61 protein-coding genes and 4 tRNA genes (2 of these 65 cut by a window edge) are annotated in these 53,326 nt (G+C 67.0%); 20 read left to right on the plus strand and 45 right to left on the minus strand.

Translation table 11 applies throughout. The features are described from left to right. The 3 genes in view from SH203_RS01915 to pip are tightly spaced (at most 43 nt apart) and all read left to right on the plus strand, a layout consistent with a single transcriptional unit that may run on beyond the window. Positions 1-143: the 3' end of a hypothetical protein gene (locus tag SH203_RS01915; protein ID WP_200808760.1), read on the plus strand. Its footprint begins 466 nt before the window's first position; 143 of the gene's 609 nt are visible here — the last part of the coding sequence; the start codon falls outside the window, past its left edge; the stop codon is at positions 141-143. Between the two features lie 43 nt (positions 144-186). Further along, positions 187-543 (plus strand): DUF423 domain-containing protein, encoded by a 357-nt coding sequence (locus SH203_RS01920; RefSeq protein WP_087119177.1) that lies wholly within the window; start codon positions 187-189, stop codon positions 541-543. A 33-nt stretch (positions 544-576) separates the two neighbouring features. After that, positions 577-1,557, plus strand: coding sequence for a prolyl aminopeptidase (gene pip, locus SH203_RS01925; protein ID WP_087119178.1), 981 nt, complete (start codon positions 577-579; stop codon positions 1,555-1,557). 49 nt (positions 1,558-1,606) lie between these two features. On the opposite strand, the gene SH203_RS01930 is transcribed toward pip, so the two are convergent. Next, the gene (locus tag SH203_RS01930; protein ID WP_087119179.1) at positions 1,607-2,005 is read right to left on the minus strand and encodes a DoxX family protein; all 399 of its coding nucleotides are present in this window, start codon (positions 2,003-2,005) and stop codon (positions 1,607-1,609) included. A 64-nt stretch (positions 2,006-2,069) separates the two neighbouring features. Continuing rightward, positions 2,070-2,768, minus strand: a complete 699-nt coding sequence (locus SH203_RS01935) for a pirin family protein (RefSeq protein ID WP_087119180.1) — start codon at positions 2,766-2,768, stop codon at positions 2,070-2,072. A gap of 119 nt (positions 2,769-2,887) precedes the next feature. On the opposite strand from SH203_RS01935, the gene SH203_RS01940 reads away from it, so the two are divergent. Further along, positions 2,888-3,814 carry a LysR family transcriptional regulator gene (locus SH203_RS01940; RefSeq protein WP_087119181.1) on the plus strand — a complete coding sequence of 309 codons (927 nt, stop codon included), beginning with the start codon at positions 2,888-2,890 and terminating at the stop codon, positions 3,812-3,814. Positions 3,815-3,818: 4 nt separating this feature from the next. Here the strand turns inward: SH203_RS01940 and SH203_RS01945 are convergent, their stop codons facing one another. From SH203_RS01945 to SH203_RS01960, 4 genes are read right to left on the minus strand one after another with little or no spacing between them, the layout of a single operon-like run. After that, positions 3,819-4,118 carry a hemolysin gene (locus SH203_RS01945; RefSeq protein ID WP_087119182.1) on the minus strand — a complete coding sequence of 100 codons (300 nt, stop codon included), beginning with the start codon at positions 4,116-4,118 and terminating at the stop codon, positions 3,819-3,821. 22 nt (positions 4,119-4,140) lie between these two features. Beyond that, the gene (locus tag SH203_RS01950) at positions 4,141-4,449 is read right to left on the minus strand and encodes a DUF1996 domain-containing protein (RefSeq protein WP_234989344.1); all 309 of its coding nucleotides are present in this window, start codon (positions 4,447-4,449) and stop codon (positions 4,141-4,143) included. 5 nt (positions 4,450-4,454) lie between these two features. Beyond that, on the minus strand, positions 4,455-4,913 hold the full coding sequence (locus SH203_RS01955; RefSeq protein ID WP_087119183.1) for a DNA polymerase III subunit chi: 459 nt from the start codon (positions 4,911-4,913) through the stop codon (positions 4,455-4,457). 21 nt (positions 4,914-4,934) lie between these two features. Continuing rightward, entirely contained in the window at positions 4,935-6,410 is a 1,476-nt protein-coding gene (locus tag SH203_RS01960; RefSeq protein WP_087119184.1) for a leucyl aminopeptidase, read from the minus strand. 143 nt (positions 6,411-6,553) lie between these two features. Between SH203_RS01960 and SH203_RS01965 the strand changes: the two genes are divergently transcribed. The 7 genes from SH203_RS01965 (at position 6,554) to SH203_RS01995 (ending at position 15,737) form a co-directional block, all read left to right on the plus strand. Then, positions 6,554-7,690, plus strand: coding sequence for an LptF/LptG family permease (locus tag SH203_RS01965; RefSeq protein WP_087119185.1), 1,137 nt, complete (start codon positions 6,554-6,556; stop codon positions 7,688-7,690). Next, positions 7,687-8,838, plus strand: coding sequence for an LPS export ABC transporter permease LptG (gene lptG, locus SH203_RS01970; protein ID WP_087119186.1), 1,152 nt, complete (start codon positions 7,687-7,689; stop codon positions 8,836-8,838). The genes SH203_RS01965 and lptG overlap by 4 nt, the downstream gene beginning before the upstream one ends. A gap of 33 nt (positions 8,839-8,871) precedes the next feature. Beyond that, on the plus strand, positions 8,872-11,325 hold the full coding sequence (locus tag SH203_RS01975) for an LPS-assembly protein LptD (protein ID WP_087119187.1): 2,454 nt from the start codon (positions 8,872-8,874) through the stop codon (positions 11,323-11,325). A 72-nt stretch (positions 11,326-11,397) separates the two neighbouring features. Continuing rightward, positions 11,398-12,783, plus strand: a complete 1,386-nt coding sequence (locus SH203_RS01980; RefSeq protein WP_234989345.1) for a peptidylprolyl isomerase — start codon at positions 11,398-11,400, stop codon at positions 12,781-12,783. Further along, on the plus strand, positions 12,780-13,784 hold the full coding sequence (pdxA, locus tag SH203_RS01985; protein WP_087119188.1) for a 4-hydroxythreonine-4-phosphate dehydrogenase PdxA: 1,005 nt from the start codon (positions 12,780-12,782) through the stop codon (positions 13,782-13,784). Before SH203_RS01980 ends, pdxA begins: the two co-directional genes overlap by 4 nt. Positions 13,785-13,793: 9 nt before the next feature. Continuing rightward, the gene (gene rsmA, locus SH203_RS01990) at positions 13,794-14,603 is read left to right on the plus strand and encodes a 16S rRNA (adenine(1518)-N(6)/adenine(1519)-N(6))-dimethyltransferase RsmA (protein WP_087119189.1); all 810 of its coding nucleotides are present in this window, start codon (positions 13,794-13,796) and stop codon (positions 14,601-14,603) included. 9 nt (positions 14,604-14,612) lie between these two features. Further along, positions 14,613-15,737 (plus strand): pyridoxal phosphate-dependent aminotransferase, encoded by a 1,125-nt coding sequence (locus SH203_RS01995; RefSeq protein ID WP_087119190.1) that lies wholly within the window; start codon positions 14,613-14,615, stop codon positions 15,735-15,737. On the opposite strand, the gene SH203_RS02000 is transcribed toward SH203_RS01995, so the two are convergent. The 21 genes from SH203_RS02000 to SH203_RS02090 form a co-directional block, all read right to left on the minus strand. Beyond that, positions 15,699-17,477 carry an ATP-binding protein gene (locus tag SH203_RS02000; RefSeq protein ID WP_087119191.1) on the minus strand — a complete coding sequence of 593 codons (1,779 nt, stop codon included), beginning with the start codon at positions 17,475-17,477 and terminating at the stop codon, positions 15,699-15,701. The genes SH203_RS01995 and SH203_RS02000 overlap by 39 nt on opposite strands. Before the next feature lie 181 nt (positions 17,478-17,658). Then, positions 17,659-18,300, minus strand: coding sequence for a guanylate kinase (gene gmk / locus SH203_RS02005; RefSeq protein ID WP_087119192.1), 642 nt, complete (start codon positions 18,298-18,300; stop codon positions 17,659-17,661). Continuing rightward, the gene (locus tag SH203_RS02010) at positions 18,290-19,174 is read right to left on the minus strand and encodes a YicC/YloC family endoribonuclease (protein WP_087119193.1); all 885 of its coding nucleotides are present in this window, start codon (positions 19,172-19,174) and stop codon (positions 18,290-18,292) included. The genes gmk and SH203_RS02010 overlap by 11 nt, the downstream gene beginning before the upstream one ends. After that, the gene (gene mltG, locus SH203_RS02015) at positions 19,171-20,322 is read right to left on the minus strand and encodes an endolytic transglycosylase MltG (RefSeq protein ID WP_087119194.1); all 1,152 of its coding nucleotides are present in this window, start codon (positions 20,320-20,322) and stop codon (positions 19,171-19,173) included. Before mltG ends, SH203_RS02010 begins: the two co-directional genes overlap by 4 nt. Further along, complete coding sequence (gene fabF / locus SH203_RS02020) at positions 20,323-21,594, minus strand: beta-ketoacyl-ACP synthase II (protein ID WP_087119195.1); 1,272 nt, start codon at positions 21,592-21,594, stop codon at positions 20,323-20,325. It lies immediately after the preceding gene. 153 nt (positions 21,595-21,747) lie between these two features. Beyond that, a complete protein-coding gene (locus SH203_RS02025) occupies positions 21,748-21,987 on the minus strand; it encodes an acyl carrier protein (RefSeq protein ID WP_008264317.1) in 240 nt (79 codons plus the stop codon). Positions 21,988-22,166: 179 nt separating this feature from the next. Further along, entirely contained in the window at positions 22,167-22,907 is a 741-nt protein-coding gene (gene fabG / locus SH203_RS02030; RefSeq protein WP_087119196.1) for a 3-oxoacyl-[acyl-carrier-protein] reductase, read from the minus strand. 141 nt (positions 22,908-23,048) lie between these two features. Further along, the gene (gene fabD, locus SH203_RS02035; RefSeq protein WP_087119197.1) at positions 23,049-23,993 is read right to left on the minus strand and encodes an ACP S-malonyltransferase; all 945 of its coding nucleotides are present in this window, start codon (positions 23,991-23,993) and stop codon (positions 23,049-23,051) included. A 71-nt stretch (positions 23,994-24,064) separates the two neighbouring features. After that, on the minus strand, positions 24,065-25,381 hold the full coding sequence (locus tag SH203_RS02040; protein WP_087119539.1) for a cytochrome b/b6 domain-containing protein: 1,317 nt from the start codon (positions 25,379-25,381) through the stop codon (positions 24,065-24,067). 69 nt (positions 25,382-25,450) lie between these two features. After that, entirely contained in the window at positions 25,451-26,152 is a 702-nt protein-coding gene (locus SH203_RS02045) for a YceI family protein (protein ID WP_087119198.1), read from the minus strand. A gap of 93 nt (positions 26,153-26,245) precedes the next feature. Continuing rightward, entirely contained in the window at positions 26,246-26,674 is a 429-nt protein-coding gene (locus SH203_RS02050) for a molecular chaperone DnaJ (protein ID WP_087119199.1), read from the minus strand. Positions 26,675-26,698: 24 nt separating this feature from the next. Next, positions 26,699-27,535: a division plane positioning ATPase MipZ gene (locus SH203_RS02055; protein WP_087119200.1), complete on the minus strand. Its 837-nt coding sequence runs from the start codon at positions 27,533-27,535 to the stop codon at positions 26,699-26,701. Positions 27,536-27,663: 128 nt separating this feature from the next. After that, positions 27,664-28,359 (minus strand): SPOR domain-containing protein, encoded by a 696-nt coding sequence (locus tag SH203_RS02060; protein ID WP_087119201.1) that lies wholly within the window; start codon positions 28,357-28,359, stop codon positions 27,664-27,666. Positions 28,360-28,631: 272 nt separating this feature from the next. Then, positions 28,632-29,390 (minus strand): chorismate mutase, encoded by a 759-nt coding sequence (locus SH203_RS02065; protein WP_087119202.1) that lies wholly within the window; start codon positions 29,388-29,390, stop codon positions 28,632-28,634. Between the two features lie 281 nt (positions 29,391-29,671). Then, positions 29,672-30,247, minus strand: coding sequence for a prephenate dehydratase domain-containing protein (locus SH203_RS02070; protein WP_087119540.1), 576 nt, complete (start codon positions 30,245-30,247; stop codon positions 29,672-29,674). A 204-nt stretch (positions 30,248-30,451) separates the two neighbouring features. Beyond that, entirely contained in the window at positions 30,452-31,822 is a 1,371-nt protein-coding gene (locus SH203_RS02075; RefSeq protein WP_087119203.1) for a class II 3-deoxy-7-phosphoheptulonate synthase, read from the minus strand. 66 nt (positions 31,823-31,888) lie between these two features. Further along, positions 31,889-32,029: a hypothetical protein gene (locus SH203_RS15590; protein ID WP_200808761.1), complete on the minus strand. Its 141-nt coding sequence runs from the start codon at positions 32,027-32,029 to the stop codon at positions 31,889-31,891. 263 nt (positions 32,030-32,292) lie between these two features. Beyond that, positions 32,293-32,448, minus strand: a complete 156-nt coding sequence (locus SH203_RS15460) for a hypothetical protein (protein ID WP_159457520.1) — start codon at positions 32,446-32,448, stop codon at positions 32,293-32,295. An 83-nt stretch (positions 32,449-32,531) separates the two neighbouring features. Further along, positions 32,532-32,606: transfer RNA gene (locus SH203_RS02080), tRNA-Val, on the minus strand. Positions 32,607-32,662: 56 nt separating this feature from the next. Continuing rightward, complete coding sequence (locus tag SH203_RS02085; protein ID WP_087119204.1) at positions 32,663-33,952, minus strand: dicarboxylate/amino acid:cation symporter; 1,290 nt, start codon at positions 33,950-33,952, stop codon at positions 32,663-32,665. Positions 33,953-34,051: 99 nt separating this feature from the next. Then, complete coding sequence (locus SH203_RS02090; RefSeq protein WP_087119205.1) at positions 34,052-34,765, minus strand: HAD-IA family hydrolase; 714 nt, start codon at positions 34,763-34,765, stop codon at positions 34,052-34,054. Positions 34,766-34,945: 180 nt separating this feature from the next. Here SH203_RS02090 and glmU point away from each other — a divergent pair, with 180 nt between their 5' ends. Continuing rightward, the gene (gene glmU / locus SH203_RS02095; RefSeq protein ID WP_087119206.1) at positions 34,946-36,325 is read left to right on the plus strand and encodes a bifunctional UDP-N-acetylglucosamine diphosphorylase/glucosamine-1-phosphate N-acetyltransferase GlmU; all 1,380 of its coding nucleotides are present in this window, start codon (positions 34,946-34,948) and stop codon (positions 36,323-36,325) included. Continuing rightward, positions 36,322-37,005 carry a ribose-5-phosphate isomerase RpiA gene (rpiA, locus tag SH203_RS02100; RefSeq protein WP_087119207.1) on the plus strand — a complete coding sequence of 228 codons (684 nt, stop codon included), beginning with the start codon at positions 36,322-36,324 and terminating at the stop codon, positions 37,003-37,005. Before glmU ends, rpiA begins: the two co-directional genes overlap by 4 nt. Here rpiA and SH203_RS02105 read toward each other — a convergent pair. Further along, positions 37,002-37,655 (minus strand): sugar transferase, encoded by a 654-nt coding sequence (locus SH203_RS02105; protein WP_087119541.1) that lies wholly within the window; start codon positions 37,653-37,655, stop codon positions 37,002-37,004. The two genes, rpiA and SH203_RS02105, sit on opposite strands and share 4 nt — an antisense overlap. Before the next feature lie 170 nt (positions 37,656-37,825). Between SH203_RS02105 and SH203_RS15840 the strand changes: the two genes are divergently transcribed. Further along, entirely contained in the window at positions 37,826-37,951 is a 126-nt protein-coding gene (locus tag SH203_RS15840) for a hypothetical protein (RefSeq protein WP_255376547.1), read from the plus strand. Here SH203_RS15840 and SH203_RS02110 read toward each other — a convergent pair whose 3' ends face one another. Together SH203_RS02110 and SH203_RS02115 are read right to left on the minus strand one after the other, a co-directional pair. Next, positions 37,952-38,449, minus strand: a complete 498-nt coding sequence (locus tag SH203_RS02110; protein WP_087119208.1) for a hypothetical protein — start codon at positions 38,447-38,449, stop codon at positions 37,952-37,954. Next, on the minus strand, positions 38,446-39,402 hold the full coding sequence (locus tag SH203_RS02115; protein WP_087119209.1) for a M28 family peptidase: 957 nt from the start codon (positions 39,400-39,402) through the stop codon (positions 38,446-38,448). The genes SH203_RS02110 and SH203_RS02115 overlap by 4 nt, the downstream gene beginning before the upstream one ends. Before the next feature lie 101 nt (positions 39,403-39,503). On the opposite strand from SH203_RS02115, the gene ligA reads away from it, so the two are divergent. Together ligA and SH203_RS02125 are read left to right on the plus strand one after the other, a co-directional pair. Further along, positions 39,504-41,834 carry an NAD-dependent DNA ligase LigA gene (ligA, locus tag SH203_RS02120; RefSeq protein ID WP_087119210.1) on the plus strand — a complete coding sequence of 777 codons (2,331 nt, stop codon included), beginning with the start codon at positions 39,504-39,506 and terminating at the stop codon, positions 41,832-41,834. A gap of 166 nt (positions 41,835-42,000) precedes the next feature. Then, positions 42,001-42,423, plus strand: a complete 423-nt coding sequence (locus tag SH203_RS02125; protein ID WP_087119211.1) for a DUF2147 domain-containing protein — start codon at positions 42,001-42,003, stop codon at positions 42,421-42,423. Between the two features lie 73 nt (positions 42,424-42,496). Here the strand turns inward: SH203_RS02125 and SH203_RS02130 are convergent, their stop codons facing one another. The 14 genes from SH203_RS02130 to SH203_RS02195 all read right to left on the minus strand — a co-directional run bounded on the left by SH203_RS02130 (position 42,497) and on the right by SH203_RS02195 (position 51,289). Continuing rightward, positions 42,497-43,483: an aldo/keto reductase gene (locus SH203_RS02130; protein WP_087119212.1), complete on the minus strand. Its 987-nt coding sequence runs from the start codon at positions 43,481-43,483 to the stop codon at positions 42,497-42,499. A 109-nt stretch (positions 43,484-43,592) separates the two neighbouring features. Beyond that, positions 43,593-43,669: transfer RNA gene (locus SH203_RS02135), tRNA-His, on the minus strand. Between the two features lie 150 nt (positions 43,670-43,819). Continuing rightward, positions 43,820-44,539, minus strand: a complete 720-nt coding sequence (locus tag SH203_RS15900) for an energy transducer TonB (protein WP_087119213.1) — start codon at positions 44,537-44,539, stop codon at positions 43,820-43,822. A 14-nt stretch (positions 44,540-44,553) separates the two neighbouring features. Next, the gene (locus tag SH203_RS02145) at positions 44,554-44,988 is read right to left on the minus strand and encodes a biopolymer transporter ExbD (RefSeq protein WP_087119214.1); all 435 of its coding nucleotides are present in this window, start codon (positions 44,986-44,988) and stop codon (positions 44,554-44,556) included. Between the two features lie 5 nt (positions 44,989-44,993). Then, positions 44,994-45,875 (minus strand): tonB-system energizer ExbB, encoded by an 882-nt coding sequence (gene exbB, locus SH203_RS02150; protein ID WP_087119215.1) that lies wholly within the window; start codon positions 45,873-45,875, stop codon positions 44,994-44,996. 540 nt (positions 45,876-46,415) lie between these two features. Next, positions 46,416-46,491: transfer RNA gene (locus SH203_RS02155), tRNA-Phe, on the minus strand. Between the two features lie 27 nt (positions 46,492-46,518). Next, positions 46,519-46,719: a DNA gyrase inhibitor YacG gene (locus SH203_RS02160; protein ID WP_087119216.1), complete on the minus strand. Its 201-nt coding sequence runs from the start codon at positions 46,717-46,719 to the stop codon at positions 46,519-46,521. Between the two features lie 3 nt (positions 46,720-46,722). Continuing rightward, entirely contained in the window at positions 46,723-47,757 is a 1,035-nt protein-coding gene (locus tag SH203_RS02165; protein ID WP_087119217.1) for a ribonuclease E/G, read from the minus strand. Next, complete coding sequence (locus tag SH203_RS02170) at positions 47,754-48,335, minus strand: nucleoside triphosphate pyrophosphatase (protein WP_087119218.1); 582 nt, start codon at positions 48,333-48,335, stop codon at positions 47,754-47,756. Before SH203_RS02170 ends, SH203_RS02165 begins: the two co-directional genes overlap by 4 nt. Positions 48,336-48,353: 18 nt before the next feature. Then, positions 48,354-48,572: a translation initiation factor IF-1 gene (gene infA, locus SH203_RS02175; RefSeq protein WP_008261544.1), complete on the minus strand. Its 219-nt coding sequence runs from the start codon at positions 48,570-48,572 to the stop codon at positions 48,354-48,356. A 103-nt stretch (positions 48,573-48,675) separates the two neighbouring features. Next, complete coding sequence (locus SH203_RS02180; protein ID WP_087119219.1) at positions 48,676-49,143, minus strand: UPF0262 family protein; 468 nt, start codon at positions 49,141-49,143, stop codon at positions 48,676-48,678. Beyond that, complete coding sequence (locus tag SH203_RS02185) at positions 49,140-49,625, minus strand: DUF2948 family protein (RefSeq protein ID WP_087119220.1); 486 nt, start codon at positions 49,623-49,625, stop codon at positions 49,140-49,142. The genes SH203_RS02180 and SH203_RS02185 overlap by 4 nt, the downstream gene beginning before the upstream one ends. Beyond that, positions 49,625-50,917 carry a UDP-N-acetylglucosamine 1-carboxyvinyltransferase gene (gene murA, locus SH203_RS02190; protein WP_087119221.1) on the minus strand — a complete coding sequence of 431 codons (1,293 nt, stop codon included), beginning with the start codon at positions 50,915-50,917 and terminating at the stop codon, positions 49,625-49,627. The genes SH203_RS02185 and murA overlap by 1 nt, the downstream gene beginning before the upstream one ends. A gap of 102 nt (positions 50,918-51,019) precedes the next feature. After that, positions 51,020-51,289 (minus strand): hypothetical protein, encoded by a 270-nt coding sequence (locus SH203_RS02195; protein WP_234989346.1) that lies wholly within the window; start codon positions 51,287-51,289, stop codon positions 51,020-51,022. 81 nt (positions 51,290-51,370) lie between these two features. Here SH203_RS02195 and SH203_RS02200 point away from each other — a divergent pair. The 3 genes from SH203_RS02200 (at position 51,371) to SH203_RS02210 (ending at position 52,320) form a co-directional block, all read left to right on the plus strand. Continuing rightward, positions 51,371-51,445: transfer RNA gene (locus SH203_RS02200), tRNA-Thr, on the plus strand. A gap of 167 nt (positions 51,446-51,612) precedes the next feature. Beyond that, the gene (locus SH203_RS02205; RefSeq protein ID WP_087119222.1) at positions 51,613-51,825 is read left to right on the plus strand and encodes a hypothetical protein; all 213 of its coding nucleotides are present in this window, start codon (positions 51,613-51,615) and stop codon (positions 51,823-51,825) included. Positions 51,826-51,957: 132 nt separating this feature from the next. Next, entirely contained in the window at positions 51,958-52,320 is a 363-nt protein-coding gene (locus SH203_RS02210) for a hypothetical protein (protein WP_087119223.1), read from the plus strand. Between the two features lie 154 nt (positions 52,321-52,474). Here SH203_RS02210 and SH203_RS02215 read toward each other — a convergent pair whose 3' ends face one another. Next, a complete protein-coding gene (locus tag SH203_RS02215; RefSeq protein WP_143275662.1) occupies positions 52,475-52,960 on the minus strand; it encodes a hypothetical protein in 486 nt (161 codons plus the stop codon). 294 nt (positions 52,961-53,254) lie between these two features. On the opposite strand from SH203_RS02215, the gene SH203_RS02220 reads away from it, so the two are divergent. Continuing rightward, positions 53,255-53,326 carry the 5' end (the start) of a site-specific integrase gene (locus SH203_RS02220; protein WP_087119225.1) on the plus strand. The gene runs 939 nt beyond the window's last position, so 72 of the gene's 1,011 nt are visible here — the first part of the coding sequence; it begins with the start codon at positions 53,255-53,257; its stop codon lies off the right edge, out of view.

Consider the following 53,326-nt stretch of genomic DNA (forward strand, 5'->3'; position numbering starts at 1 on the left):
ATCTGCCGGACGGGGCCGTCACGCCCTCCATCGGCCTGTTGCGCGCGCCGGCCCCGGCCAATGAGGCCGCCGTGCGCAAGGGTGTGAAGGCCGCAGCCTCGGCCATGGCCAGCCACCTGACACCCCTGCCCCGCGTCAATTGAACCGACGAGAGACATCGGGCGATCTACGGTCTAGGTTGGCTAGATGATCGCGAGTCGCAAACTGATCCTCTTCGCCGCTCTGAACGGCGCCATGGCGGTCGCGGTGGGCGCTTTCGCGGCCCACGGCGCCGGGCCTCAGATCAAGCCCCTTCTGACCACCGGCGCCCAGTATCAGCTGATCCACGCCGTTCTGGCCGTCGCCGCCGCTCAATGGCAGGCGGGCGGGCGACTGGCGTCGATCGCCGGCTGGCTGGCGTCCGTTGGCGGTCTGATCTTCTGCCTGTCCCTGCTGCTGATCGCCTTTCTGGGCGTGCCAGCCTTCGGCGCGGTCGCGCCCGTCGGAGGGGTGCTGATGATCGCCGGCTGGCTGTGCCTGGCCTTCGCCGCCCTTCGTTCCTGATCGTTTCGTCCCTACTGCAGAAAGCCCATCTTCATGGCCTTCCCCACGCCCGCCGAGCCGCGTCGTATCCTCTATCCCGAGGTCGAGGCCTATGCCTCGGGCTGGATGGCGACCGAGGGCGTGCATGAAATCTATTACGAGGAATCCGGCAATCCTCAGGGCGTGCCGGTCATCGTGCTGCACGGCGGTCCGGGCGGCGCGGTCAATCCGGGAATGCGGCGCTTCTTCGATCCGGCCGTCTATCGCATCATCATGTTCGACCAGCGCGGTTGCGGCCTGTCGCGCCCCCACGCCTCGCTGGAAGACAACACGACCTGGACACTGATCGCAGACATCGAGCGGCTGCGCGTCCTGTGCGGGGTCGAGAAATGGGTGGTGTTCGGCGGATCGTGGGGATCAACCCTGTCGATGGCCTACGCCATCACCCACCCCGAGAGGGTCCAGGCCCTGGTGCTACGCGGCATCTTCCTGCTGGCCAAGAAGGAGCTGCACTGGTTCTATCAGGACGGCGCCTCGATGATTTTCCCCGACGCCTGGGAGCGGTTCCTGGAGCCCATCCCCGAGGCCGAGCGGGGCGACCTGATGGCCGCCTATTACAAGCGGCTGATCGGCGACGACGCAGCCGAGCGCGAGCGGTGCGCCGTCGCCTGGTCGAGCTGGGAAGGCGAAACCGTCAGCGTCGAAGGCCCCAACGCCCGGCCCGAAAAGTTCGCCGAGCCGGAGTTCGCCGTGGCCTTCGCCCGGATCGAGAACTGGTTCTTCACCAACGCCGGCTTCTTCGAGGAAGACGGCTGGATTTTGAAGCAGGTGGACCGGATGCGCCACATCCCCTGCTGGATCGCGCAGGGGCGGTTCGACGTGGTCACGCCCATTTCCGGCGCCTGGGCCCTGCACCGCGCCTGGCCCGAGGCCCGTCTGGACATTGTGGACGACGCCGGCCACGCCTCGTCAGAGCCGGGCATCGTCGACAGCCTGGTGCGCGCCACCGACTGGGCCGCGACCGTCGGGGCCTGACGGAAAAGGCCGCCATGTCGCGAACATGGCGGCCTTGTCATGCGGCGGGTCAGAACCGGCGCGTAGTTCGGTCGTCCAGGCTCCAGGCGCCGGGGCCTGCGGTGAAGATGTACAGGAAGACGAAGCAGAACAGGATGGCGGCGTCGCCTCCGTTGACCGCCGGCATCGGATCGCGCGGGAAGTGGAACATCCAATAGGCCACCGCCATCTGGCCCGATGCGATGAAGGCCGCCGGACGGGTGAACAAGCCCAGCACCAGAAGCACGCCCGTCACCAGCTCGATCGCCCCGCCCAGGCCGAACAGCGAGAACAGCGCCTGCTGTCCCGGCTCGGCCCCGGCTGGAAATCCGAACAGTTTGACGACGCCGTGGGCCAGAAACAGCAGGCCGGCGACGATCCTGAGCGCGGCCAGGGCGCGCGGCTGCCATTCGCTGGTCTGATTGAACATGATTTCCCCCTCGATCTCGTTTCACAGCCGGAGGCAGGCCCGGCTGTGAAACTTGATCCGAAAATCAGGCGGCGTCCACCAGCACGATCTCGGCGTCCGACAGGGCCTTGACCGTGACCACGTCCTCCTGGGCGATGGCGGCGCCGTCGCGGGCGTTCAGGCGCACGCCATTGACCTCGATCTCGCCCTTGGCCGGAACCAGATAGGCCCGGCGGTTGACGCCCAGCGGATAGTCGGCGCTGTCACCCGCGTTCAGCGTGGCGGCGACGATCCGCGCATCGGTGCGGATGGTCAGGGCGTCGTCGTCGCCCTCGAAGCCCGAGGCCAGGACCACGAACTGACCGGAGCGCTCGCCCTTCGGGAACGGCTTCGTGCCCCAGCTGGGCGCATCGCCGCGTCGGGTCGGCTCAATCCAGATCTGGAAGATCCGGGTCAACTCCGGCTCCGCATTGTATTCAGCGTGGCGGATGCCGGTCCCCGCGCTCATCACCTGAACGTCGCCCGCCACCGTGCGGCCCTTGTTGCCCAGGCTGTCCTCATGGGTGATGGCGCCGTCGCGGACATAGGTGATGATCTCCATGTCGGCGTGCGGGTGGGGCGGAAAGCCCGTGCCGGCCTCGATCTCGTCGTCGTTCCAGACGCGCAGATTGCCCCAGCTCATCCGCTTGGGATCATAGTAGTTGGCGAAGGAGAAGTGGTGCTTGGCGTTCAGCCAGCCGTGGTCGGCGCCGCCCAGCGACTCAAAAGGTCTGCGTTCGATCATGGGTCTGTCCTCAGGCCGGGCCGTCCCGGCGTCATCTGCTTGACGACAGGATAGAGATCGGCGACCGAACAGAAATAGAAACCAGCGAAACTCATTGTTTCCGTTCTTATAGGTCGCCCATGCCCCGTCTGCCCGATCTGGAAGCTCTGGCCATCTTCGCGAAAGTGGCGGAAACCCAGTCGTTTTCCGGCGCGGCGGACAGCCTGTCGCTGTCCAAGGCCACTGTGTCCAAGGCGGTGACGCGGCTGGAGCAACAACTTCAGACCACCCTGCTGCATCGCACCTCGCGCCGGTTCGCCGTGACCGACACCGGCCGAAACCTGGCGGCGCGCGCGGCCCATATGCTGGCCGAGGCCGAAGGGGCGGTGTCGGAGGTGCTGGACATGTCGATGACGCCGCGCGGCCTTGTGCGTCTGGCGGCGCCCATGTCCTTCGGCATGGCCTATGTGGCCCCCGCCCTGCCCGAATTCCTGGCCATGAACCCGGACGTGTCGATCGACCTGCATCTGTCGGACGAGGTGATCGATCTGGTCGGCGGCGGGTTCGACTGCGCCTTGCGGATCGCCGCCCTGCCCGATTCCTCGCTTACGGCGCGAAAGTTGAGGTCGGTCAAACGCGCCCTGGTCGCCTCGCCGTCCTATCTGGAGCAGCGGGGGCGGCCGACGCATCCAAACGACCTGAGCCGCCACGCCTGTCTATGCTACGCCTATATGCCGACGCCGGACATCTGGCGGTTCAGCAATGCGGAGGGCGAAGAGGTCGTGGTGCGGCCGCAGGGGCCTTTGCGAGCCAACAATTCCGACGCCCTGACGGCGTCCCTGTGCGCGGGACTGGGCGTCTTCCCCCAGCCGGACTTCATCTACTGGAAGGATGTGGCGGGCGGCCAACTGGAGACGGTCATGACCGACTGGAGCCTGCCGCCCATTGCCCTTCACCTCGTCGCACCCAACAGCGGGCCGCGTCCCGCGCGGGTCACGGCCCTGATGGACTATCTGGCGGCGCGGTTCAGCGGGCCTTTGTGGCCCGGCGATACGGTCGGGCGCTAGAAGGTCAGCCGCACTTCACTTCGCGCACGATGTCGGTCGCCTGATCATAGACGAAGTTCACGCGGTTCTCGCGATAGTCCATCGTCGCCGGGCAGGTGGTGCAAAGCACGCGGAAGGTCTGGCCCGCCGGCGCCGTCGGTATGGTCGAACGATTGCGGCCGACATAGCTCTGATAATCCGAAACCTTGCAGGCCTTGAACCCGCCGTCCGACCCGCCGGTCGGCGGCGTCGTGGTCTGGGTCGGCGCACAGGCCGAGAGGGCGAGCGCGCCGCCGGCGAAAAGCGTGCTGGCGATGATTTTCATGATCCGTCCCTTTCCGTTCGGCTCAGCCGCAGCGCACCTGTTCGATGACGCCGGTCTGTTCATTGTAGAGGATGTTCAGGCGATAGGCCGAGAAGTCCTGCGTCACCGGGCAGGTGGTGCAGGTCACGCGGCGGTTGACCACCTCGACCGGCACGGGGATTTCGGTGCGCGACTTGCCGACCAGATATTGCATCTCGCCGGCCTTGCAGAAATCTTCGGTCTGTCCCGTCGGCATCCGGCTGCCGACAGGCGGATTCAGTTGCGCCTGTTCGATCGTGCGGGGCGCGGGCGCTTCGGACACCGGGGTCGAACAGGCCGCCAGCAAGCTCAAGGCGATCAGGCCGCCTTTTCCCAGCGCCCTTCGTCCGACTGTTTCCAATAGGCCAGGTTGGCGCCCTGATCCTTCAGCGCCTTCCAGCGTCCGCGCGCGTGCTGCAGCGCCGGTTCGTCCCGCCCGTCGAAAATTATGAAGCATCGTTCGAACCCTTCCGTTGCGCCCATGTCTGCATCGTCGAAAATGAACAGCGCCTGAGCGCCGTTCAGGTTCTCTCCCGTCTCGCTCAACAGCACGGGCTGACGCTCAGCGTGGGTCTGATCGGCCCGGCCGTGGGGCAGGAAGCTGTTGTCGCGAAACGTCCAGAGAAGCTCGTCCACATCGTCCAAACGATGCGAGTGCGACGACTTCACCATGGCCCGCCAACCCCGTTCGAGCGTCTTTTCGAGCAGGGTCGGCAGCACCTGGTCCAGCGTCGACCGCTCCAGATGGTAGAACCAGATTTGGGGCTTGCCGCTCATCCGGCCCTACCTATCCGACGATCAGGCTTCGTAGGTGTCGGCCACCATGCGGTCCAGGGTGCGCACGGCGAAGCCGACGCCGCCCTCGGGCACGGTGGGGTTGGGGCTCTTGTTGGCCCAGGCGGTGGGTGCGATGTCCAGGTGCGCCCACGGCACACCGTTGGTGAAGCGTTGCAGGAACAGGGCGGCGGTGATCGAGCCGCCGGCGCGGCCGTTGCCGGTGTTCTTCACATCGGCGATCTTAGAATCGATGTGCTGCTCGTAGATGGCGGGGATCGGCATGCGCCAGAAGTTCTCGCCCACCTTCTTGGCGGCCGCCAGGATCGGATCGGCCACATCGTCGGAGTTGGAGAAGACGCCGGCGTAATCCAGGCCCAGCGCCACGATCATGGCGCCCGTCAGGGTGGCCAGGTCGATCATGAACTTGGGCTTGAAGCGGCCCTGCGTGTACCACAGGGCGTCGGCCAGGACGAGGCGGCCCTCGGCGTCGGTATTGATGACCTCGACCGTCTGACCCGACATGGACACCACCACATCGCCCGGACGCTGGGCGTTTCCGTCAGGCATGTTCTCGACCAAGCCCAGAACGCCCACGGCGTTGACCTTGGCCTTGCGGCCGGCCAGGGCGATCATGGTTCCGGTTACGGCGGCCGCGCCGCCCATGTCCCACTTCATGTCCTCCATGCCGTCGGCCGGCTTGATGGAGATGCCGCCGGTGTCGAAGCAGACGCCCTTGCCGACGAAGGCTATGGGCTGACCGTCCGCCTCGCCGCCCTTCCACTGGATCACGGCCAGCTGGCTTTCGCGACGGCTGCCCTGGCCGACGCCCAGCAGGGTGCGCATGCCCAGCTTCTCCATCTCGGCTTCGCCGAGGATTTCGACCTCAAGGCCCAGGCTTTCCAGCGCCTTGACGCGCTTGGCGAACTCGGCCGGATAGAGGACGTTGGCCGGCTCGGACACCAGGTCGCGGGCGAAGATCACCCCGTCCGCCACGGCCGACAGCGGCTCCAGCGCCGCCTCCGACGCCCGCAGGTCCGAGGTCACGACGCGGACGGCGGTGATCGACGGAATCTTGTCGGCCTTTTGCGTGGTGCGGTATTTGTCGAAGCGATAGGCGGCCAGACGCGCGGCGAAACCGGCGCGCGCCGCCTGTTCCGGCGTCAGGTCCGAGGCGTCGATGGTCAGAACCTCGGCGCCCGACAGCTTGACCGCCCCATAGGCCGAACCGGCGAAGGCCTCGACCGCCAGATCGTCCAGCTTGGCCTTGTCGCCCGCACCGATCAGCAGCACCGCATCGGCGTCCACGCCCGTCGGGGCGGCGATCAACAGGCTTTGGCCCGTCTTGCCGGTGAAACGGCCCTTGGTCATCGCCTTGGTCAGGGCGCCGCCCGCCTTGCCGTCCAGCGTCGAACCGGCCGCGGTCAGGGCGCGATCTTCGAATACCGGAACCGCGACGATTTCGGCGGCGTCCACGGCGGCGATGAATTCGATCTTCATTCAATCAACTCCAGCCAGGCCCCACCCGGCTCTTTTAAAGACTAGAAAGACAATGGCGCGTCCGCTTGTCGCCGACGCGCCCTGATGTGCTACTAGATGCGCCTCAATGTCGCCGCCTGCAACCGGGCGAAGTCCATCCGCCCATGACCCTGATTCAAAGATACCTTTTTCGCCAGATCCTGTTCCCGGTGGTCGCCGCCTGCGCGGCCTTGGCGGGAATCGGAATTCTGAGCCAGAGCCTCGACCAACTCCAGGTGATCGTGGAACGGGGCCAGAGCGTGTGGATCATGGTCAAGCTGACGCTCTTGGCCCTGCCGCAGCTGCTGGCGGTGATTCTGCCCATCGGCCTGTTCGTCGGCGCCCTGATCGCCCTGACGCGGCTGCAGCGCGAGCAGGAGCTGACGGCCAGTTTCGCCGGCGGCATGACCCGCTGGCAGGTGATCTCGCCTGCCGCCCGCATCGCCGTGCTGGTCGCCCTGGTCACTCTGCTGGTCAATATCTTCCTGCTGCCCTGGGCGCAGCAGGAGGCGCGGCGCCAGGCCTTCGACATCCGCACCGACCTGGCGGCCCTGCTGGTCGAGGAGGGCCAATTCGTTCAGGGGCCTGACGGCCTGACCGTCTATGTGCAGCAGATCGAACAGAACGGCCTGTTGAAGAACCTGTTCGTCTATCTGGATGACAAGAACAAGGTCACGACTTGGAACGCCGCCGAGGCCCGGTTCAGCCGCGACGCCGCCGGCACGCCGGTCCTGACCATGATCGACGGTTCGGCCCAGCGCTATTCGTCCGGCGGGGTGCTGGAGACCCTGTCCTTCGGGCGTTACGATTTCTCGCTGGCGCCCTTCGTCGGCGTGACCGACACCCTGCGCTACAAGCCGACCGACCTCTATCTGCGGCAGTTGCTGAACCCTTCGCCCAAGATCCTTGAGGTTGCCGGCACCCGCGGCGAGCTGCTGGCCGAGGCGCATTCGCGTCTGTCCTCGCCCCTCTACGCCCTGGTCGCCATGGCGCTGGCGTTGTCGGCCATTCTGGGCGGATCGTTCAGCCGCACCGGCTATACTTTGCGGATCGCCAAGGCGGCGGGGCTGTTCCTGCTGCTGCGGGTCGTCGGCTACGGCCTGGTCGCCAGCGGCGCCTGGAACGCGAGCCTGAACGTGCTGCAGTATCTGGCGCCCATCCTCGCCATCGCGATCTCCATGCGGGTCCTGTTCCGCGCCCTGAAGCCGCGTCGCAGCCGCACCGCCCGCGTCCTGCGCGATCTGAAGGCGAGGTTCGCATGACCGCCGTCACCCCGCGCTCGACCGCGCCTGTCCGTCGATCCCCGCATATCCCGCGCCTGGACGTCATCGAACGCTATGTCCTGGTTCAGCAATCCAAGTCGTTGGCCGTATCGCTGGCGGTGATCGCCGCCCTGGTCATGCTGATCGACTTCGTGGAGGTGTCGCGCGGCCTGGGGTCGAACCAGGAACTGTCGGCGGTGCGCATCTTCGGCCTGGTGCTGTTGAAGTCGCCCTCGGTGATTCTGCAGTTGACGCCGTTTGTCTTCCTGTTCGGCACCCTATCGGCCTTCATCGGTCTGAACCGGCGCAGCGAACTGATCGCCATGCGGGCGGCGGGGGTCTCGGCCTGGCGGTTCGTGCTGCCGGCGGCCGGCATGGCCTTCGTCCTGGGCATACTGACGGTGACGGTGCTGGGGCCGTTGGCTTCGGCCGGCGACGGCCTGTGGCAGCGCGAGCGGGCCCGTATCTCCGGCACCGCGCCCGGCGGCGATCCGAACGCGGCCATCTGGCTGCGCGAAGGCGACGATCAACGCCAGATGATCATTCGCGCCGGCCGCCAGGACCGCGCCAACGCCCGCCTGCTGGACGTCAGCTTCTTCATCTACACCACCGCCCCCGGCGGCGGCCGCACCTTTTCCGAACGGATCGACGCCAAGTCGGCGTCGCTGAACGCCGGCAGCTGGCGGCTGACCGACGCGGTCGGCGCCCAGATCGGCCAGCGCGCCGTCAGCTATTCCAGCCTGACCCTGGTTTCCAGCCTGGCCGACGAAGAGGCGTTCGAACGGTTCGCCCGGCCGCAGTCGACGCCCTTCTGGTCCCTGCCCAATCAGATCCGGCGCATCGAGAATGCGGGCTTCACCTCGACCGCCTATCGCCTGCGCTTCCAGCAGCTTCTCGCCACGCCGCTGGTGTTCGCGGCCATGTCGATCCTGGCGGCCGCCTTCTCGCTGCGCCTGATGCGCCTGGGCGACCTGGCGCGGATGAGCGCGGCGGCCGTAGTGCTTGGGTTCGCCTTCTTCTTCCTGAACCAGTTTTCGTCGGCCATGGGCTCGGCCGAGGTCGTGGCGCCCTTTATCGCCGCGTGGCTGCCGCCGGTTCTGACGGCGCTCGCAGCCTTTACCTTGCTGTTCTATACCGAAGACGGCTAATCGGGCGCTCGCTTCTCAGAATACGGATGGCCTATGCAGGGTGATCGCCACGATCGGCGCCGCAACGCTTTCAGAGCAAGGCTTCTGGCCGGCGCCGCCTTGTTCGCCTGCGCGCCCCTGGCCACGCCGGTCCTCGCCCAGACGACGCCGCCCGCCGTCAAGGTCGCCGCGCCGTCCGACGGCCTGGCGCCGAACGCCGTCTTCGTGGACGCCGACAACGCCCAGCGCATCGGCGATTCTATCGTGGTCAGCGGCACGCCCGAGAACCGCGCCTATGTGCGCACGCGCGGTCATGTGCTGCGCGGCGAGAACCTGTCCTATGATCTAAACGCCGGCTCGGCGACGGGCCAAGGTCATGTCGAGGCCATCGCGCCGAACGGCACGGTGGTTTACGCCAGCCTGCTTGAGCTGGACCAGAACCTGACCACCGGGGTCGCCGTCGATTTCGCCACCCGCCTGGCGAACGGCGCCAGCCTGATGGCCGCGACCGCCGTGCGTCGCAGCGAAAACGTCAACGAGCTGAACTACGCCCGGTTCACACCCTGCCCGCTGTGCGACGCCAACGGCCCGCGTCGCCCCACCATCTCGATCCAGGCCGAGCGGGTGGTTCAGGACGAACAGCTTCGCGCCATCCTGTATCGGAACGCCGTCTTCTACATCGGCCCGCTGCCGGTCTTCTACACACCCTTCTTCGCCCACCCCGATCCGTCGGTCGAGCGAGCGTCCGGCGTGCTGGTGCCGATCGTCAACTTCGACGAAGGCCGGGGCGTGTCGGTGGAGGTTCCCTATCTCCACGTCGTCTCGCCGTCCGAAGACTGGCTGATCAGCCCGCAGATCAACACCAAGGTCGCCCCGTTGCTGAACCTGCAATGGCGCCGTCGGTTCGCCGATGGGATGATCGTAGCGCGCGGCGGCTATACCAACGAGCGCAACTTCGGCGACTTCGACATCAACGGCGACGGTCGGCTGGAAAGCAACGTCCGCTTCGGCGACCGCGAGAACCGCAGCTATCTGCTGTCGCACGGAGAGTTCGATCCCGACGGTCCCTGGCGCTTCGGCTTCACGGCGGAACGCACGTCGGACAAGACGCTGTTCGACCGCTATGATGTCCGTTCGCCCTATCAGGACAACGGCCTCTATTACGGCGACCGCCGCCGGCTGATCAGCCAGATCTACGCCGAGCATCAGACCGACCGTTCCTATGTGTCGGTCGCGGCCTTCTCCATCCAGAGCCTGCGCCTGGACCCCGCCTACGCCGCCACCGACTTCCGCGACGCCAACGGCTTCAAGGTGTTCGAGGACGACCACACCCTGCCGCTGGTCGCGCCCCTGATCGACGCGCGATGGGAGCCGCACGCGCTGGTCATGGGCGGACGATTGCGTCTGAAGGGTTCGGCGGTGTCGCTGTATCGCGACAGCTTCGTCGGCGCCCCGATCCTGAACCCCGAAATCGTGCCGCCGGTCACGGCGGGCCTGAACGGTGTGGACAGCCGCCGCATCACCGGCCAGCTGGAATGGCGGCGCACCGTCATCCTGCCGGTCGGGCTGCGCGTCGAGCCGTTCGTGGACACCCGCGTCGACTTCTATTCCATGTCGGACCTGCCGCCGATGATGGGGATCGACAGCGACGCCACCATCAGCCGTTCGCGCCTCAGCGCCGGGGTGGACGTGACCTATCCGCTGATCAAGCGCGTGGGCGACGCCGACATCATCCTGGAGCCGGTCGGTCAGTTCTCGGTCTCCAACAAGGTCAATCTGGACCCCCGCATTCCCATCGAGGACGCCCAGGTTCTGGAGTTGGACGAATCCTCCCTGTTTCGCATGGATCGCTTCTCCGGCTTCGACCTGCTGGAGGGCGGCGCGCGTCTGACTGCCGGCGGACGCGCCACGATCCGCTGGTCCGAGGGGCGAAAGGCCAGCTTGTTCATTGGCCGCAGCTATCGCTTCCAGCAGCAGGACGACTTCAAGACCTCCATTCCCGATGCGCCCGCGCGCCTGTATGATCCCACGGGTCTGGCGTCCGAAACCTCCGACTGGGTGGTGCAGGGCGACTTCTCTCCGTCGGATCGGATTCGCAGCTGGTTCCACGCCACCGTGGACGGATCGGGCCAGGTCCGCCGGGCCGAGGCCGCGCTGGACGGACGCTGGGGCCGCCGTAACCTGGCCACCGTCAGCTACATCCTGGATCAGTCGAACCCGGTGAACGGGCCGTTGAACCGCAACTATCAGTTCGTGCAGCTGGCGGGTCAGCAGTTCCTGTATCGCAACTGGGGCTTCACCGTCGCCGGCATCGCCGATCTGGACCAGAACGAGATCACCCGGTCCGAGGTCGGCCTGCTGTTCGACGACGATTGCTTCCGGTTCGAGCTGGGTTATCGCCGCGACAACACCCGCGCGCGGCCCGGCGGACCATCGGACGGCATCTATGTGCGCCTAAACCTCGCCACTTTCGGAGGTTCAGGTTATGGACAGGGCGAGATGCGTTGAGCATGACGCTTTACGGGGCGCGACCGCCTGCCCGTCTGGCTGGCGGACCGCTGTGAGGAATCAGGACGAGCAATGGGTTTGATGCGTTATTCGACGGGGGCTGCGCTCGCGGCGCTCCTGCTCGCCGGTTCGGCCCATGGCCAGACGGCCGCGGCTCGGCCGCAAGGCCCGGCCCAGACTCCGGCTCAGATTCCGGCCCAGGGCGTCGCGGCCGGCGCGCCGAATCCGGCGGCCGAGGAAGCCCCCACGACCGCCCGCGCCGAGCCCAAGTTCGAAATGGCCGACGGCATCGTCGCCACCGTCAACGACAAGATCATCACCGGCTATGATCTGCGCCAGCGGATGCTGATGCTGATCGCGTCGTCTCAGGTCCAGCCGACCGAACAGAACCTGCCCGCGATCCAGCAGGCGGCGTTGAACGCCCTCATCGAGGATCGCCTCAAGAATCAGGAAATGGCCAAGTTCGAGAGCCTGAAAGTCACCGACGAAGAGGTGGATCAGGAAATCGCCGAAATGGCCCGCGCCGCCGGCACGACTCCGGCCAATTATCTGCAGTTCCTGCAACAGGGCGGCATCCAGCCCGCCGCCTTCCGCGACAACCTGCGCACCCAGATCGGCTGGAGCCAGCTGGTGCCCGGCCGCTTCAACAGCCGCGCCCGCCCCAGCAGCCTGCAGGTCGATCAGGAACTGCGTCGCCTGAACGAGGCGGCCTCCAAGCCCCAGTTCCTGCTGGGCGAAATCTACATCGACGCCTCGCGCGTCGGCGGCCCGCAGGCGGCGCTGAACGGCGCGCGTCAACTGGTGCAGCAGATTATCCAGGGCGCGCCCTTCCAGGCCGTGGCCCAGCAGTTCTCCTCGGCGCCCTCCGCCAACGCCCGCGTGCCGGGCGACGCCGGCTGGGTCGTGCGCGATTCGCTGCAGCCGGCCGTCCAGACCGTGGTCGATCAGCTCCAGCCCGGCCAACTGTCCAACCCCATCGTGGTCGATGGCGGGGTCTATATCCTCTACCTGCGCGACAAGCGCGACGGCGCCTCGACCAGCTTGGTGTCGCTGCGTCAGGTCATGGTCGAACTGCCCGAAACCGCGTCCGAAGCCGATGTGGCCGCCGCCACTCAGAAGCTTCAGGCGATGCGGACCGGCCTGACCTGCGACAACATCCTGTCGCAGGCCCGCGCGACCGAGGGCGTGATCGGCGCTGACCTGGGCGAGGCCGACGTGGCCAACCTGGCGCCCCAGTTCCAGCAGTTCGCCCGCACCGGCGAACTGGGCGCTGTCTCCACCCCGATTCGCACGCCCTTGGGTCTGCACCTGGTCGCCGTCTGCGGTCGTCGCGTCGGCGGCCCCGAGGCCCCCAATCGTCAGCAGGTCGAAAACCGCCTGCGGGCGCAGAACCTTCAGGTTCTGGAGCGGCGCTATCTGCGCGACCTGCGCAGCGACGCCCTGATCGAGTTCAAGTGACGCAATCGGTCGCGCCTCTGGTCCTGACGCTGGGCGAACCCGCCGGCGTGGGACCAGAGATCGTCGCCGCCGCCTGGACCGCCCTGAAAGACGAACCGATGGCCTTTGCGGTCATCGGCGACGCCGCTGTGATGCGCGCGCAGGGCGTTCCTGTGGTCGAGGTCAACACGCCCGGCGACGCCGCCGACCGCTTCGCCCGCGCCCTGCCCGTCATCCATCGCCCCCTTCCCGCCCCGGTCGAGGTCGGCCGCCCCGATCCCGCCAACGCCCTGGCCGTCGCCGACGGCATCGAAGAGGCGGTCGGTTTCGCCCTGTCCGGCGAGGCCTCGGGCGTCGTCACCGCCCCCATCGCCAAGGCGCCCATGTACGCCTCGGGCTTCCGCTTTCCGGGCCATACCGAGTTCATTGCCGAACTGACCGCCGACGCGCCCTATGCCGGCACGCGCGGGCCGGTGATGATGCTGACGGCGCGGGACCTGCGCGCCTGTCTCGTCACCATCCACGTCGCGCTGGATCAGGCCCCCGAACTGGTCACGGCCGAGCGCATCGCGCGCACCGCGCGCGTCGTGCATGAAAGCCTGAAGCGCGACTTCGCCATCGCGCGCCCCCGTCTGGCCATGGCGGCCCTGAACCCTCATGCGGGCGAAGGCGGCGCCCTGGGGCTTCAGGAGATCGAGATCCTGATCCCCGTCGCCCATCAACTGCGCGCCGAGGGTATCGACATCACCGATCCCAAACCGGCCGACACTCTGTTCCATGACGAGGCCCGCGCGACCTATGACGCCGCCATCTGCATGTATCACGACCAGGCCCTGATCCCGGTCAAGACGCTGGACTTCTGGGGCGGGGTGAACGTGTCGCTGGGCCTGCCGGTCATCCGCACCTCGCCCGACCATGGCACGGGGTTCGACATCGCAGGTCAGGGAATCGCGCGCCCCGACAGCCTGATCGCCGCCATCCGTCTGGCTTCGGAGATGGCGGCGGCGCGCGCCGCGCGCTAACAGACGGTCGTGACCGACCTCCCCTCCCTCCGCGAAACCCTCGACGCTCACGGCCTTTCGGCCAAGAAGAGCTTCGGCCAGCATTTCCTGCTGGACCTGAACGTCACCCGCAAGATCGTGCGCCTCGCCGGCCCGTTCGAGGGTCGCGCCGTGATCGAGGTCGGCCCCGGCCCCGGCGGCCTGACCCGCGCCCTGCTGGAATCCGACGCCGGTCCCGTGGTTCTGGTCGAAAAGGACCCGCGCTTCATCCCCCTGCTGTCGGAACTGGACGACGTTTCGGGCCGACTGACAATCGTCGAGGCGGACGCCTTGAAGGTGGAGGAGGCCGATCTGGTCACCGGCCCCGCCCATCTGGTTTCCAACCTGCCCTACAACGTCGGCACGGCCCTGCTGATCAAATGGCTGACCGGCCCGTGGCTGCCGCACAGCCTGACCCTGATGTTCCAGAAGGAGGTTGCGGAGCGTGTCGCCGCCGGTCCCGGCGAGGACGCCTATGGCCGTCTGGCCGTGATCTCCCAGGCCGTCTGCACCGCGCGCATCGTCATGCACCTGCCCGCCGCCGCCTTCACCCCGCCGCCCAAGGTCGCCTCGGCCGTCGTGCATCTGGTTCCGCTGGCCGAACGCCCCAGCCCGGAACGCCTGAAAAAGCTGGAGCGCGTCACCGCCGCCGCCTTTGGCCAGCGCCGCAAGATGCTGCGCTCCAGCCTGAAGCAACTGGGCGGCGCCGCCCTGTGCGAGGCCGCCGGCATCGAACCCGACGCCCGCGCCGAGACCATCGATGTCGCGGGCTTCCTGCGGCTGGCGGACGCCCTGGCCTGAGAACCTGACATGACCGTCGAACCCTTCCGCGCCATATCCGTCAGCCGTCTGGCGCACCAGCTGAAGTCCGAGGGCCGGTCGATCATCCATATGGAGTTCGGCCAGCCGTCCACCGGCGCGCCCGCCGCCGCCATCGCCCGCGCCCATCAGGTGCTGGACCAGGACGCCATGGGCTATTGGGAAAGCCCCGACCTGTGCGCCCGCATCGCCCGCCTTTATGACGAACGGTACGGTGTCGCCGTCGCGCCCGAGCGGATCATCCTGACCAATGGCGCGTCGCCTGCGCTGGTTCTGGCCTTGAGCATCAGGTTCCGTCCCGGCGACCGCATCGCCCTGGCCCGGCCAGGCTATGTCGCCTATCGCAACACCCTGCGCGCCCTGCATCTGGAGCCGGTGGAAATCGCCTGCGGGCCGGAAACCCGATTTCAGCTGACCGCCGCCCAGTTGGAGGCGTTGGAGCCTGCGCCTGCGGGCGTCATCATCGCCAGCCCGGCCAATCCGACCGGGACCATCATTCCTGAGGATGAACTGGCCGCCATCGCCGCCGTCTGCCGCCAGCGCAACATCGCCATCCTCTCGGACGAGATCTATCACAGCCTCAGCTATGTCGGCCCGACGCCGTCCATGCTGCAGTTCGCGCCGGACGCCATCGTGATCAACAGCTTCTCCAAATACTGGAGCATGGCCGGCTGGCGCTTAGGCTGGCTTCTGGTTCCAGAAGCGCAGATCGCGGCGGCCCGCGCCTATATCGGCAATATGTTCCTGACCCCGCCGTCGCTAAGCCAGCACGCGGGTCTGGTCGCCATGGACCAGACAGACGAACTTGAAGGCCACATCCAGACCTACGCCCGCAATCGCGACCTGATGCTGGAGGCCCTGCCTGCGCTGGGTCTAAAGAAGATCGCCCCGCCGGACGGCGCCTTCTACATCTGGGCCGACATCGGCCATCTGACCGACGACAGCGTCGCCTTCTGCGAGCAGATGCTGCGCGACACCGGCGTCGCGACCGCGCCCGGCGTCGATTTCGATCCCGTCGACGGGCGACGCTTCATCCGCTTCAGCTTCGCCGTTTCGACGCCGGAGATCGAGGACGCCCTAAGCCGCCTTCGTCCCTGGTTCGCCGCTCGCGGTTGACCCGGCGTCCGCCGTCGACGTCGCCCTGTGCAGCGCTTCGTACAGCCGCTTGGGCTCAAGAGGTTTGGGCAACCAGTCGGTCATGCCGGCGGCGTAGCAAGCCTCCACCTGTTCCGTTTCGGTCCCGGCGCTGAAGCCGATCACCGGCACGGCCGCATTCAGCCCATCGGATGCGCGCAGGCGGCGCGTCGTCTCGTTCCCGTCGATGCCCGGCATATTGACGTCCATCAGCACCACGTCGAAGGCGCGTTCGGCCAGCAGCGACAGGGCCAGATGACCGTCAGAGGCGGTCGCCAGATCGACCTCCAGCGGTTGCAGCACCAAGGCGATGGTGCGGCGGTTGATTTCGTGGTCGTCCACGGCCAGGACGCGGATACGCCGCGCCAGGGTCGGCCCCGCGCCGTCCACGCCGCCCTGCGCCTCCGTCGGTTGCCCCGCCGGCAGATCGACGCACAGGCTGAAGGCCGCGCCCTCGCCAGGCGCGCTCGACACCGTAAGATCTCCGCCCATCAACCGCGCCAGCTCCCGGCTGACGGTCAGGCCCAGCCCCGTCCCGCCATAGGTGCGCGCCACCTCGGCCGAGCCTTGCGCGAAGGGCGAGAACAGCCGCCCCATCGCCTCCGGTGTGATGCCGGCGCCCTGATCCACGACGGTCAGGGTCAGGCTGTACCGTTCCTCTGCCCGTGGCGCTGCGACCTCCAGCCGGATGACGCCGACGGGCGTGAACTTGATGGCGTTGGAGATCAGGTTGTTGATGATCTGGCGCAGGCGATAGGGATCGCCTCGCAGCCAGACGGCCTCGTCGTGATCGACCGCCAACTCCAGAACCAGGCCCTTCTCGCTCGCCGGGGCGCTCCAGAAACGGGCCGTGTCGCGCACCAGTTCGCCCAGTTCGAAGTCCCGGCTTTCGATGGTCATCGCCCCGGCCTCCATCTTGGAGTGATCCAGGAGGTCGTTCAGCATTCCTGTCATCAACCGGCCGGCGTCGATGATCAGTTCGGCAGTCTCGGCGCGCTTTTCGGGCAGTTTGTCGTCGCGGATGACATGGGCGCCGGCCAGGATGGCGCTAACCGGCGTGCGAAGCTCATGGCTCACGATGGCGGCCATGGAGGCGCGGTCGGCCATGGCGATCTGCGCCTGCTCCAGACGCCGTTCCGCCTCCGCGCGCGACTGCACCTCGGCCTGCCGCGCGTGATACACCCGCCAATAGATGTTCAGCATCATGCCCGCGAACAGCGCCGCCGACAGGGTCATGACGGCCACGCCGCGCGTGTCGCCCTGCACCAGCCGGATCATCGGCATCAGGGCCAGGAAAAACAGATAGGGCCCGCCGCCGATGAAGAACAGGACGCGCGATCCGATGCCCGACGCGACATTGGTCAGCAGTCCCCCCGCCAGGGTCAGGGCCGCCAGCGTCACCAGCGCGGGGTGATCGGTCGTCCAGATGATCAGCGCCATTCCGCCGAACAGCGTGGACATCAGGGTCGTGGAGATCAGCGCAAGGACGATCGCCAACCGATCCGTCGATGGCTCCGCCCGCCGGAACGGCGCCATGGCCAACAGCTCGAATCCCTGAACGATCAGCGCGACGGTCAGCCACAGCGGAATCCACTGGATCATGCCGCCGCTATTCAGCGCCCAAGCCATGACGGCCGCCAGAAGCAGACGCACGGGCACCTGTTTGACGCGCTCCCTGGCGCTGCCTCCCAGGATCGGTCCCATCGTGTCCAAAACTGTCATGACGCCCTCATTGCTCTCGACCTTAGGGGCGAGAGGGCGAACAGGACGTAAATCGCCGCGACTAGGGAATCCTACCTACCCACCTGTTTACCTTCCGATTTCTCCCCATCGGGCAGAAGGCGGTCAGTAGCGTTGCGTAGAGTACCCGAACGCCGCAGGCTCCACAGTCTGCGGCGTTTTCTCAGACCGCTTCGCGCAGCAGGGCGGCCTTGTAGTCGCCGACCCACAGGTTCCTGAACCGGCGCGAGCGTTCCGCATGATAGATGTGGGCCAACTCGGCGTAGGATCGGTCGAAATCCTCGTTGACCAGCACATAGTCGAAGGCGTCGCAGTGTTCGATTTCACCTTTTGCGTTGGCCACGCGGCGCTCGATCACGGCCTCCGAGTCCTGCGAGCGCGTCACCAGGCGGCGGCGCAACTCTTCCAGGCTGGGCGGCAGGATGAAGACCCGCACCGCATCCTGCGGGCATTTTTCCGCGACATCGCGCGCGCCCTGCCAGTCGATGTCGAACAGCACGTCGCGACCCTCGGCCAGGGCGCGATCCACCGGCCCACGCGGACTACCGTAGCGGTTGCCGTGGACATCCGCCCATTCCAGGAAGGCGTCGGCGTCGATCAGCTTCTGGAAGCGGTCGTGGTCCACGAAATGATAGTCGCGCCCGTCCACCTCGCCCGGCCGAATGCCGCGCGTGGTCATGGAGACGGACAGCTCAAGTCCCTTGTGATCCGCCATCAATCGGCGGCATAGCGACGTCTTGCCGGCGCCCGAAGGGCTGGCGACGATCAGGAGGACGCCCCGGCGGGGCGTGCGTTCATTCGACATTCTGGACCTGCTCACGCAACTGTTCGATGACGGCCTTGAGCTCCAGGCCGATTCCGGTGAGCGCGGTCGTAGCCGATTTCGAGCAGAGGGTATTCGCCTCTCTCATGAATTCCTGCATCAGAAAGTCGAGTTTCCGCCCGGCTGGCGCCGAGGCCACAAGCTGGCGCGCGGCCGCAACATGGGCCGTCAGCCGATCCAGTTCCTCGCGCACATCGGCCTTGGTCGCCAGGGCGGCGGCTTCCAGGAAAATCCGCTCGTCCAGGCCCGGCGCGTCGGGCGCCAGTTCCTTGATGCGGCGCGTGAACCGCTCGCGGATCGTTTCGACCTGGGCGGCGGCCTCGCCTTCGGCCTGGGCCGTCAGGGCCTCGATCCGGCCGATGAAGTCCTCCAGCACCGGCGCAAGAAGCGCGCCCTCCTGCTGGCGCGATGCCTTCAGGGCGTCCAGCGCCTGCTCCACCGTGCGGGCCATGGCGGCTTCCAGAACCGTTCGCGCTTCTGGATCGTCCACCTCTTCCGGCGCCTCGATCACGCCGCGCAAGGCCAGAAGACCGTCCGCCGACGGCGGCGTCGCCCCGTCCTCGGCCAGTTCGTTGGCCAGGGTCAGATAGCGCGCCAGCACCGCCGCATTGATGACGACCGAGGCTTCGCCCGCATCCGTTCGCTTCGCCTGAAGGCCGATGCTGACCTGGCCGCGTGCGAACCGCGCCTGGCCCGCCGCCTTGGCCGCCCGCTCGACGGCGTCGAAACCGTGCGGTCCCCGGAAGCGGACCTCCAGATTGCGTCCGTTGACCGAGCGGGCCTCGACCGACCAGGTCCAGTCCTCCCCCGCCCCGTCGGCCCGGCCGAAGCCGGTCATGCCTGAAAGCACGTTCATCTCGCCCCCTGACTGGCGCCGGCCGGCAAGGTGAGGGTCGCCTGGCCCGTCGCGGCCTGTTCTGGCGACATCATCGGCGCCGGATTCATGCCCGGCGCGACGGACGCGGGGTCTTCCGGCGGCAGACCGGCCTTCTGACGCTCGATCTGGCGCCAGCGAGCCACGTTCTGCTGATGCTCCTCATAGGTCAGGGCGAAGGCGTGACCGCCCGACCCGTCCGCGACGAAGAACAGGGCCGGGTCCGCCGACGGGTTCAACACGGCCTTCAGCGCATCCACGCCGGGATTGGCGATCGGCGACGGCGGCAGGCCGTTGATCTGATAGGTGTTCCATGGCGTCGCCGCCAACAGTTCCGAACGTCGGATGCCACGCCCCAGGGGCCGCCCCTTGGTGATGCCGTAAACGATGGTCGGATCGCTCTCCAGCCGCATTCCGGCGCGCAGCCGGTTGGAGAAGACCGCCGCCACGCGGGGCCGCTCCGCCGCCAGGCCCGTCTCCTTTTCGACGATGGAGGCCAGAACGACCGCCTCTTCCGGCGTGCGGGCCACGGTCGCGGGCGAACGCTGGGCCCACAATTGACGCAGATTCTCCGTCGCCGCGCGCTGCATCCGGTCGATCACCGACTGTCGCGTGTCGCCGCGCGAGACCTCATAGGTGTCGGGCCACAGGCTGCCTTCCGCAGGCGTGTCCGCAACTGCGCCCGTCAGGACCGCTTCCTTGTTCAGGATGTCGACGGCCTGAAGCGACGACCAGCCTTCCGGCAGGGTCACGAAATGGCGCACCACCCGCCCCTCGACCAGCAGGTTCAACACCCCCGCCAGCGACATGCCCGACGGCACTTCGTATTCCCCGGCCCTCAATCGGCGATCCGCCCCGGTCAGGGTCGCCGCCGCGCGGAACAGGTCGGTCGAGCGGATCACGCCCTCGGCCTTCATCTTGGCGGCTATGGCCGAGACGCCCGAGCCGCTGGCCAAGGTCACGACCGTCTTGTCGCCCTGCCGCGCCGACGGGCCGGGCGCGTAATAGACGGCCCAGACCGCGATCAGCGCCACCAGCAGGAACAGGCCGAAGGTCGCCGATGCGGTCAGCAGCGAGACCGTGAATCCCGACCGTCCTCCCGACTTTTCGACCCGTCCCCGCCCGAACACTCAGTCGACCTTCTTGAAGATGACCGAGGCGTTGGTGCCGCCGAAGCCGAAGCTGTTGGACATGGCCACGTCGATCTTCATCGGTCTGGCCGTGTTGGGGACCAGATCGATAGGGGTTTCCATCTCGGGGTCGTTCAGATTGATCGTCGGCGGCGCGATCTGGTCGCGTATGGCCAGGACCGAGAAGATGCTCTCGATGGCGCCCGCCGCGCCCAACAGGTGGCCGGTCATCGACTTGGTCGAGGACACCGCGACATTCGGCGCATGGTCGCCCACCAGCCGCTCGACAGCCTTCAGCTCGATCCAGTCGGCCATGGTCGAGGTGCCGTGGGCGTTGACGTAATCCAGATCGGACGGCTGCATCCCCGCCCGCTTCAACGCCATCTTCATCGCCCGCAGGCCGCCGTCGCCGTCTTCGGACGGGGCGGTGATGTGATAGGCGTCGCCGCTCATGCCGTAACCCACGACCTCGGCGTAGATTTTAGCCCCGCGCGCCTTGGCGTGTTCGTACTCCTCCAGCACCATGACCCCGGCGCCCTCGCCCATGACGAAACCGGCATGGCCGCGGTCATAAGGGCGCGACGCCGTCTCGGGCGTGTCGTTATAGGCGGTGCAGAGCGCCTTGCAGGCCAGGAAGCCGGCGATGCCGATCGGCACGATGGAGCTTTCGGCGCCGCCCGCCACCATCACCTCGGCGTCGCCCAGGGCGATCATCCGCGCCGCATCGCCGATGGCGTGGGCGCCGGTGGCGCAAGCCGTCACGACGGAATGGTTCGGCCCCTTCAGGCCGTGGCGGATCGAAATCTGGCCCGACGCCAGATTGATCAGGGCCGAGGGAATGAAGAAGGGGCTGACGCGCCGCACGCCCTGTTCCTTCAGGACGATGGCCGTGTCCGCGATGGGGCCCAGGCCGCCGATGCCGGAGCCGACCATGACGCCTGTGGCCTCACGGTCCTCGTCCGTCTCTGGTTTCCAGTCGGCGTCGGCCAGGGCCTCGTCCGCCGCCGCGATGGCGTACAGGATGAAGTCGTCGACGCGCTTGCGATCCTTGGGCGACATGATCTTGTCGGGGTCGAAGTCGCCCTCGCCGCCGCCGCCGCGTCCATCCACGCTCGGCACCTCGCCGGCGATGGTGCAGCCATAGCCTTCGGTGTCGAAGGCGGTGATCGGGCCGATGCCCGAACGCCCCTCGACGATGCCCTGCCAGCTCTTCTCGACACCCCAGCCCAGGGGGGTCAGCAGACCGATGCCCGTAACGACGACGCGGCGCATGGCGCGTGCTCCTTCAGCTCCAAACCTTCCCTTACGGAATCACATGGGGATTCGTCTGGGTCAGAAACAGTAAAGGCCGCCGGGCCTCTCCGCTAGGAGCGCCGGGCGGCCTTTTGAACCGTCAGCCTTTCGGCCTTCCGTCGGGGGCTAGGATCAGCCGGCCGACTTTTCGTCGATGAACTTGACCGCATCGCCGACCGTCTGGATGTGCTCGGCGGCGTCATCCGGGATCTCGATGTCGAATTCTTCTTCGAAGGCCATCACCAGCTCGACGTTGTCGAGCGAGTCGGCGCCCAGGTCGTCGATGAAGCTGGCCTTTTCCGTGACCTTGTCCGGATCGGCGTCCAGGTGGTCGATGACGATCTTGCGAACGCGCTCGAGGGTGTCGGACATCAGTGTCTCTCTGCCTGTTTGAAATCGCCGTAGAGGCGGGGGTAGCTCGGAAATCGCCGTCTCACGGCAGCGAAGGCGACGCAAGCCCGAAAGCCCGAACCGCCGTTGCACCCAGCCCTTTAGCACAGGCTTTCGGGCTGGAAATAGTCTGTTGCGCGTCGTGATGACGGCGGATGGCCTTAAATCATCGCCATTCCGCCGTTCACATGCAGGGTCTGGCCCGTCACATAGGCGGCTTCGTTGGACGACAGATAGACGGCGGCGGCGGCGATCTCGTCGCCCGTGCCCAGCCGGCCGGCCGGAATACGGCCCAGGATGGCCTCGCGCTGCTGGTCGTTCAGCACATCGGTCATCGGCGAGGCGATGAAGCCCGGCGCGATGCAATTGACCGTGATGCCGCGCGAACCGACTTCCTGGGCCAGCGACTTGGAAAAGCCGATCATGCCGGCCTTGGAGGCCGAATAGTTGGTCTGGCCCGGGTTGCCGGTCACGCCGACGACCGAGGTCACGCCGATGATTCGCCCCGAACGGCGCTTCATCATCCCCTTCACCGCCGCGCGGGTCAGGCGGAAATAGGATTCCAGATTGATCTGGATGACGGACTGGAAGTCCTCGTCCTTCATCCGCATCAACAGGCCGTCCTTGGTGATGCCGGCGTTGGCCACCAGGATGTCCAGCGGCGCGCCCGCCGCCGTCTCGGCCGCATTGACCAGATTATCGACCGACTCCGGGTCCGACAGATTGGCGGTGGCGAAATGGGCGCGCTCACCCAGTTCCTTGGCCAGGTCCGCCAGCACCGCCTCGCGCGTGCCGGACAGCACAACGGTCGCGCCCTGTGCGTGCAGCGCCCGCGCCACCGCCCCGCCGATGCCGCCCGTCGCGCCCGTCACTAGCGCGGTCTTGCCTGCAAGATTGAACATCTACTTTCTCCGCTCATCCCGGCGAAAGCCGGGACCCAGTGCTTTCACGCGCAGGATGGCCGGGATCACCGCTTCTGCGCAAACGCAAACGCTCATCGCCCAAAGAACTGGGTCCCGGCTTTCGCCGGGATGAGCGGCAAATCAAAAGGCCTTGGCGAACGCTTCCAACTCTTCCGGCGTGTTCAGCGGCAGGCTCTCGGCGTCCGGCGCGATGCGCTTGGCCATGCCGGTCAGCACCTTGCCCGATCCGACCTCGACGAAGCGGGTCACGCCGCCTTCGCCGGCCATCCATTCCATGCTTTCGCGCCAGCGCACGCGGCCCGTGACCTGTTCGACCAGCAGGCGGCGGATGACCTCCGGGTCGCTTTCGGGGCGGGCCAGGACGTTGGCGATCACCGGCACAGCCGGCGCGACGATCTTGGCGTTGGCCAGGGCCTGGGCCATTTCGTCGGCGGCCGGCTGCATCAGCGGACAGTGGAAGGGCGCCGAGACGTTCAACGGGATCGCCCGCGCGCCCAGTTCCTTGGCCTTTTCGATGGCGCGATCCACCGCCGCCTTCTCGCCCGAGATGACGATGTTTCCGGCGTTGTTGTCGTTGGCGACCACGCAGACGCCCAGTTCCGCGCCCGCCGCCGCAGCGGCCTCGGCCAGGGCCAGGTCGGTTTTGGGGCCGATCAGAGAGGCCATCGCCCCCTGCCCCACCGGCACTGCCCGCTGCATGGCCTGACCGCGCAGCTTCAGCAGCCGCGCCGTATCCGACAGGCTGATCGCGCCCGCCGCCGCCAGGGCCGAATACTCACCCAGCGAGTGACCGGCGACATAGGCCGCCGTCGCCACGTCGAACCCGAACTCGACCTTCAGCGCCCGGATCGCCGCCATGGACACGGCCATCAGGGCGGGCTGGGCGTTCTCGGTCAAGGTCAGCTGGTCCTCGGGGCCTTCGCGCATCAGCACCGACAGCTTCTGGCCCAGGGCCTCGTCCACCTCGGCGAAGACGTCGCGGGCCGAGCCGAAGGCGTCCGCCAGTTGCGCGCCCATGCCGACCGCCTGGCTGCCCTGGCCCGGAAACAGAAGTGCGAGGGTCATCGACCGCTCCCTGAATCGTTCATCGAGGCGCGGAGCCGTAAGCCCTCGCTTCCGTCAGGGCAAGCGTCGGTTCACGACCCGCGTCGCGCGGAAACCTCAATCCGAACCCCGATCATTTTGGACACCCAGTCCGCCGCCGCGTCCGAGGCCATGCCAAGATCCAGCGCCGTTCGGTCCAGCTCCAGGGCGCCTTCCACCTTGGCCACGCCGCCGGATTCGCTGAATTGGAACGGCAGGACCACCGGGATGGTCGTGGTCTTTATCCTGAGGTCGCCCGCCGCCTCGTAGCGATCGCCGCCCAGGGACCGGAAGCGGGTCGCCTCGAACCGCGCGGTCGGATACTGCGCCGGGTCGAACCATTCCGCGCCCAGCAGAGAACCTTCCTGCGTCGGATCGCCCGTCCGCGCCGAGGCCGTCTGGACCAGAACCACGGCCTTCGATCCCGCCAGGTCCGACGGGTCGAACCAGACGTGCCCCGTCCACTGGTCGAACCGGCCCTTGAACGACTTGCCGGCGTGGGTTCCGGTGAAGGCGATGGTTGAGGCGGCCGGGTCGATGGTCCAGACCGCCGCCGTTCCCGGCGTGACGGGCGCCTCCAGTTTCGGCTGGCCAGCGGCGGGCGCGACGGCCTGGAGCGTGATCGTGGCCAGCTGGCTTTCGGTCAGGGCATAGGGTCGGGCGGCGATGGCGCCGGCGAACGCGACCGCCAGCACCAGGGCGACACCCGCCGCGCGTTCGGCCCAGACCGGCGTCGGCGTCGGCGAGACCGCCTCATCGGTATGGCCGGACTTCAGGCCCGGAACCATATGACCCAGCACCCCGTCCCTATCGACGAACTGGTGCTTCAGGGCTGCGCCGACGTGCAGAATGATCAGCACCACCGCGCCCCACGCCATGAACGAATGGGCGCCCATCGCCTGGAAGGCCAGGGCCCGACGCATCTGGATCGACAGCTCGGCCACGCCCGGCAGGTGCGGAATGGGAAAGAGGCCGAACCAGCTGGTCGCCACCTCCAGCGCACGATCCTGCGACACCGCCCAGCCGGCCGACACGTACAGCCAACCCGTCAGCGGCAGCGCCAGCAACAGGGCGTAGAAGGCCACATGGGTCGCGCCCGCCGCAAAGGCCTCCCACCACTTCATAGTCCTGGGCAGGGCCGGCGGGCGATGCGTCAGCCGCCAGACGATCCGAACCGCCGTCAGCGCCAGGATCAAAAAGCCGATCGACTTGTGAATCTGGAACACCCGATAGGCCAGGGCCTGGTTCTCGGGGCTTTCGATCGCCGACGTCATCCAGAGACCCATCGGGATCATCGAGACGATCAAAAGCGCGATGGCCCAATGCAGGGCGATGGCGACGGTGGAATAGCGGTTGCGGGCGTGGGACATGGAAAACTCGGCCTTGGGACGCACAGAAAGGGCGGCGGGATCGACCGCCACCCTTCCACATCTCGGAACTTAGGCGCCGGGCGCGGCGGCCGGGGCGACTTCCTGAATGAACTCGCCATCGAAGCGGATCGTGATCTCGTCGCCGACGGGGCCGACCGCCATGCCGAACTCGGATCGTTTGAACCGGCCTTCCGCCGCGAAGCCGACGGCCGGCACATTGGCGAACGGATGGCGGTCGATCTCGCCGTTGAAGGTCGCGTCCAGCGTCACCGGATGGGTCTGGCCCAGGAAGGTCAGGTCGCCCGTCACCTTGGCCTTGCGCGCGCCGGTCTTCTTCACCGACGTCGAGACGAAGGTGATCTGCGGGAAGGCCTTGGCGTTCAGCCAGGTCGGATTGTTGGCCATGTCGTCGTTCCAGTCGGCATAGGCCGAACCCGCGTGCGACGCCTTATAATTGGCGGGATAGGCCGCATTGACCGAGGCAGGATCAATGGTCGCGGTGATCTTGGAGTTTTCCAGATTGGCCGGATCGAGCGTCAGCTTGGCCTCGAATTTGTCGAACCGCGCAGTGTAGTGCGAAATCGTATTGTGCAGCAGCGACCACTGCAGCGTGGCGTGGGTGGGGTCCAGCACATAGACCCCGGCCGGCGCCTTCACCGACACCGGGGCTTCGGCTGCGGCGTCCGGGGCCGCGGCGGGCGCTTCGCCCGGCTTGTTGCACGCGGCCAGCAGGGCCAGCGCGGACACGGCGGCGAGGGTAGCGATCTTCATTTCCGGCTCCGTCCAAATCAAGGGATGGAAACGATCTAGGACAGTTGAAACTGATACGCAACAGCTTCTGTTTCGGATCGTGGCTGGCCTGACTCAGGCCTGCCGTCGCCCTTTCAACAGCCGATCCCGCGCGGCGTTGACCCGTGTCGCCAGGCCTTCGGTGCCGCCTTGATCGGGATGGGCGCGGGCCATGGCGCGCTTCCAGGCCGCGCGGATTTCGGCCTCGTCCGCGCCCGGCCGGACGCCCAGCACGGCGCGGGCGTCGGCCTCGCTGATCGGCTCGGACCGAACGACGGCCCGCAGACGCGACGACCAAGCCAGATAGAGGCCCGCCCCGGCCATCGCCGCCGCCGCCAACCAAGCCCCGCGAAAGGCCGCCAGCGCGCCGCCGGCGAGCAGGACCGCGCCCAGCAGGGTCGCCGTCACGCGCCAATGGGCCCGCCCCCGCCGCTCGGTCTGGCGACCCAACCGAACCAAAGCCCAGACGGCGATGGCCGCCAGCGCCAACCAGATCAAACCCATCAGGTCGTCAGGCCCGTCAAACCGTCAGGCCGCCACGTCCAAAGGGGCGATCACCTGCTCCAGCCCCATGGCCATCATCAGGTTGCGCATCTCCTGTCGCGCCGCGACGTGGGCCAACGACACGGCCACGGGGCGAATGTCGTTGGACAGGTCCGCCACCGTCAGGCCAAAGGGGAACAGTTCGCGATAGATGACCCGATCGCGCAGGCCCGGCCCGACGCGGAAACCGACCCGTTTGGCCAGTTTGTTCATCCGTTCTTCCAGACGCTTGCGGTTGCGGGCCTCGGCGACGGCCAGGCGGTTGGTCACGACCAGCCAGTCGATGGTCGCGTGGCGCCCCTGGGCAATGGCCCGCTGCTTGCGCGCCTCCCAGACGCTCTCGGAATAGATCGAGGGTTTCAGCAGCTCCAGAGACACCGGATCGACCTCGCCCAGCAGGTCGAAATCGACGAAACTGTCGTTCATCGGCGTCACGATCTGGTCGGCGCGGGCGTGGGCGGCGCTGGACACCGCCGTATCGCCGCCCGGCGTGTCGATCAGGATGCAGTCCACGCCCTGGCCCGCCGCTTCGTCGAAGGCGCGTTCGAAGGCCGCGATCTGGTCAGCGACCGCCGCCTTGGCCAGGGCCTTGCCGTCGCCCATGTCGGGAATGAAAGGCTGGGGCAGCTCATGTCCGTTCGCGGCCAGCCAGGCGGCGCGATTGTTGAAGAAGCGCTGCATCGACCGCTGGCGCAGGTCCAGGTCGATGATCCCCACCGTCCGGCCCGCGTGCAGCAGGCCGGTGACGATGTGGATGGCTAGGGTGGACTTGCCCGCCCCGCCCTTTTCGTTGCCGAGAACGATCACATGCGGCTGCGTCATTTCGAGGGAATCCTCTGTGCCGACCGGCGCGACTCAGGCGCGGTCCAGTTCGGCGAAGAGTCGGCCGCCGCGCGCCAAACGTCAACGGAACCTTAACGCAGACCTGTGGACGGCGCCTCAGCCAGGGATCAGCTGTTGCGGGCACACCAGGCGTCGGCGACATCGGCCGCGCGGCAGACGGCGATGGCCGCCTCCCTGGAAACCGGCCCGACCTTCAATCGAGTCAAGGTCCGCCCCTGAACCTCGACCGGCTCGAACACCGGAGCCAGCGCGGCCAGATCGGCGGACGCCTTCAACCGCGTCCAGGCCGTGCGCGCCGCCTGAGGACTGGAATAGGCGCCCAGCTGGATGGTGCGGCCGCCGGTCGGCGCGGGGCGAAGGCTGGCGTCATGCCTCAAGGGCGCCCGGTCCAGAGCCGGCGACGTCGTGGCGACTTCACGGATCATGATGGGGGCTGCGGCCTGAACCGCAGGCTGAACCTGGCGGATCACGGCGTCGCGCAGTCCGGCGTCGTCGGCCACCCGCCGCACGCCGGCCTGGTCGTCGCGGGCGTCCCACATGGCGTGGGGGTCCATGACCGCGACCCTCATGGCTCTGAACCTGGCCGGGCGCAGCCCCGCCGCCTCGACCGACCGCGCAGGCCCGGAATGACCGACGCCGGGCGTCAAAGGCACCTCGACCGAGGCCACCTGGTCGGCCAGGGATGTGAATCGATGCGGATCGGTATTGGCCGCCCCGCACGCGGACAGCGCGGCGGAACCGACCAGGGCCGCAATTACGGCCGGGACGATCTGAACGGGACGGGTCGCTTCTGCGGGCGTCATGAGAACGACCCTAAGGCCCAGCCTTTTAGGTCTGGTGCATCAACAGGCTTAAGCGGAAAGGTTAATCCCTTCATCATGTTGGACGCCTCCCCTGCTCGTGATCCGCATGGCGACCGAACGGCGCGCCACCTGTCGGGACTCGAATCGACAAGGCTTCAGCGTCGGCATGGTTCCGACGAGGCAGGATCGGAGATACGGCGGCCTGAAAAGAAAACGGGCCGCATCCGTCGCCGGATGCGGCCCGTTCTTTAGATGTCAGCCGATCCAGAAAGTCAGCCGATGGCGCCGACGCAGCCTTCCGCGTCGCCCGGCGACAGTTCGGCGTCGGTCAGGGCGATGGTCCAGCCATGGTGCGTATTCAGGCCCCAGCGCCGAGCGCCGCCGCCGTCGCCGGCGTCGCCGCCCGCCGTCACGATGACGCGGCGGCCCTTCGGCAGGGCCGGCGGATCGATCTTGCCGACGGCCAGCGAGGTCGGGGTCGCACCGCCGTAACCGTCGAAGACGCTCAGCATCGACCATTCGCGACGCAGGCCCATCCACCAGGCGTCCTCGGTATTGATGGCCAGGACGGCGATCCCGTGCCCTTCGGCCGCGAAGGCCAGGGCTTTTTGCGGGTCGCGCACCATCTTGATGTCCGCCGCAGCGCCGAAGCGCAGACGCGCGCCGTCGAAGGCCCGCGTCGGCTCGATCGGGGCCCAGACCTGGACCTGAAGACGCCCCTGACGCGCCAGGCCCCAGCCGACGATCTCGCGCCACAGATGCTCGACCGCCTCGGCGTTCTCGGGCTGGCATTTCGAAAGCATGCGCGACAGCACCGTCTGTTCGCGGTCGGGGCGCAGCTTGGTGTGCGGGCCCGTCGGGGCGTCCTTGGCGCGGCCCACGGTGGCGGCGACGGCCAGGCGCTGTTCGAACAGGGCCAGGATCTGATCGTCGATCCCGTCGATCTCGGCGCGCAGGGCGGCCAGCGCCTGCTGTTCGGGGGTCAGCTCGGCCACGTCAGGCCAGACTTGCTGAAGATTGGAAATGGGCATGGGACAAGGCTTTCGGCATTCTGAATTCGATATGTGCAAGGGCGAACAGCCGCTCTGATCCAGAGCGGTCGCCGGTGAAGCAGTCAGGGACGGTGTGCGCCCGACGCCTCAGCCGGCGTATCGAAAGCCGTAAAAGCCGTAGCCGAAATAGAGGCCGGACACCGCGCGCGAACGGTCGAAAGAAACAGAGAGGGCGCGCTGGCGGGACATGGTCCGGTTCCGGTTATGCGGATCGGGTTGCGATCCGTGCGGGCCTTAAGACACGCAAAGACCGTGCGCCGTCAACCCTTGGAAGCACTCAACAGGACGAAGCGCGTTCGATTATCGCTCGAATCCTGCAAATCGTTGCGCAGGATCGACAGGCCATAGACTTCCGCCGCCCCGACGGCGGCGATGGCGGCGCGGGTCGGATCGCCGGCTTCGGCCACATCGCGCGCGGCGCCCGCCGTGTCGAAATGTTCGATGACCTTCATGTGCAGGGTCTTCAGCGTCTGCTCGCACTGGGCCAGGGCGATGGGGTGGCTTTCGACCGTTCGAACGTCGGACAGCCGCGCGCCGGGCAAGCCCATCAGGGCGTGTCGGATGGGACGCCACACCTCGGCGACCGGCTCCATCCCCAGTTCCCGCACCAGGGTCGCGGCGGGCTCGACCATGCCGATGGTCGAGTTCTCGACCGGGATCAGGGCGCAACCGCAATCGCCGGACGTCAGGGCCTCAAGCGCGCCCTCGAAGGTTTCGAACGCCACCGCCTCGTCCCACGGCCGCAAGGCCAGACAGGCCTCGTGACTGAAGGCGCCCGGCGCACCCTGATAGGCGACACGGCCGGGCTGTTCGTCTTGGTGGGCAGGCGTGTCCATATCCATCACTTCCCGAGCGCGGCCCGGAAAGCCCTTTGTCGTTGCCAGTCGATCAGACAGCGCGTCCATGTCCGCGCCGTGACCGCATCCGGTCGTATCTGCGGCGCCCGTCCCCGCCCCACAAGCCGAATGTGGCGCGACGGCGCGCTGTCAGGACGGCGAAAGGGCGACCGCCACGACGGTCGCCCTGCTCATTCGCGTCGATCAGGCCGCTTCGGACCGGCTCACGCGGCCCGACTTCAGCCGTTCGGCGACCAGGAAGGCCAGCTCCAGCGCCTGATCCGCGTTCAGGCGCGGATCGCAATGGGTATGATAGCGGTTGGACAGGTCGTCCTCCGTCACCGCCTGGGCGCCGCCCAGACATTCGGTGACGTTCTGGCCCGTCATTTCCAGATGCACGCCGCCGGGGTGGACGCCTTCCGCCTCGGCCACGTCGATGAAGGTCCGCACCTCGCCCATGATCCGGTCGAACGGCCGGGTCTTGTAGCCGTTTCCGGCCTTCAGCGTATTGCCGTGCATCGGGTCGATGGACCAGATCACCTTGCGTCCCGAGGCCTTCACTTCGCGCATCAGCTTGGGCAGGCGTTCGCCCACCTTGTCGTGACCGAAGCGGCCGATCAGCGTCAGACGCCCCGAGACATTGTCCGGGTTCAGCGCGTCGATCAGCGGCAGCAGGTCGTCGGCCGTCATGGTCGGACCGCACTTCACGCCGATGGGGTTCTTGATCCCCTTCATGAACTCGACGTGGGCGCCGTCCAGTTGGCGGGTGCGTTCGCCGATCCAAAGCATATGGGCCGAGGTGTCGAACCAGTCGCCAGAACCGCCGTCCAGGCGCGTCAGAGCGCTTTCGACGTTCAGCAGCAGGGCCTCGTGGCTGGTGAAGACCTCGACCCGGCTCAGATCGGGATGGGTCTCGGGCGTGACGCCGACCGCCTCCATGAAGGCCAGGGCCTCGGTGATCTTGTCGGCCAGTTCACGGTACTGGGCGCCCGCAGCATTGTCGCCGGCGAAGCCCAGCGTCCAGCGGTGAATGTTGTACAGGTCCGCATACCCCCCGCCCGCAAAGGCGCGCAGCAGGTTCAGCGTCGAGGCCGACTGGTTATAGGCCCGGATCAGACGCTGCGGATCGGGCGCGCGTTCCTCGGGCGTGAAGCCCATGCCGTTGATGATGTCGCCGCGATAGCTGGGCAGTTCGACGCCGTCGACCTCTTCCAGCGGCGAGGACCGCGGCTTGGCGAACTGTCCGGCGATGCGGCCCACCTTCACCACCGGTTTGCGGCCGGCGAAGGTCAGCACCACCGCCATCTGAAGGATCAGACGGAAGGTGTCGCGGATGTTGTCGGTCGAGAACTCCTTGAAGCTCTCGGCGCAGTCGCCGCCCTGAAGCAGGAAGGCCTCGCCCTGCTCCACCTGCGCCAGTTTCGACGTCAGGCGGCGGGCCTCGCCGGCGAAGACGAGCGGCGGCAGGGCGCGCAGCTCGTCCTCGACCACGGCCAGAGCCTTGGGATCGGGATAGTCCGCCGGCATGTGCAGGGCGGTCTTGGTTCTCCAGCTTTCGGGGGTCCAGCGTGTCATCGTGCAAGAATAGAGCTTCACGACCGCCCAAACAACGAAAACAAGAATAGATTTTGCGGCTGAGCCTCAGTCTTCGGCGGGCGGCGCCTTTTCGGTCGCATTCTCGGCCTTGCGCTGGGCCTTGGCCGCCGCCTTTTCGGCCGCCTTCGCCGCCGCCGCCCGTTCGCGCTCCTGCCGCTCGAAACTGTAGTTGGGTTTGCGGGCCATGAAGCGTCCTTTCCTCAAATCACGTCGACGACAAGGTGGCGGCAGGCGGCCTCCGACGCAATGCGCCAGTCCGTCCGTCGTCGGACCAATGTCAGAGCAGCCGCTCGTGTCGGGTCACGAACTTGGTCAGGGCGTCCCCCATGATAAAAAGGCGAGCGAGAATCGTCATGACCCAAAAACGCCCGAACGGCGAACCTGTTCGACGGCGCGAACCTTGGTCGCAGGCGTCGCACCCGCCCGCCCCGGACTATGGTTGGCTCCGATCACAGATCCTTGGCCGGCCTGTTCGGCTCGTCCGGCTCGCCGTCTGCATCCTTGTCGGTGAAATGAGTCCGGGCCCGCCCCTCGAACACGGTGGACAGCGCGAACAGGGCGCCCGCCAGAATCACTGCGCCGACGAAGAGGATGATCAGCATCATGCTGTCTCAACGCGGCGGCACGCGCCGGGTTCAGGCTGACATCCAGCCCGATGCCGCCAGTCGTCATTCAAATCTGGAGAAGATGGTGGATGCGACAGGGATTGAACCTGTGACCCCCTCGGTGTGAACGAGGTGCTCTCCCGCTGAGCTACGCATCCATGCCTTGCGGAGGCGGCGACATAGCCCGGTCGCCCGGCCCGCGCAAGCGTCCGTTTCAGATTCCGGCGGCGCGAACGGTTTCCGGCGTCTCGGCCTCGGGGTCGCCGGGCAGCCAGGCGACGTGGCCGTCATAGATGTCCTGGTTCAGGATGCCCTCTTCTCTGGCCACCAGAACCGGCACCAGCATCTGTCCGGTCACGTTGGTCGCGGTGCGCATCATGTCGATGACCCGGTCGATCGCGACGATATAGCCGATGCCTTCCAGCGGCAGGCCGGCGGTGGACAGGGTCAGGGTCAGCATGACGATGCTGGTCCCCGGCACCCCGGCCGTGCCCAGCGACCCCAGCACCGCCGTCAGGCCGATCAGCACATACTGCGTCAACGTCAGGTCGATCTTGAAATACTGGGCGATGAAGATCGAGGCGATGGCCGGATAGATGGCGCCGCAGCCGTCCATCTTCACATTGGCGCCCAGGGGCACGGCGAAGGCGGCATAGGCCTGGGGCACGCCCAGTCGCTCGACCGTCTGACGCAGGGTGATCGGCAGGGTGCCTAGAGAGGACGAGGTGGCGAAGGCCGTCTGCTGGGCCGCAAACGCGCCTCGGAAGAAGCTCGTGACCTTCAGACCATGCACCTTCAGCAGGCCCGAATAGACGATCAGGATATGGAACAGGCAGGCGGCGTAGATGGCGCCGATGAACTTCAACAGCGGCAGCAGCGCCTCCCAGCCATAGCCGCCGACCACCGAACCGATCAGGCCGAACACTCCGATGGGCGTCAGCTGGATCACCCAGCGCGTGATGCGGAAGATGATGGCCGCCCCCTCGTCCACCAACCGCCGCACCCCCTGCGCCCGGTCGCCCAGCGCCACCAGCGCCATGCCGACCAGGGCCGAGAAGAAGATGATCTGTAACACCTTGCCCTCGGCCAAGGCGGCGAAGGGATTGGTCGGGACCACGCCGATCAGCACCTCCAGCGGCGTCGGGATGACCCGCTCCTTGACCTCGCCCAGCGGCAGGTTCGACAGGCCGACGCCCGGATTGATGATATGGCCGAAGGCGAAGCCGACCAGCACGGCCAGCAGGGAGGTGATGGCGAACCAGACGATGGTGCGCACGCCCAGCCGCACGGCCCCCGCCCCCTCGCCCAGCTTGGCGATGGAACTGGCGATGGTGAACAGCACCAGCGGCGCCACCACCATGCGGATCAGGTTCAGATAGACGTCCCCGATCGGCTGCAGCCAGACCTCGGCCCGTTCCCGCAGGATCAGACCCGCCGCTATGCCCAGGACGAAGCCGGCGGCGGTCCGCTGCCACAGCGGGATTTTCAGAAAACGAGCGAACATGAAGGGCACTTTCGACGGGGTGCGCCAATCTGTCCATCGCCGGCCCGATCCGCAACCGTCACGGCGATCATTGATCGACAGATTTGCTGAAACCGCCCTTCAGAATTTCAGCGCCTTGGAGACGTAGAAATCCGACAACAGGCCGTCGACCGCCTCTTCCACATCCTCGAAATCGTCGATCAGAACGTCGGCGCCCAGCGTCTCGACCGGAACCGGCGTGAAGCCGAAAGTGACCAGGATGCAAGGCATTCCGGCGTCTTTAGCCGCGCCGGCGTCGGGCGCCGCGTCGCCGACCATGATCGCCCGCTCGGGATCGCCCCCGGCCGTGGCCACGGCCTCCTTCAGGTGCGCGCCCGACGGTTTGCGCGCGCTGACCCGGTCGGGACCGACGATGGCCGCGAAATGCCGGGCGAGATCCAGTTTCTGCAGCAACAGTTCGGACAGGTCCGACCGCTTGTTGGTCGCCACCACCAGAATCGCGCCGCGCGCCGCCAGCCGCTCCAGCGTCTCGACCACGCCGTCGAACGGCCGGGAGCCGTCGGCGATATGGGCGGCGTAGTCGACCAGGAACCGTTCGAACAGTTCGTCCGACTGCGCCCGCTCGACCGGCGCCCCGGCCGCCTCGAATCCGTGAACCAGCAAGGCCCGCGCCCCCGACCCGATCAGGGTCGAGGCCGAATCCATCTCGACGGGCGGCAGACCTTCCTCGACCAGCAGGCGGTTCAGGGTTCCGATCAGGTCCGGCGCGGAATCGACCAGCGTTCCGTCCAGGTCGAAGGCGATGGTCCAGCCTTCCAGATCACGATCGGTCATGGTCTTTCCTCGTTCTTTCTCCGTCATCCTCGGTCTTGACCCGAGGATCGGAGGGCCCGCCCTCTATGCGAAACGGCGACGCACCGCTGCTCGTCAAATCCGATCCCCGGGTCAAGCCCGAGGATGACGGCGTGTGACGGTCGTTGTAGACGGCGAGACGACTAGCCCTCGGGACGATTCATGACCAGCCAGACACGCGCTCGCGCCGCCATCATTCTCGCCGCTGGCCAGGGAACTCGGATGAAGTCGTCCCTGCCCAAGGTGCTGCACCCCGTCGCCCACCGCGCCATGCTGGACCACGCCATCGACGCGGCCGAGGGCCTGGGCTGCGAGCGGATCGTCGTGGTGGTCGGAACCCACTCGCCAGAGGTCCGCGCCCATGTGGTCAAACGCCTGGGCGAGGCCGCCATCGCGGTCCAGGACCCGCCGCTGGGCACCGGCCACGCCGTCCGCGCCGCCGAACGGGCCCTGTCCGGCTTCGACGGCGAGGTGGTCGTCACCTATGGCGACGTCCCGCTGCTGAAGGCCGCCGACATCGCGCCGGTCTTCAATGCGGACGGCGTGACCGTCATCGGCTTCGAGGCGCGCGATCCCGGCGCCTATGGCCGCCTGATCCTGGACGGCGAGACATTGACCGCCATCACCGAGGCCAAGGAGGCGTCGGCCGAGGTTCTGGCCGTGACCGCCTGCAACTCCGGCGTCATGGCCGCCCCGGCCGCCCTACTCTTCGCTCTCCTGGCGGACGTGACGAACGACAACGCCAAGGGCGAATACTATCTGACCGACGTGGTCGAGCTGGCGCGCAAGGGCGGCCATCCGACCCGCGCCGTCTTCGCCGCCGAGGACGCGGTGATGGGCGTCAACTCCCAGGCCGAACTGGCCCAGGCCGAGGCCCTGTTCCAGCAGGTCCAGCGCGAGACCTTCCTCGCCGCCGGCGTGACCATGAGCGCTCCCGACACCGTCCACTTCGCCTGGGACACCCAGGTCGCCGGCGGGACCGTGATCGAGCCCTTCGTCGTGTTCGGCCCCGGCGCCGCAGTCGAAGGCGGCGCCCGCATCCGCAGTTTCAGCCACATCGAGGGCGCGCGCGTCGGCCCCGGCGCCGAGATCGGCCCCTACGCCCGGCTGCGTCCCGGCGCGGATCTGGCCGAGGGAGTCAAGATCGGCAACTTCGTCGAGGTGAAGAACGTGACGATGGCCAAGGGCGCCAAGGCCAACCACCTGTCCTATCTGGGCGACGGCGCGGTGGGCGCGGGCGCCAACATCGGCGCCGGCACGATCTTCTGCAACTACGACGGCTTCAACAAGGCCCGGACCGAGATCGGCGCGGGCGCCTTCGTCGGCTCGAACTCCAGCCTCGTCGCGCCGGTCCGCATCGGCGACGGCGCCCTGATCGCCTCGGGCTCGGTCGTGACCGAGGACGTGCCGGCCGACGCCCTGGCCTTCGGTCGCGCCCGCCAGACCATCAAGCCCGAGGCCGCCGCCGCCTTCCGCGAAACGGCCAAGGCCAAAAAGGCCGCATCCAAGGCCGCCCAATCCAGGAACGATCCGTCCAAATGAGCGACCTCCAGAAGAAGAACGCCGGCGAAGCGGCCGCCGCCCATGTCGAGGCCGGCATGATCGTGGGTCTGGGCACCGGCTCGACCGCCGCCTGGTTCGTCAAGGCGCTGGCCGCGCGCAACCTGTCCGGCCTGCGCTGCGTGCCGACGTCCGAAAAGACCGCCGACCTGGCGCGCGAACTGGGCCTGACGCTGTCGACGCTGGAGGATACGCCCCGCATCGACCTGACGGTCGACGGCGCCGACGAAGTCGGGCCGGGCCTGGCCCTGATCAAGGGCGGCGGCGCGGCCCTGCTGCGCGAGAAACTGGTGTGGGAGGCGTCCAGCCGCTGCATCGTCATCGCCGACGCCGCCAAGGTCGTGCCCGTGTTGGGGACCTTCCCCCTGCCCATCGAGGTCGTGGCCTTCGGTCACAAGACCACGGCCAACCGCATCGCCGATGTCCTGATCGACCACGAGATCAACCAGCCCGCCCGCGTGCGTCAGGCGGATCGCGGCCTGGTCCGCACCGACGGCGGCAATCTGATCTATGATGCGGCGTGCAGGGCGATCAACGATCCGGTGCGTCTGGCCGACGACCTGAAGCTGATCACCGGCGTGGTCGAACACGGCCTGTTCCTGGACCTGGCCGATCTGGCCATCATCGGAACCGACGACGGCTTCGAGGAACGCCTGCCCTAATAGACGCCGCGTCGGCTCAGCACGGCCGGGACCGTGCGCGCCAGAAGGGCGAGATAGACGCCAGGGTTCAGATGTCTGGCCAGCCAGACATCCATCGCCACCCGACGACGATAAGGCACGTCGTTGCGGCCGGACACCTGCCACAGGCCCGTCAGACCCGGCCGCACGGCGCAATAGTCGGCCAGCCGCCGCCCATACAGGCTCGCCTCGTCCATCACGATGGGTCGAGGCCCGACCAGGGACATCTCGCCCCTCAACACGTTCAGCAACTGCGGCAGTTCGTCGATGCTGGAGCGTCGCAACAGTCCGCCCAGGCGTGTCACGCGCGCGTCGTGGCGAAACTTTCGCGACGCGCGCCACTCCGCATCGATCAGGTCCGGCAGACGCGCCTCCGCATCCGGCGTCATGGTGCGAAACTTCAGACAGGCGAAGGCGCGTCCGCCGCGTCCGATCCTTTGCTGGCGAAACAGCACCGGCCCGCCGCCCTGCCCCCACACCGCCAAGACCGTGACCGCCATCAGAGGCAAAAAGAACAGGATCGCCGCCGACGCCAGACCGATATCCAGCGCCCTGATCAGGCATCCCTCTTCCCACCCCAGCGCCGGCGCACGGAAACGTCTTGCGGCCCACGGCGTCCGGATCGCCTCCATGCTCGACATCGCAACGCCTCCCCGGAAACAGTCGCGCTTGGTTGATCGAAACACAACTCTCAATGTCGGTTGGCCAATCAGATCGAATTGACGGCGCAGATGGAAACCACCATAGGTTGTTAATGCAGTCTCAGCCCGCCAATGATGACGAACGGCGCCGATCCCATACGATGGGATCATCCGAAGAGTCCCGCTGGTCGGGACGTCTGACGGTCGGCCTGCTGGCTGGGCTCAGTCTTCTGCTGTGGGCGCTGATCGCCGGCGGCGTCTATGTGATCGTCCGCATCCTGCTTTAGTCAGTCGCCGTTCCAGGCCGTCAGGGCGACGGGCGCGCGTCGGCCGTCGACCTGAACGGTTCCCGATATGACCACGGTGCGATCCCCCAGATTGCGGCGCGCCGTGGCCAGGGCGTCCTGGTCGATCCGCGCCTCGAACCGCACCTCGCCGCCCGCCGTCGCACCCGTCATGCGAACGGCGTCGTCGGTGATCTGATAGCGAATCGGCAGAACCCTCACCTCGCCCTGAGGCCCGGCCAGCGTCAGGATCAGCGGCGGCGCGCCGCGATCGCCCGCCTCCCACGCCTCGAACGCCGCCGTCTGGCCGATGAACAGCGAGACGACGCCTGAGCCGTCTGGCTGAGCCGGCCGGTATTCCCCCGACACATCTCCGCTGAGCGCATGGCGAAAGGCGGTCGTCTTCGCGTCGTTCGCGGGCCGCCCCCGCTCGACCCGCTGGTCACAGGCCCCGACGGCCAGCACCGCCAGCAGGGCGACGACGCCAAGACGGCGGCTCAATGGTCCAGCCCCTTGTCCAGGGCGTGAAAGCCGGCGATGGCCAGTTCCGTCGCGCTGGTGAACACCGCCGGATTGATCCGCTCAAAAGTGTCGCTGGGCCGGTGATAGTCGGGGTGAAACTCGACGCCCATATACAGGAACGGCACGCCCGCCTCATGGAAGGCGGCGTGATCCGACGAATCGACCCAATTGTTCTCGCCCGTATCCTGCGGCGTGTCCTTGCCGAAGGCGAAGGACACCGCCCCCTGCGCCGGGATCGGTTCCAGGATGCGGCGCAGATCGGGGTGCTGATAACCGCCCGTGACCCACAGATGTCCGTCGGTTTCCGCCCGCGCCGTCATGTCGAAGTTCAGGTTCAGGCTGATGGACGACAGCGGCACGGGCGGCGCCTTGACGAATTCTCGCGCGCCCAGCAGCCCCCGCTCCTCCCCGTCCAGCGCCACGATCAGCACGCTATGCTCCGGCGCCTGGGCCTTCAGCCGCCGCGCCAGTTCCAGCATCGTCGCCACGCCCGAGGCGTTGTCGTCCGCCCCGTGATAGATCTGGCCGTCGTTCATGCCGACGTGGTCGTAATGGGCCGTCACCACGATATAACGATCCGCGACGCGCGTGCCGGGGATCAGGCCGACGATATTGACGCCGCTGAACCGCTTCACGCCCTCGCGCGTGCGCCCCGTCGCTTCGAACGGTTGAAGCCGCCCGAAGGGCGCCGGCTGAACCCCCATCGCCTCCAGCCGCGACACGATATAGGCCCGCGCCCGCTCGCCCCCCGCCGACCCCGTGTCGCGCCCCTGCATGTCGTCGCCCGACAGGACGCGCACATCGTCCAGCAAGGGGCTGGATGCGACGGGCGCCGCCGCCGGCGCGGTGGCTACGGGCGCGGGCGAAACCGGCGTGCAACCGCTCAGCAGGATGGCAGCGACGGAAAGCGAAAAAGCGATGGGACGGATCATGCGAACTCCACAAAGACCGTCCGACCCTAACCGCAGCCGAACCCCGCGTCAGCCGTTCGTTGACGGGTCACGCGGCGGTCAACAGGTGATAAGGCAGACGCATGGCCCCGACGAATCCTTCGCCCCCCGCGCTCCAAGACCTGACGCCCGAAACGGCGGCTGACGAACTGGCGTGGCTGGCCGCCGAGATGGCGCGTCACGACGCCCTCTACGCCGAGGCCGCGCCCGAGATTTCCGATGCGGATTACGACGCCCTGCGCGCCCGGAACGCCGCCGTCGAGGCCGCCTTTCCCGATCTGGTCCGCGCGGATTCGCCGTCGAACAAGGTCGGCGCCGCCGCCTCCAGCCAGTTCGCCGAGGTGCGCCACGGCGTGCCCATGCTGTCGCTGGACAACGCCTTCGACGAGGGCGAGGTGCGCGATTTCGTGGCGCGGATCGCCCGCTTCCTGAAACTGCCCGCCGACGAACCCATCGCCTTCGTGGCGGAACCCAAGATCGACGGCCTGTCCGCCAATCTGCTCTATGTCGACGGCAGGCTCAGCGTCGGCGCCACCCGCGGCGACGGGCGCACCGGAGAGGACGTCACCGCCAATCTGAAGACCATAGAGGCGGTGCGCCAGACTTTGGCAGGCGACGACTGGCCCGACCGGATCGAGGTGCGCGGCGAGGTCTATGCCCCCAACGCCGCCTTCGACGCCTTCAACGCGGCGGCCGAAGCCGAGGGGCGTCGCACCTACGCCAATCCCCGCAACTTCGCCGCCGGCTCCCTGCGCCAGAAGGATGCCCGGATCACCGCCAAACGCCCGCTGACCTTCTTCGCCTACGCCTGGGGCGAACACTCCAGCGATTTTGCCGAGACCCAGTGGGAGGCCCTGGAAAAGCTCAAGGCCTGGGGCTTTCCCGTCAACGCCCGCTCGCGCCGGGTCGAGGGCGCCGAGGGCCTGATCGCCGTCTATCGCGAGTTGGAGCGCGACCGTGCGACACTGGGCTATGACATCGACGGGGTGGTGTACAAGGTCGATCGCCTGGACTGGCAGCGCCGCCTGGGCTTCGTCGCCCGCAGCCCCCGCTGGGCCATCGCCCACAAATTCCCGGCCCAGCAGGCGACCACGGTTCTGGAGGGCATCGACATCCAGGTCGGCCGCACCGGCTCGCTCACCCCCGTCGCCCGGCTGCACCCGGTGACGGTCGGCGGCGTGGTCGTCCGCAACGCCACCCTGCACAACGAGGACGAAATCCAGCGTCTGGACGTCCGCATCGGCGACACCGTGCGCCTGCAACGCGCCGGCGACGTGATCCCTCAGATATTGGGCGTGCAACTGGACCAGCGGTCGGCGGACGCCGTCCCCTACGTCTTCCCCGATCACTGCCCCGTCTGCGGCTCCGAGGCCGTGCGCGAGGGCGACGAGGTCAAGCGTCGCTGCACCGGCGGCCTGATCTGCGACGCCCAAATCGTCGAGCGGCTGAAGCATTTCGTCGGCCGCCGCGCCTTCGACATCGAAGGACTGGGCGAGAAGCAGTTGGTCGCCTTCCACCAACGGGGCTGGATCAAGGAGCCCGCCGACATCTTCCGCCTGGCGCGCGATGCGGATCGGCTGGCCGAACTGGAGCGGGACGACGGCTATGGCGAGACCAGCATCCGCAATCTGGTCGCGGGCATCGACGCGCGGCGGGTCATTGCGCTGGATCGGTTCCTGTTCGGCCTGGGCGTGCGCGACATCGGCGAACAGACCTCCATCGTCCTGGCCCGCGCCTTCGAAACCTGGTCCGCGTTGAAGGCCGCCTGTCTTCAGGCCGCATCGGGCCTTCCCTCGCCCGCCTGGCGCGCTCTGGGCGGCGCCCACGCCATATCGCCGCGCGTCCTGACCCTGATGGCCGAGGCGTCGCCGCCCGTCGCCGATCCCTGGCCCGAGGCCACCCTGGACATGAAGATCGCCCAGGCCTTCCCCGGCATGGCCGCCCCCGCGCGGCGCTCGCTGGCGACCCTGACCGACGACTGGTCCGGCCTGATCGAACTGGCCCGCGTGGCGCGTCAGGAAGGGCCGTCCGAAATATTGAACCAGATCGCCGGCGTTACCGGCGTCGGCCCCGTCGCCGCCGAGGCCCTGGCCCACTTCTTCCACGAGCCGCACAATCTGCAGGTCGTCGCCGCCCTGGAGGCCGAACTGACCCAGATCGTCGACGCCGAACGGCCCCGGTCCGACACGGCCGTCGCCGGCAAGACCGTGGTCTTCACCGGCGCCCTGGAACGCTTCACGCGCGACGAGGCCAAGGCCCGCGCCGAAAGCCTGGGGGCCAAGGTTTCGGGTTCGGTGTCCAAGAAGACCGACTATCTCGTCGCCGGCCCCGGCGCGGGGTCCAAGCTGAAGGACGCCGAAAAGCATGGCGTTCAGGTGCTGACCGAGGACGAATGGCTGGCCTTGATCGACTGATCTCTCCTGACCAGCCTTGACGCCCCGCTGATAACTTGACCTAAGGTCCGGTTTTCATTGGCGATCCTCGCTGTTTCAGCCTTGTTTTCAACCGAAAGCAGGATCACCCTGCCTCTCAACGGATCGGCATGGACCGACCGAAGACAAGGCGATTGAAGGAAACACCATGAAGATCAAGATCATGCTGGCCGCCGCTGCGCTGACCGGCGCGCTCGCCACCCCGGCCCTGGCCGGCGACCCCACCGGCCTGTGGCAGACCCCGACAAACGGCGGCCAGGTGCGGATCGCGCGCTGTGGCCAGGCCCTGTGCGGAACGCTGGTGACGTCAGACCACATCCGCGCCGACGCCAATGTGCGCGACCAGCGCAATCGCGACTCCGCCCAGCGAAACCGCACCCTGCGCAACCTGCCCATGCTGACCGGCTTCACCGGCGGGCCGACGGAATGGCGCAACGGCTCAGTCTATAATCCGGCCGACGGCGGCACCTATCGCGGCACGATCACCATGACCAACGACAATACGCTGCGTCTGCGCGGCTGCATCGTCGCCCCGCTGTGCAAGACCCAGACCTGGACCCGCATCCAGTAGGACGCACCTCCCGACAGACGAAAGGCCCGGCCGGAGCGATCCGGCCGGGCCTTTTTATTTCAGCCGCCGTGCCTCAGTGGTTCAGAGCCGCCCGGGCCGCCTCGGCGTAGCGATGTCCGCTGGCCGCCCCCTTGGGGAAGACGGCGTCGATCCGGGCCAGATCGTCCGGCGACAGGACCAGATCGACGGCCGCCGCATTCTGCTCCAGCGTCGTGACCCGGCGTGTGCCGGGGATTGGGACCAGGCCGTCGCCCTGCGCCAGCACCCAGGCCAGGGCTAGCTGAGCGGCCGTGACGCCCTTATCGGCGGCGATCGCCTTCACCGCCTCGACCAGATCCAGATTTTTCTGGAAGTTCTCGCCCATGAAGCGGGGATTGGTGCGACGGAAGTCGTCGGCGTCCAGATCGTCGATGGACTTGATGTCGCCGGACAGGAAACCGCGCCCCAATGGGCTGTAGGGCACGAAGGCGATGCCCAGTTCGCGCGTCACGGCGAACAGCTCGTCCTCAGGCTCGCGGCTCCACAGCGAATACTCCGTCTGAAGGGCCGTGATGGGGTGGGTCGCATGGGCCTTGCGCAGCGTATCGGGCGCCGCCTCGGACAGGCCCAGGAAGCGCACCTTGCCCTCCTTCACCAGTTCGGCCATCGCGCCGACCGTCTCCTCGATCGGCGTGTTCGGGTCCACCCGATGCAGATAGTAGAGATCGACGTGATCGACGCCCAGGCGCTGAAGGCTGCCTTCGATGGCGCGCCGGACGTTGGCGGGGCTGCCGTCGGTCATCAGTCGGCTGCGGTCGGCGTTGTAGTTGATGCCGAACTTGGTGGCGATGAACGCCCGATCCCGACGATCCTTGAGCGCCTTGCCGACCAGAACCTCGTTTGTGTGCGGCCCGTACATCTCGGCCGTGTCGAACAGGGTGATCCCCAGGTCGAGCGCGCGGTGAATGACCGACACCGACTGGGCCTCGTCCGCGCCGCCGTAAAAGGCGCTCATGCCCATGCAGCCCAGACCAATGGCCGAAACCTCGGGTCCGTTCGGACCCAGCTTGCGCATCTTCATTTGCGCTCTCCTGTCGATGTAGGGGATCGGCCCAAAAACCAAAACGGGGGCCGACGATCAGGAGATGGTCGCTGCGCCGGCCGGCTTCAAGCCCGGCCGTGCTTTGCGATGGTACCGCCTCTCAGGCTTGAACTGAGGACCTCCGGTTCCACAAACCGGCGCTCTAACCAACTGAGCTAAGGCGGCCCGCTCATCGCGAGGCGCGTTCTCTACCGGGCCTCACCGATCCAATCAAGCGACTTCGTGAGATTTCATCAGGAGATTTCCCAATGGTTTTGACAACGAAAAACGCCCCGGAGATGGCTCTCCGGGGCGTTCTGTCTTGATGGCCTCACCTCAACCGAGGTTGAACGGCACCCGAACACGGAAGGTCGCGTCCTGGGCCGCGCCATCGACGGTCCGCGGGGACAGCTGTCCACGCTGAACCACGCGAATGGCGGCGCGGCCGAAGCCCATGCCTGCCGGCTCTTCCGAGATCACCCGGCAGTTCGCCGGAGCCCCGTTAGAGCGCGCGGTGCATTCCACCGTGGCCGATCCGCTGATCTCACGTTCCAGCGCGCGAGCCGGGAAGTCGTCAGCAGTCGGACGCGGTTGACGCGACCACTGGACGTTCGTGATCGTCGATGGACGTGGCGGAGCCGGCGGAGCGGGCGGCGGCGGCGGTCCGGGAATGTTCACGGGCGGGCCCGTGTATTCCACCCGGTCTTCCTTCTTCGTCGGCGTGATGTTCACCGGCGGAGGAGGCGTGACGTTCGGAACCGGCGCCGGCACGCGCACCTGAAGCTTCGGCGGCGGCGGCTGATCCGTCGGCGGGGGCGGCGGGGGCGGAGGCGGCGGAGGCGGCGGAACCGGCTCGACCAACTCGACCTCGACGGACTCGTCGACGTAGTTGAATTCCTTCAGCTTGAACTTGGACTGCTGCAGGAAGAAGATCAGCAGGGCGAACAGGATGCTGACGACCAGCAGGCAGACGATCAGCACGGGGTAGGAAACCCCCATGAAGCCCTTCGACCTGGGTATGTCGTAACGACTGCGATGATATTCGACGTCTGTCATACTATCTCCGCGCTCTAGCTCGTCGCCTGGTCTTCGCCGACCAGTGCAACGCTGTAGAAGCCGTTATCCTGCAACGCATTCATGACCTGCATGAAGTCGCCGTAACGGGTGTTCTGGTCGCCCCGAATGAAGATCCGCTCATCGGCCGGGTTCCGGGAGCCGATCTGTTTCAGCAGATCTTCTCCCAGGGAGCCGACGTCGGTCTTGAAGTCGCCCACATAGACGTCGCCGTCATTCTGGATCGAAATATAGACCGGCTTGGGCGGGTTCGGGGCCGCCTTGGCGACGGCGATTGGCAATTCGACGGGCACCGACACGGAAGCTAGCGGAGCCGCCACCATGAAGATGATGAGCAAGACCAGCATGATATCAACGAAAGGCGTAACGTTGATGTCGCTGTTGGCCTCGACCACATTGCCAGCGCCGCCCGATTTAATCTTGGCGGCCATCCGTCTTACGCCCCCTTGTCGAGCTGACGCGAGATGCCGTTCAGCAGCTCAGCGGCGAAGCCGTCGGCGCGCGTGCCGTAACCGGCGATGCGGGTGTTGAAGTAGTTGTAGAACACGACGGCCGGGATAGCGGCGAACAGACCGATGCCGGTGGCCAGCAGGGCTTCAGCGATACCCGGAGCAACGACGGCCAGGTTGGTCGTGTTGGATTCCGCGATGCCGATGAAGGAGTTCATGATGCCGTAAACGGTGCCGAACAGACCGACGAACGGGCCGATCGATCCGACCGAAGCCAGGAACTGCTGGCCGCCCGACAGGCGCTTGGCCAGACCGGATTGAACAGCGGCGACGGCGGCTTGGGCGCGGCCCAGGGCCGAGTCCAGGTGATCGCCCGTGACCGACAGGCCCGACTGACGCGACAGTTCGATTTCCTCGGTGGCGGCGGCGGCCATGTCGGCCAGCGGGTTGCCGTCGAACTCTTCCTGGGTGGCGACGGCGCGCATGTCGGCGATGGTGCGGGCGCCGCGGAAGGTTTCGAGGAAGTTGTCCGTCTTGCGGTTCAGCGAACCGAACTCGAACAGTTTGATCAGCAGCAGGGTCCACGACAGGATCGAGGCCAGCAGCAGGCCGGCCATAACGACCTTAACGACGACCGTGGCTTCCATGAACATGGAGATGGGGGTGATGCCGGCGCCGTGGTGACCGCCGCCGACGGCTTCGTTGACCGAAGCGGGGTCAGCCGGGGTCGCCGGGGCTGCGGCGGGGGCCGCAGTCGAGGCAGCCGGGGTCGGCTCGGCCGGGGCCTGGGCCAGAACCGGCGAGCTCGCCATCAGCGCGGCGGCGCCGGCCATGGCGAGAAGGATGTTCGTCTTTTTGCTGTTCAGCATAGTTCGCCAGTTCCTGCTTGGTCTGACTCGTGGAACCAAAGGTGCGGCCATAGTCAGCGACCGCTCCCCAACCTGAAATGTTTCCTTCAGCACACCCCGTCCCCATCGAGGATCGAAGTCCGCTGAAATCTTTGTTGGAGGCCGATGCGGTCGCCCGCCTCGGCTCCGATGTCGCGAACCGCCGAAGAGCAACTCTCCGGCCATTCGCGTTAACGCCTTCATGAGAAGGCGTCTCAACCCCTTTGAAGAACCCTTACCGGAGCGTCAAGGGAGAAGGACGGCTTTTAACCCCTCAAGACAAGGGGAGAAAAGTTTCGCCTGCGCCGCGCATTGAAGCGTTGCGGCGCGACGTTTTGATGAAGGCGATGCGTCAGTTGGAGCAAGCTTGTTCCAAACTGCGATCCATCGGCGGTTTCTTGCGGGATTCGCAGCAATCGCGACGGATCGTCCCTTTTGCCGAGCGAACCGCGTTCCCCGCGCGCGCCGTTTCTGCGCCTGGTGGGCGAGGATCACGCATGACGATTAGGAGAAATAAAAGAGTGGTGCCTGGAGGCGGGTTCGAACCACCGACACGCGGATTTTCAATCCGCTGCTCTACCAGCTGAGCTATCCAGGCGCCGACGCGGCGTCGCGAGAGGCGGGTCTATAGGGGAGGCTTTTGCGCCTGTCCAGCGCCCAATCCATCGTTTTCGCCATCATCTTCGGCGCCCTCGTCCAGGGCGGCCGGAATGGCGTAGGCGCCGGTGAACCAGCGCTGCAGATCCACGTCGGAACAGCGGCGCGAGCAGAAGGGCTTGTACTTCTGATCGGCCTCGGCCTTGCGGCAGATGGGACAGGTCGACATGGATCAGGTCTCTTCGATATGGCCGCGTCCGGCGGCGACGACGGCGTCAGGCCGAACCCCGGCGCGAGGCCCCAGACGGTCGGCCAGCGGCGCGACGACGGCGGCCTCCTCAGGGGCGCAGCGCACGACGATGCGGGGCGCCTGTGTATCGGACAACATATGCCGCCTCAGCCTGCGGACCAACGCCAGGGCGCGCGTCTGAACCGACGGGCCGCCGTCGGCGTCCAGCAGCACCTCCTCCAGCGGCGTCCGGCGCCAGGGCAGAGACAGTTCCAGCAGGCCGAACCGGCTGACGCCACCGAACACCGCCTGGGGTTCATGGGCGAAGGCGGCGCGCGCGGCCTTGGCTTGCGCCGCCGCGTCCTGGCCGTCTCCGACCAGATCGACGACCACGAGGCCGCCCCAGCGACGCAGGCCGATCAGACGCGCCGCCTGGTTCAACCCTTCGCGATTCGCCGCCGCCCTGCCCTGTTTCGGACCGCGGCCGGGCGTGGGCGCATGGTCGATGTCGATGGCGATCAGCGCCCGAGTCCGTTCAAGCGCCAGATCGAGACCGTGTGCGGGAAAGCGATGCGTCCGCGCCAGCGCCTCCTCCTCGGCCTCCGTCACGGCGTCGATGGCGGCGACGCCCGTGACTGATTCCTCGTCAGGCGCGAGCGCGCGCAACTGTTCAGCGACCGTCGGCGCGGGCTGAAGCAGTCTGGGCGTCCCCTCCCCCGGCCCCAGGCGGCGAACCACGGCGCCCTTGCTGGCGCGCGGCTCGGCCGAGACGACGACCTCCAGCCTCTGTCCCTGCGTCAGTCGATCATTACGATTGAAAGGCAGAAAAGCCGGCGGCCCGTCGCCCAGGTCGACAAAGGCGCCGCGCAGGCCGGGATTGACCTCGACCACGCGCCCGACCGACCGCGCGCCGAGCCGCGTCTGGGCCACGTCGCTGTCGCGCTGGATCAAAAGATGGGTGAACCGGCCGTCTCGCAGGATCGCGCCGCGCGTCTCGCCCGGCGTCTCGTCGAGGAAGACCTCGACCGCGCCGCTCATGCCCGCCAGCCGACGCCGTGCAGCAGTTGGACGGCCTCATAGACCGGCAGCCCCATCACCGAGGGGTGGCTGCCGACGATTCGCTGCACGAAGGCGCCGGCCGGCCCCTGGATACCGTATCCCCCGGCCTTGCCGCGCCAGTCGCCGCTGGCGACATAGGCGGCGATCTCATGGTCGGACAGGGGTTTGAAGGTCACGCGGGTCTCGTTGACCCGCGACGACAGTTTTCCGTCCCGAACGACGGCGACGCCGGTGAAGACGCGGTGATTGCGACCGGACAGAAGTTTCAGGAACCGGGTCGCCTCCGCCTCGTCCGCCGCCTTCTCAAGGAAGCGTCGGCCGACCGACACCACCGTATCGGCGGCGATGATCACCGCCTGCGGGTGGCGAGCCGCGACGACCTGCGCCTTCGACGTGGCCAGACGCTCGGCCAGACGCGGCGGCGTTTCGCCTTTCAGCGGCGTCTCGTCGATGTCGGCGGGGTCGATATGGTCCGGCGCGATGCCGACCTGCGCCAACAGCTCGATGCGGCGCGGGCTGGACGACGCCAGCACGAGTTCAGGACGGACCCCGGACACGGAAAACCCCAGCCCGCCTTACTTGAAGCGGTAGGTGATGCGACCCTTGGTCAGGTCATAGGGGGTCATTTCGACCAGCACCTTGTCGCCGGCCAGAACGCGGATGCGGTTCTTGCGCATCTTGCCGGCGGTGTGGGCGATGATTTCATGGTCGTTCTCAAGCGTCACGCGGAAGGTGGCGTTCGGCAGCAGTTCGCTGACGGTGCCGGGAAACTCAAGCAGTTCTTCCTTAGCCATGCGGCCTCTCACGCCCGTTGAATATGCGTTCGACCCCACGCCGGGCGGGCGCGAGGGGCGGAATGGAGGGGCCTAATGCCCGAAAACACAGAGATAGTCGAGGTCAGCCGCGACGGTAGAGGGCGCACAGCAGCGTAAACAGCCGTCGCGCCGTCTCGTGATCGACCACGATCTTGCCTTCCAGCCGCGACTTCAGCGCCTCGGCGCCTTCGTTGTGCAGGCCGCGCCGGCCCATGTCGACCGATTCGATCTGGCTGGGCGACGACCCGCGAAGCGCCTCGTAATAGCTGTCGCAGATCAGCAGATAGTCCTTCAGCACGCCCTTCAGCGGCGTCAGGCTGATGGCGTAGGTGCGGGTGAAATCCTCGCCGTCGATGTCGAACACCAGACGATTGTCCTGCAGCGACAGTTTCAGCCTGTACGGCCCGCCAGTCGCGCCCTGCGGTTCGAAACTGTTCTTCTCCACCAGGTCGAAGATGGCGACGCGGCGCTCATGTTCGATCTCGGCCGTCGCGGCCGGCAGGGTCGCCGCGTCCAGTTCGACGGAGGCCAGCCTGTGCGGACCGCTCATGCCGCATTCCCTTCTTCCAGTTCGGGCTCGTCCAGATGGGTCGGCGCGATCCGCGCGGGCCAGCGTTCGGAGATGTCCGTGACCACGGCGTCCAGACATTCCACGTCGATCCGCAGATCCCCGCCGCCGGCGAACATCAGGATGACGCGGCCGCTGGGCGCCTCGGTCGGCATGAAGTCCAGCGCCAGCAACTCCAACGAGGCGTCCGGGCTGCGCGACAGGCGGCGGCTCTTGACCGCCAGCACGTCGCCGAACTGCATGGCGCACATCACCCGCGTCCCGCCGCATTCCCAGCAGAAGCGGCTGAAGGCGATGGTCAGGGTGCGCGCCTGCTTTTCCCACACGATGTCGACGGGCCGCAGGATGGCGTCCTGCAGCGCGGCGGAAATGATCTGCAGATCGTCGGCGTCCTCCGCCAGCAGGCGCAGCGGCTCGACCGGCGTGCTGGGAAAGGGCGGGACCGCGTCGACCTCAGCGCTCATCACCCCATCCCATCGTCTTGGCCCTTGATGCGCCGGATGTCGGCGCCGCACGCGCCGAGCTTTTCCTCCAGACGCTCGAAACCGCGATCCAGATGATAGACGCGGCCCACCGTCGTCTCGCCCTCGGCGACCAGACCGGCGATGATCAGGCACATCGAGGCGCGCAGGTCGGTGGCCATAACCTGGGCGCCATGCAGAACCTCGACGCCCGTGACATGGGCCTCGCCGGCGTGGACCGAAATCTCGGCGCCCAGACGCGCCAGTTCCGGCACGTGCATGAAGCGGTTTTCGAAGATCGTCTCGCGAATCGTACTGACGCCCTCGGCCGTGGTCATCAGGGCCATGAACTGCGCCTGCAGGTCGGTGGCGAAGCCGGGATAGATGGCCGTCTCGACATCGACGGCCTTCAGCCGCTGTTTCGGATCGCGCCTGATCCGCACGCCGTCGGCGGTGGAGGACACCTCGACGCCCGCCTCGACCATCTTGTCGGTCAGGGAGCCGATCAGCTCGGCGCGCGCCTTGGTCAGACGCACATCACCCCCCGCCATGGCGGCCGCGACGGCGTAGGAGCCCATTTCGATCCGGTCGGGAATCACCGACCAGGTCGCGCCGTTCAGCGACGAGACGCCGGTGATGGTCAGGACGTCGGTGTCGACGCCCTCGATTTTGGCGCCCATCGCCGTCAGGCAGTGGGCCAGATCGCCGATCTCGGGCTCGCGCGCAGCACGACGCAGAACCGTCACGCCCTGCGCCAGCACCGCCGCCAGAAGGGCGTGTTCGGTCGCGCCCACGGACACGAACGGGAATTCGATCTCGGCGCCGCGCAGCCCCCTGGGCGCGCGGGCGGTGACATAGCCCTCTTCCAGCTCGATCTCGGCGCCCAGCGCCGTAAGCGCCTGCAGGTGCAGATCGACCGGACGCGCGCCGATGGTGCAACCGCCGGGCAGCGACACCTTGGCCTCGCCGGTGCGCGCCAGCAGCGGCCCCAGCACATTGAACGAGGCCCGCATCTGACGAACCAGATCATAGGGGGCGAAGGTCGAGGTCAGATCCTTGGCGTGGAACAGGCTCTCCTGCCCGTCCGCCCCGTCGCGCTCGGTCACTTCCACCCCGAACTGGCGCAGCAACTGCCCCAGGAAGCGGGTGTCCGCCAGACGCGGCATATTGGTCAGCAGCAAGGGCTGATCCGTCAGGATCGAGGCGGCCATCAGCTTGATGGCGGAGTTCTTGGCGCCGCTGACGGGAATGTCCCCGAAAAGCTGGGCGCCGCCGTGAATGGCGATGCTGTCCATGTGGTCCTTAAGCGCGCCCGAAGGAAACGCTTCGGGGAAAGGGGTCTGTAGCAAGCCGGCGCGCGCTTGCCAAAGGGCTGGGCGGCGTCGCGCCGATGACTTTCAGTTGCTGTCCCTGGGCGCCGCCGGCGTCCGCGCCGGCGCCTTGCGGCGTCGCAGATTGGCGCGAAGGGCGGCCGCCAGGCGAATGGCCTTTTCGGCCTTGGCGCGCGCCGCCTCGGACTGGACCGGCTCGGGCGCCCCGGCGGGCGACGGCGCCGCCCCGGCCTTGGCCGGCGATTCGACGCGCGGCGGCGCGGCGGCGGCGGGCGGCGTAACAGCGTCGTGCGGAGAGCGAGTCATGAGCCGCAGAATGCCGCGATCAGGGGCCATGTCCAAACTTTCTTTCAGATCGTCAAAAAGCCGCTTCCCTCCCCGGAAGGGTTTGGCTATACGGCCGCTTCCTCAGTCGGGGCCGCCGTAGCTCAGTGGTAGAGCGCATCCTTGGTAAGGCTGAGGTCGTGGGTTCGATTCCCCCCGGCGGCACCATCTGAGACCTTGTGTGGCGGGCTTTTTACGGCCCGCCCGCATCTCACTCCCCACCTTTTCGAGCCGGAACGAACGGCGAAGTCCCCAGTCTGATGTGGGGATAATCCGGGGATACGTTCCGGGTCTGTTTCGAGAATCGCCGTCGCCTTCAGAGCCTAAATACAGGCATGAGGTATTCGGAGATTGTCGCGGAGGACACGGCGCGCCCGGTGTCGAAGACACCCGCCGTTAGGGCCGCCGAAGCCGCGCGTAAGCGCAGCGATGCCGCCGCAAACTATCAAGACACCCTCGCCGCAGCACGCGAAAAAAACGCCGCAGCGAGCCGCACGCGGGCCAAGGCGGCCCGAACCTATCAGAACGCGATGAAGGCCGCCCAGTGACCACCTGAGAGGCTGTCAGACCCTATTGCAACGCCAGCGAGCGACGGACATTGCTATCCGCTGCTGGACGCCACTACGTTCGCTATGGGCTGAACGTGAGCGCGCTTTGCGCAAGGCAGATGGGGCACCCGGATGAACCAAGCGACATTCGCAGCACGGTATAAAAACGAGCCAGATGAGGCTCTGGCTGCGCTTCAAGAGACCGCCGGGGATTTGGTGCCGGAAGCGCAAGCTGCCCTCGCAGCCGAGATTGAACGACGCGGATTAGACACCGAGGCCGTTCGCGCGCAGGGCGTCGCCATCGACACGGCGATAAAGACGAGGAAGTCAGCCGCCCTGAAACGCACCCTGTGCTTTCTCGTCGGGATGGTGCTCGCAGTATTCACACTGGGCGCATTGGGGCTTCAACTGGGTGCGATACCCTTCATGATGGTCTTGGCCGCATCTGGTCTTCTCACCCAATGGCTCATCATGATGCTTTTCAGCCGCCGTTGAACACGGTCGAACTCAGGCTGGCCCTTCCCAGTCGCTGATGTTTTCCCGTTGCCTCACAGCTACGCATTGCGTGTCGGATCGACAGGCAACGGCCAGTTCAAAACGCGACGCCCATCCGATTTCAGGAACCCTACTCTCGGCTGGCTGACCATCGCTATCGGAAGGACTGCGCGCTCCAAAACTGGAACGAGCAGACCGCATCGTCTGACATCACGCCGTTCTCTTTCGTGGCGTAGTCGAGCGCACCCGCGCTGCGCAGAGCTTGACAATTCACCGTTCCCCCGGAGACCGCGCGCTTCCAACAGTGCTCGATGTGCGCGGGGAAATCGGCGACTGGTCGCCGTGCGTTGGCATCATCCGGCCTCATGAACAGGCCGTGGAAGTGTGGGTAGGAGTCGAACTTCTCCGGCACAACAAGGAACAGCGTCCGGTCAGGCGCGCCGTAGCTGTAGAAGCGTCCTCCGAGCCGCACCGCGTCGAGGTCGTGGGACAAGTCGCGCAACGCGGCGACCGCCGACGCAGGGCGAACCGCGCCCCGCCAGTTGAACGTCAGAGTCACGAAGTAAGATTCACCTCGACCGAACAGTTCAGTCCACTTCTGGTTCAGTAGTTTCCGCTGAATACTCATCTCGTCAGACATTATCATACCTCCGCTTTGCGTCGGTATATTTACTTTTGCTGTTGACGAAGAAAAAGAAATCGCGTTAGATGAACACGGAGGCGCATAATACAGACAGTCTTAGGAAACTGTCTTCGTGCTTTCATCTACTTGGCCAACCGTGAGGAGCGTGCGTGATCTTGTGTCATCGGGAACTGTCCCGTGCTCGGAAGACACGCTTCGTCGGCTGGCAAAGAAGCACGGCATCGGCGCGAAGTTCGGGCGAACGCTCGGCTTCACCGAAGACGACTATCGCAACCTCTTGAAAGCCCTGTCGTGCCCCTCAAACTCGTCCGCCGTCATAACTCCCCGAACTACTACATCCGTGGCTCCGTCAAGGGCATGCGC

It is taken from the genome of Brevundimonas sp. SH203, from assembly GCF_002157625.1.
GTDB lineage: Bacteria > Pseudomonadota > Alphaproteobacteria > Caulobacterales > Caulobacteraceae > Brevundimonas.

Excerpts from the sequence above, each read along its gene's own strand:
- SH203_RS01995 (WP_087119190.1), top strand. The coding sequence starts at position 14,613 with ATGACCGTCGAACCCTTCCGCGCCATATCCGTCAGCCGTCTGGCGCAC.
- SH203_RS02125 (WP_087119211.1), top strand. The coding sequence starts at position 42,001 with ATGAAGATCAAGATCATGCTGGCCGCCGCTGCGCTGACCGGCGCGCTC.
- SH203_RS02145 (WP_087119214.1), bottom strand. The coding sequence starts at position 44,988 with ATGGCCGCCAAGATTAAATCGGGCGGCGCTGGCAATGTGGTCGAGGCC.
- fabD (WP_087119197.1), bottom strand. The coding sequence starts at position 23,993 with ATGACCCTCGCACTTCTGTTTCCGGGCCAGGGCAGCCAGGCGGTCGGC.
- SH203_RS02105 (WP_087119541.1), bottom strand. The coding sequence starts at position 37,655 with ATGGAGGCGATCCGGACGCCGTGGGCCGCAAGACGTTTCCGTGCGCCG.
- SH203_RS01980 (WP_234989345.1), top strand. The coding sequence starts at position 11,398 with ATGGGTTTGATGCGTTATTCGACGGGGGCTGCGCTCGCGGCGCTCCTG.
- SH203_RS01940 (WP_087119181.1), top strand. The coding sequence starts at position 2,888 with ATGCCCCGTCTGCCCGATCTGGAAGCTCTGGCCATCTTCGCGAAAGTG.
- SH203_RS02205 (WP_087119222.1), top strand. The coding sequence starts at position 51,613 with ATGAGGTATTCGGAGATTGTCGCGGAGGACACGGCGCGCCCGGTGTCG.
- SH203_RS02045 (WP_087119198.1), bottom strand. The coding sequence starts at position 26,152 with ATGAAGATCGCTACCCTCGCCGCCGTGTCCGCGCTGGCCCTGCTGGCC.
- fabF (WP_087119195.1), bottom strand. The coding sequence starts at position 21,594 with ATGCGCCGCGTCGTCGTTACGGGCATCGGTCTGCTGACCCCCCTGGGC.
- SH203_RS02065 (WP_087119202.1), bottom strand. The coding sequence starts at position 29,390 with ATGCCCATTTCCAATCTTCAGCAAGTCTGGCCTGACGTGGCCGAGCTG.
- SH203_RS01945 (WP_087119182.1), bottom strand. The coding sequence starts at position 4,118 with ATGAAAATCATCGCCAGCACGCTTTTCGCCGGCGGCGCGCTCGCCCTC.
- SH203_RS02070 (WP_087119540.1), bottom strand. The coding sequence starts at position 30,247 with ATGGACACGCCTGCCCACCAAGACGAACAGCCCGGCCGTGTCGCCTAT.
- SH203_RS01930 (WP_087119179.1), bottom strand. The coding sequence starts at position 2,005 with ATGTTCAATCAGACCAGCGAATGGCAGCCGCGCGCCCTGGCCGCGCTC.
- SH203_RS01965 (WP_087119185.1), top strand. The coding sequence starts at position 6,554 with ATGACCCTGATTCAAAGATACCTTTTTCGCCAGATCCTGTTCCCGGTG.
- SH203_RS01960 (WP_087119184.1), bottom strand. The coding sequence starts at position 6,410 with ATGAAGATCGAATTCATCGCCGCCGTGGACGCCGCCGAAATCGTCGCG.
- SH203_RS02090 (WP_087119205.1), bottom strand. The coding sequence starts at position 34,765 with ATGACCGATCGTGATCTGGAAGGCTGGACCATCGCCTTCGACCTGGAC.
- infA (WP_008261544.1), bottom strand. The coding sequence starts at position 48,572 with ATGGCTAAGGAAGAACTGCTTGAGTTTCCCGGCACCGTCAGCGAACTG.
- SH203_RS01955 (WP_087119183.1), bottom strand. The coding sequence starts at position 4,913 with ATGAGCGGCAAGCCCCAAATCTGGTTCTACCATCTGGAGCGGTCGACG.
- ligA (WP_087119210.1), top strand. The coding sequence starts at position 39,504 with ATGGCCCCGACGAATCCTTCGCCCCCCGCGCTCCAAGACCTGACGCCC.
- SH203_RS02195 (WP_234989346.1), bottom strand. The coding sequence starts at position 51,289 with ATGGCCCCTGATCGCGGCATTCTGCGGCTCATGACTCGCTCTCCGCAC.
- SH203_RS01920 (WP_087119177.1), top strand. The coding sequence starts at position 187 with ATGATCGCGAGTCGCAAACTGATCCTCTTCGCCGCTCTGAACGGCGCC.
- glmU (WP_087119206.1), top strand. The coding sequence starts at position 34,946 with ATGACCAGCCAGACACGCGCTCGCGCCGCCATCATTCTCGCCGCTGGC.
- SH203_RS02085 (WP_087119204.1), bottom strand. The coding sequence starts at position 33,952 with ATGTTCGCTCGTTTTCTGAAAATCCCGCTGTGGCAGCGGACCGCCGCC.
- rpiA (WP_087119207.1), top strand. The coding sequence starts at position 36,322 with ATGAGCGACCTCCAGAAGAAGAACGCCGGCGAAGCGGCCGCCGCCCAT.
- SH203_RS02185 (WP_087119220.1), bottom strand. The coding sequence starts at position 49,625 with ATGAGCGCTGAGGTCGACGCGGTCCCGCCCTTTCCCAGCACGCCGGTC.
- SH203_RS02060 (WP_087119201.1), bottom strand. The coding sequence starts at position 28,359 with ATGACGCCCGCAGAAGCGACCCGTCCCGTTCAGATCGTCCCGGCCGTA.
- lptG (WP_087119186.1), top strand. The coding sequence starts at position 7,687 with ATGACCGCCGTCACCCCGCGCTCGACCGCGCCTGTCCGTCGATCCCCG.
- SH203_RS02210 (WP_087119223.1), top strand. The coding sequence starts at position 51,958 with ATGAACCAAGCGACATTCGCAGCACGGTATAAAAACGAGCCAGATGAG.
- SH203_RS02025 (WP_008264317.1), bottom strand. The coding sequence starts at position 21,987 with ATGTCCGACACCCTCGAGCGCGTTCGCAAGATCGTCATCGACCACCTG.
- exbB (WP_087119215.1), bottom strand. The coding sequence starts at position 45,875 with ATGCTGAACAGCAAAAAGACGAACATCCTTCTCGCCATGGCCGGCGCC.
- SH203_RS02000 (WP_087119191.1), bottom strand. The coding sequence starts at position 17,477 with ATGACAGTTTTGGACACGATGGGACCGATCCTGGGAGGCAGCGCCAGG.
- SH203_RS01935 (WP_087119180.1), bottom strand. The coding sequence starts at position 2,768 with ATGATCGAACGCAGACCTTTTGAGTCGCTGGGCGGCGCCGACCACGGC.
- SH203_RS02115 (WP_087119209.1), bottom strand. The coding sequence starts at position 39,402 with ATGATCCGTCCCATCGCTTTTTCGCTTTCCGTCGCTGCCATCCTGCTG.
- SH203_RS02165 (WP_087119217.1), bottom strand. The coding sequence starts at position 47,757 with ATGAGCGGCGCGGTCGAGGTCTTCCTCGACGAGACGCCGGGCGAGACG.
- SH203_RS02180 (WP_087119219.1), bottom strand. The coding sequence starts at position 49,143 with ATGAGCGGTCCGCACAGGCTGGCCTCCGTCGAACTGGACGCGGCGACC.
- SH203_RS15460 (WP_159457520.1), bottom strand. The coding sequence starts at position 32,448 with ATGATGCTGATCATCCTCTTCGTCGGCGCAGTGATTCTGGCGGGCGCC.
- SH203_RS15840 (WP_255376547.1), top strand. The coding sequence starts at position 37,826 with ATGGGATCATCCGAAGAGTCCCGCTGGTCGGGACGTCTGACGGTCGGC.
- SH203_RS02040 (WP_087119539.1), bottom strand. The coding sequence starts at position 25,381 with ATGTCCCACGCCCGCAACCGCTATTCCACCGTCGCCATCGCCCTGCAT.
- fabG (WP_087119196.1), bottom strand. The coding sequence starts at position 22,907 with ATGTTCAATCTTGCAGGCAAGACCGCGCTAGTGACGGGCGCGACGGGC.
- pip (WP_087119178.1), top strand. The coding sequence starts at position 577 with ATGGCCTTCCCCACGCCCGCCGAGCCGCGTCGTATCCTCTATCCCGAG.
- murA (WP_087119221.1), bottom strand. The coding sequence starts at position 50,917 with ATGGACAGCATCGCCATTCACGGCGGCGCCCAGCTTTTCGGGGACATT.
- SH203_RS02075 (WP_087119203.1), bottom strand. The coding sequence starts at position 31,822 with ATGACACGCTGGACCCCCGAAAGCTGGAGAACCAAGACCGCCCTGCAC.
- SH203_RS15590 (WP_200808761.1), bottom strand. The coding sequence starts at position 32,029 with ATGGCCCGCAAACCCAACTACAGTTTCGAGCGGCAGGAGCGCGAACGG.
- SH203_RS02130 (WP_087119212.1), bottom strand. The coding sequence starts at position 43,483 with ATGAAGATGCGCAAGCTGGGTCCGAACGGACCCGAGGTTTCGGCCATT.
- SH203_RS02055 (WP_087119200.1), bottom strand. The coding sequence starts at position 27,535 with ATGACGCAGCCGCATGTGATCGTTCTCGGCAACGAAAAGGGCGGGGCG.
- SH203_RS02050 (WP_087119199.1), bottom strand. The coding sequence starts at position 26,674 with ATGGGTTTGATCTGGTTGGCGCTGGCGGCCATCGCCGTCTGGGCTTTG.
- gmk (WP_087119192.1), bottom strand. The coding sequence starts at position 18,300 with ATGTCGAATGAACGCACGCCCCGCCGGGGCGTCCTCCTGATCGTCGCC.
- SH203_RS02160 (WP_087119216.1), bottom strand. The coding sequence starts at position 46,719 with ATGTCGACCTGTCCCATCTGCCGCAAGGCCGAGGCCGATCAGAAGTAC.
- SH203_RS15900 (WP_087119213.1), bottom strand. The coding sequence starts at position 44,539 with ATGACAGACGTCGAATATCATCGCAGTCGTTACGACATACCCAGGTCG.
- SH203_RS01975 (WP_087119187.1), top strand. The coding sequence starts at position 8,872 with ATGCAGGGTGATCGCCACGATCGGCGCCGCAACGCTTTCAGAGCAAGG.
- SH203_RS02010 (WP_087119193.1), bottom strand. The coding sequence starts at position 19,174 with ATGAACGTGCTTTCAGGCATGACCGGCTTCGGCCGGGCCGACGGGGCG.
- SH203_RS02215 (WP_143275662.1), bottom strand. The coding sequence starts at position 52,960 with ATGTCTGACGAGATGAGTATTCAGCGGAAACTACTGAACCAGAAGTGG.